Source organism: Granulicatella sp. 20925_1_45 (assembly GCF_041433555.1).
Classification (GTDB): domain Bacteria; phylum Bacillota; class Bacilli; order Lactobacillales; family Aerococcaceae; genus Granulicatella.
Map to the genome: position 1 here is coordinate 1 of NZ_JAPWBR010000011.1, position 57,428 is coordinate 57,428.

General features: G+C 38.6%; 68 protein-coding genes, 1 pseudogene and 1 other annotated feature (1 of these 70 running past the window's edge). Of the genes and pseudogenes, 5 read left to right on the forward strand and 64 right to left on the reverse strand.

The window, feature by feature from the left end; all coding sequences use genetic code 11:
* The 4 genes and pseudogenes from O3798_RS04780 to rhaB form a co-directional block, all read right to left on the reverse strand.
* A pseudogene (locus O3798_RS04780) lies at nt 1-198 on the reverse strand (nicotinate phosphoribosyltransferase); the annotation flags it as partial.
* A 150-nt stretch (nt 199-348) separates the two neighbouring features.
* Nucleotides 349-1,170 (reverse strand): rhamnulose-1-phosphate aldolase, encoded by an 822-nt coding sequence (gene rhaD / locus O3798_RS04785; protein WP_371463681.1) that lies wholly within the window; start codon nt 1,168-1,170, stop codon nt 349-351.
* Nucleotides 1,171-1,184: 14 nt separating this feature from the next.
* Nucleotides 1,185-2,447 carry an L-rhamnose isomerase gene (rhaA, locus tag O3798_RS04790; protein ID WP_371463683.1) on the reverse strand — a complete coding sequence of 421 codons (1,263 nt, stop codon included), beginning with the start codon at nt 2,445-2,447 and terminating at the stop codon, nt 1,185-1,187.
* On the reverse strand, nt 2,440-3,900 hold the full coding sequence (rhaB, locus tag O3798_RS04795; RefSeq protein ID WP_371463684.1) for a rhamnulokinase: 1,461 nt from the start codon (nt 3,898-3,900) through the stop codon (nt 2,440-2,442). The genes rhaA and rhaB overlap by 8 nt, the downstream gene beginning before the upstream one ends.
* Before the next feature lie 105 nt (nt 3,901-4,005).
* Here rhaB and O3798_RS04800 point away from each other — a divergent pair, with 105 nt between their 5' ends.
* Entirely contained in the window at nt 4,006-4,968 is a 963-nt protein-coding gene (locus O3798_RS04800) for a helix-turn-helix domain-containing protein (protein WP_371463686.1), read from the forward strand.
* A gap of 18 nt (nt 4,969-4,986) precedes the next feature.
* On the opposite strand, the gene pgmB is transcribed toward O3798_RS04800, so the two are convergent.
* The 4 genes from pgmB to O3798_RS04820 are packed head-to-tail and all read right to left on the reverse strand — an operon-like array spanning nt 4,987 to nt 11,329.
* Complete coding sequence (pgmB, locus tag O3798_RS04805) at nt 4,987-5,655, reverse strand: beta-phosphoglucomutase (RefSeq protein WP_371463688.1); 669 nt, start codon at nt 5,653-5,655, stop codon at nt 4,987-4,989.
* Nucleotides 5,655-8,249, reverse strand: a complete 2,595-nt coding sequence (locus O3798_RS04810) for a family 78 glycoside hydrolase catalytic domain (RefSeq protein WP_371463689.1) — start codon at nt 8,247-8,249, stop codon at nt 5,655-5,657. Before O3798_RS04810 ends, pgmB begins: the two co-directional genes overlap by 1 nt.
* Nucleotides 8,239-9,882, reverse strand: a complete 1,644-nt coding sequence (locus tag O3798_RS04815; RefSeq protein ID WP_371463691.1) for a glycoside hydrolase family 3 protein — start codon at nt 9,880-9,882, stop codon at nt 8,239-8,241. Before O3798_RS04815 ends, O3798_RS04810 begins: the two co-directional genes overlap by 11 nt.
* Before the next feature lie 58 nt (nt 9,883-9,940).
* Nucleotides 9,941-11,329: an MFS transporter gene (locus O3798_RS04820; protein WP_371463693.1), complete on the reverse strand. Its 1,389-nt coding sequence runs from the start codon at nt 11,327-11,329 to the stop codon at nt 9,941-9,943.
* A gap of 129 nt (nt 11,330-11,458) precedes the next feature.
* Here O3798_RS04820 and O3798_RS04825 point away from each other — a divergent pair, with 129 nt between their 5' ends.
* Nucleotides 11,459-12,454 carry an AraC family transcriptional regulator gene (locus O3798_RS04825; RefSeq protein WP_371463695.1) on the forward strand — a complete coding sequence of 332 codons (996 nt, stop codon included), beginning with the start codon at nt 11,459-11,461 and terminating at the stop codon, nt 12,452-12,454.
* A gap of 42 nt (nt 12,455-12,496) precedes the next feature.
* On the opposite strand, the gene O3798_RS04830 is transcribed toward O3798_RS04825, so the two are convergent.
* The 6 genes from O3798_RS04830 to O3798_RS04855 form a co-directional block, all read right to left on the reverse strand.
* The gene (locus tag O3798_RS04830; protein ID WP_371463697.1) at nt 12,497-13,495 is read right to left on the reverse strand and encodes an alpha/beta hydrolase; all 999 of its coding nucleotides are present in this window, start codon (nt 13,493-13,495) and stop codon (nt 12,497-12,499) included.
* Between the two features lie 100 nt (nt 13,496-13,595).
* A complete protein-coding gene (locus O3798_RS04835; RefSeq protein WP_371463699.1) occupies nt 13,596-14,591 on the reverse strand; it encodes a hypothetical protein in 996 nt (331 codons plus the stop codon).
* A gap of 167 nt (nt 14,592-14,758) precedes the next feature.
* Nucleotides 14,759-16,471 carry a phospho-sugar mutase gene (locus O3798_RS04840; RefSeq protein ID WP_371463701.1) on the reverse strand — a complete coding sequence of 571 codons (1,713 nt, stop codon included), beginning with the start codon at nt 16,469-16,471 and terminating at the stop codon, nt 14,759-14,761.
* 87 nt (nt 16,472-16,558) lie between these two features.
* Nucleotides 16,559-17,491, reverse strand: coding sequence for a LysR family transcriptional regulator (locus tag O3798_RS04845; RefSeq protein WP_371463705.1), 933 nt, complete (start codon nt 17,489-17,491; stop codon nt 16,559-16,561).
* Between the two features lie 101 nt (nt 17,492-17,592).
* Nucleotides 17,593-18,642, reverse strand: a complete 1,050-nt coding sequence (locus O3798_RS04850; RefSeq protein WP_048782813.1) for a PTS sugar transporter subunit IIC — start codon at nt 18,640-18,642, stop codon at nt 17,593-17,595.
* 24 nt (nt 18,643-18,666) lie between these two features.
* Nucleotides 18,667-19,614 (reverse strand): 2-dehydropantoate 2-reductase, encoded by a 948-nt coding sequence (locus O3798_RS04855; protein ID WP_371463707.1) that lies wholly within the window; start codon nt 19,612-19,614, stop codon nt 18,667-18,669.
* Between the two features lie 100 nt (nt 19,615-19,714).
* On the opposite strand from O3798_RS04855, the gene O3798_RS04860 reads away from it, so the two are divergent.
* Nucleotides 19,715-20,602 (forward strand): LysR family transcriptional regulator, encoded by an 888-nt coding sequence (locus O3798_RS04860; RefSeq protein ID WP_371463709.1) that lies wholly within the window; start codon nt 19,715-19,717, stop codon nt 20,600-20,602.
* Between the two features lie 146 nt (nt 20,603-20,748).
* Here O3798_RS04860 and O3798_RS04865 read toward each other — a convergent pair whose 3' ends face one another.
* The 43 genes from O3798_RS04865 to O3798_RS05075 all read right to left on the reverse strand — a co-directional run bounded on the left by O3798_RS04865 (nt 20,749) and on the right by O3798_RS05075 (nt 47,582).
* The gene (locus tag O3798_RS04865) at nt 20,749-21,993 is read right to left on the reverse strand and encodes an aminopeptidase (RefSeq protein WP_371463711.1); all 1,245 of its coding nucleotides are present in this window, start codon (nt 21,991-21,993) and stop codon (nt 20,749-20,751) included.
* 44 nt (nt 21,994-22,037) lie between these two features.
* A complete protein-coding gene (gene truA, locus O3798_RS04870) occupies nt 22,038-22,787 on the reverse strand; it encodes a tRNA pseudouridine(38-40) synthase TruA (RefSeq protein ID WP_371463713.1) in 750 nt (249 codons plus the stop codon).
* A gap of 50 nt (nt 22,788-22,837) precedes the next feature.
* The gene (locus O3798_RS04875) at nt 22,838-23,635 is read right to left on the reverse strand and encodes an energy-coupling factor transporter transmembrane protein EcfT (RefSeq protein WP_371463715.1); all 798 of its coding nucleotides are present in this window, start codon (nt 23,633-23,635) and stop codon (nt 22,838-22,840) included.
* Entirely contained in the window at nt 23,625-24,500 is an 876-nt protein-coding gene (locus O3798_RS04880; protein WP_371463745.1) for an energy-coupling factor ABC transporter ATP-binding protein, read from the reverse strand. The genes O3798_RS04875 and O3798_RS04880 overlap by 11 nt, the downstream gene beginning before the upstream one ends.
* Nucleotides 24,476-25,327, reverse strand: a complete 852-nt coding sequence (locus O3798_RS04885) for an energy-coupling factor ABC transporter ATP-binding protein (RefSeq protein ID WP_371463717.1) — start codon at nt 25,325-25,327, stop codon at nt 24,476-24,478. The genes O3798_RS04880 and O3798_RS04885 overlap by 25 nt, the downstream gene beginning before the upstream one ends.
* 239 nt (nt 25,328-25,566) lie before the next feature.
* Nucleotides 25,567-25,947 carry a 50S ribosomal protein L17 gene (gene rplQ / locus O3798_RS04890; RefSeq protein WP_048782821.1) on the reverse strand — a complete coding sequence of 127 codons (381 nt, stop codon included), beginning with the start codon at nt 25,945-25,947 and terminating at the stop codon, nt 25,567-25,569.
* A 31-nt stretch (nt 25,948-25,978) separates the two neighbouring features.
* Nucleotides 25,979-26,926: a DNA-directed RNA polymerase subunit alpha gene (locus O3798_RS04895; RefSeq protein WP_048710324.1), complete on the reverse strand. Its 948-nt coding sequence runs from the start codon at nt 26,924-26,926 to the stop codon at nt 25,979-25,981.
* A gap of 69 nt (nt 26,927-26,995) precedes the next feature.
* The gene (gene rpsK, locus O3798_RS04900; protein WP_005607440.1) at nt 26,996-27,382 is read right to left on the reverse strand and encodes a 30S ribosomal protein S11; all 387 of its coding nucleotides are present in this window, start codon (nt 27,380-27,382) and stop codon (nt 26,996-26,998) included.
* 27 nt (nt 27,383-27,409) lie between these two features.
* Nucleotides 27,410-27,775, reverse strand: a complete 366-nt coding sequence (gene rpsM / locus O3798_RS04905; RefSeq protein ID WP_048710330.1) for a 30S ribosomal protein S13 — start codon at nt 27,773-27,775, stop codon at nt 27,410-27,412.
* A gap of 23 nt (nt 27,776-27,798) precedes the next feature.
* A complete protein-coding gene (gene rpmJ / locus O3798_RS04910) occupies nt 27,799-27,912 on the reverse strand; it encodes a 50S ribosomal protein L36 (protein ID WP_005607444.1) in 114 nt (37 codons plus the stop codon).
* Nucleotides 27,913-27,947: 35 nt separating this feature from the next.
* Entirely contained in the window at nt 27,948-28,166 is a 219-nt protein-coding gene (infA, locus tag O3798_RS04915) for a translation initiation factor IF-1 (protein ID WP_005607446.1), read from the reverse strand.
* A 117-nt stretch (nt 28,167-28,283) separates the two neighbouring features.
* Nucleotides 28,284-28,937, reverse strand: coding sequence for an adenylate kinase (locus tag O3798_RS04920; RefSeq protein ID WP_048710334.1), 654 nt, complete (start codon nt 28,935-28,937; stop codon nt 28,284-28,286).
* A 68-nt stretch (nt 28,938-29,005) separates the two neighbouring features.
* The gene (secY, locus tag O3798_RS04925) at nt 29,006-30,304 is read right to left on the reverse strand and encodes a preprotein translocase subunit SecY (protein ID WP_175814558.1); all 1,299 of its coding nucleotides are present in this window, start codon (nt 30,302-30,304) and stop codon (nt 29,006-29,008) included.
* Nucleotides 30,304-30,744 (reverse strand): 50S ribosomal protein L15, encoded by a 441-nt coding sequence (gene rplO, locus O3798_RS04930; RefSeq protein ID WP_048710340.1) that lies wholly within the window; start codon nt 30,742-30,744, stop codon nt 30,304-30,306. The genes secY and rplO overlap by 1 nt, the downstream gene beginning before the upstream one ends.
* Nucleotides 30,745-30,775: 31 nt before the next feature.
* Nucleotides 30,776-30,955: a 50S ribosomal protein L30 gene (rpmD, locus tag O3798_RS04935; RefSeq protein WP_005607451.1), complete on the reverse strand. Its 180-nt coding sequence runs from the start codon at nt 30,953-30,955 to the stop codon at nt 30,776-30,778.
* A 13-nt stretch (nt 30,956-30,968) separates the two neighbouring features.
* Nucleotides 30,969-31,469, reverse strand: coding sequence for a 30S ribosomal protein S5 (gene rpsE / locus O3798_RS04940; protein ID WP_048710342.1), 501 nt, complete (start codon nt 31,467-31,469; stop codon nt 30,969-30,971).
* Between the two features lie 21 nt (nt 31,470-31,490).
* Nucleotides 31,491-31,847 (reverse strand): 50S ribosomal protein L18, encoded by a 357-nt coding sequence (gene rplR / locus O3798_RS04945; RefSeq protein ID WP_048710346.1) that lies wholly within the window; start codon nt 31,845-31,847, stop codon nt 31,491-31,493.
* Between the two features lie 66 nt (nt 31,848-31,913).
* On the reverse strand, nt 31,914-32,450 hold the full coding sequence (rplF, locus tag O3798_RS04950) for a 50S ribosomal protein L6 (protein WP_175814557.1): 537 nt from the start codon (nt 32,448-32,450) through the stop codon (nt 31,914-31,916).
* Nucleotides 32,451-32,476: 26 nt separating this feature from the next.
* Nucleotides 32,477-32,875, reverse strand: coding sequence for a 30S ribosomal protein S8 (gene rpsH, locus O3798_RS04955; protein ID WP_048710352.1), 399 nt, complete (start codon nt 32,873-32,875; stop codon nt 32,477-32,479).
* A gap of 32 nt (nt 32,876-32,907) precedes the next feature.
* Entirely contained in the window at nt 32,908-33,093 is a 186-nt protein-coding gene (locus O3798_RS04960; RefSeq protein WP_005607459.1) for a type Z 30S ribosomal protein S14, read from the reverse strand.
* A 27-nt stretch (nt 33,094-33,120) separates the two neighbouring features.
* Nucleotides 33,121-33,660: a 50S ribosomal protein L5 gene (gene rplE, locus O3798_RS04965; RefSeq protein ID WP_005607461.1), complete on the reverse strand. Its 540-nt coding sequence runs from the start codon at nt 33,658-33,660 to the stop codon at nt 33,121-33,123.
* Between the two features lie 32 nt (nt 33,661-33,692).
* Entirely contained in the window at nt 33,693-33,995 is a 303-nt protein-coding gene (rplX, locus tag O3798_RS04970) for a 50S ribosomal protein L24 (RefSeq protein ID WP_371446308.1), read from the reverse strand.
* A gap of 30 nt (nt 33,996-34,025) precedes the next feature.
* Nucleotides 34,026-34,394, reverse strand: a complete 369-nt coding sequence (gene rplN / locus O3798_RS04975) for a 50S ribosomal protein L14 (protein ID WP_005607465.1) — start codon at nt 34,392-34,394, stop codon at nt 34,026-34,028.
* Between the two features lie 38 nt (nt 34,395-34,432).
* Complete coding sequence (gene rpsQ / locus O3798_RS04980) at nt 34,433-34,699, reverse strand: 30S ribosomal protein S17 (protein WP_039849226.1); 267 nt, start codon at nt 34,697-34,699, stop codon at nt 34,433-34,435.
* Nucleotides 34,700-34,723: 24 nt separating this feature from the next.
* A complete protein-coding gene (gene rpmC / locus O3798_RS04985) occupies nt 34,724-34,930 on the reverse strand; it encodes a 50S ribosomal protein L29 (protein ID WP_005607469.1) in 207 nt (68 codons plus the stop codon).
* Complete coding sequence (gene rplP / locus O3798_RS04990; RefSeq protein WP_005607470.1) at nt 34,920-35,354, reverse strand: 50S ribosomal protein L16; 435 nt, start codon at nt 35,352-35,354, stop codon at nt 34,920-34,922. The genes rpmC and rplP overlap by 11 nt, the downstream gene beginning before the upstream one ends.
* A 2-nt stretch (nt 35,355-35,356) precedes the next feature.
* Complete coding sequence (gene rpsC / locus O3798_RS04995) at nt 35,357-36,019, reverse strand: 30S ribosomal protein S3 (protein ID WP_005607471.1); 663 nt, start codon at nt 36,017-36,019, stop codon at nt 35,357-35,359.
* Nucleotides 36,020-36,022: 3 nt separating this feature from the next.
* Nucleotides 36,023-36,379: a 50S ribosomal protein L22 gene (gene rplV, locus O3798_RS05000; protein WP_005607473.1), complete on the reverse strand. Its 357-nt coding sequence runs from the start codon at nt 36,377-36,379 to the stop codon at nt 36,023-36,025.
* A gap of 19 nt (nt 36,380-36,398) precedes the next feature.
* Nucleotides 36,399-36,680: a 30S ribosomal protein S19 gene (gene rpsS / locus O3798_RS05005; protein WP_048710361.1), complete on the reverse strand. Its 282-nt coding sequence runs from the start codon at nt 36,678-36,680 to the stop codon at nt 36,399-36,401.
* A gap of 54 nt (nt 36,681-36,734) precedes the next feature.
* On the reverse strand, nt 36,735-37,565 hold the full coding sequence (rplB, locus tag O3798_RS05010; protein ID WP_175814556.1) for a 50S ribosomal protein L2: 831 nt from the start codon (nt 37,563-37,565) through the stop codon (nt 36,735-36,737).
* 44 nt (nt 37,566-37,609) lie between these two features.
* Nucleotides 37,610-37,900 carry a 50S ribosomal protein L23 gene (gene rplW, locus O3798_RS05015; RefSeq protein ID WP_005607479.1) on the reverse strand — a complete coding sequence of 97 codons (291 nt, stop codon included), beginning with the start codon at nt 37,898-37,900 and terminating at the stop codon, nt 37,610-37,612.
* On the reverse strand, nt 37,900-38,523 hold the full coding sequence (gene rplD / locus O3798_RS05020; protein WP_371463721.1) for a 50S ribosomal protein L4: 624 nt from the start codon (nt 38,521-38,523) through the stop codon (nt 37,900-37,902). Before rplD ends, rplW begins: the two co-directional genes overlap by 1 nt.
* 25 nt (nt 38,524-38,548) lie before the next feature.
* Nucleotides 38,549-39,181, reverse strand: a complete 633-nt coding sequence (rplC, locus tag O3798_RS05025; RefSeq protein WP_005607483.1) for a 50S ribosomal protein L3 — start codon at nt 39,179-39,181, stop codon at nt 38,549-38,551.
* Nucleotides 39,182-39,206: 25 nt separating this feature from the next.
* Complete coding sequence (rpsJ, locus tag O3798_RS05030; protein WP_039849279.1) at nt 39,207-39,515, reverse strand: 30S ribosomal protein S10; 309 nt, start codon at nt 39,513-39,515, stop codon at nt 39,207-39,209.
* Between the two features lie 424 nt (nt 39,516-39,939).
* Entirely contained in the window at nt 39,940-41,127 is a 1,188-nt protein-coding gene (gene tuf, locus O3798_RS05035; RefSeq protein ID WP_288295285.1) for an elongation factor Tu, read from the reverse strand.
* Between the two features lie 152 nt (nt 41,128-41,279).
* Nucleotides 41,280-43,367, reverse strand: coding sequence for an elongation factor G (gene fusA / locus O3798_RS05040; protein WP_371463723.1), 2,088 nt, complete (start codon nt 43,365-43,367; stop codon nt 41,280-41,282).
* 71 nt (nt 43,368-43,438) lie between these two features.
* Nucleotides 43,439-43,909, reverse strand: coding sequence for a 30S ribosomal protein S7 (rpsG, locus tag O3798_RS05045; protein ID WP_005607491.1), 471 nt, complete (start codon nt 43,907-43,909; stop codon nt 43,439-43,441).
* 43 nt (nt 43,910-43,952) lie between these two features.
* Complete coding sequence (gene rpsL, locus O3798_RS05050) at nt 43,953-44,366, reverse strand: 30S ribosomal protein S12 (protein WP_005607493.1); 414 nt, start codon at nt 44,364-44,366, stop codon at nt 43,953-43,955.
* A 316-nt stretch (nt 44,367-44,682) separates the two neighbouring features.
* On the reverse strand, nt 44,683-44,916 hold the full coding sequence (locus O3798_RS05055; protein ID WP_298730590.1) for a DUF2922 domain-containing protein: 234 nt from the start codon (nt 44,914-44,916) through the stop codon (nt 44,683-44,685).
* 121 nt (nt 44,917-45,037) lie between these two features.
* Nucleotides 45,038-45,229, reverse strand: a complete 192-nt coding sequence (locus O3798_RS05060; RefSeq protein WP_223429381.1) for a helix-turn-helix transcriptional regulator — start codon at nt 45,227-45,229, stop codon at nt 45,038-45,040.
* Between the two features lie 46 nt (nt 45,230-45,275).
* Nucleotides 45,276-45,542 (reverse strand): tryptophan synthase alpha chain, encoded by a 267-nt coding sequence (locus O3798_RS05065; RefSeq protein ID WP_371446311.1) that lies wholly within the window; start codon nt 45,540-45,542, stop codon nt 45,276-45,278.
* A 174-nt stretch (nt 45,543-45,716) separates the two neighbouring features.
* Nucleotides 45,717-46,574, reverse strand: a complete 858-nt coding sequence (gene fba, locus O3798_RS05070) for a class II fructose-1,6-bisphosphate aldolase (protein WP_371446312.1) — start codon at nt 46,572-46,574, stop codon at nt 45,717-45,719.
* Nucleotides 46,575-46,685: 111 nt separating this feature from the next.
* A complete protein-coding gene (locus O3798_RS05075) occupies nt 46,686-47,582 on the reverse strand; it encodes a hypothetical protein (protein WP_371446313.1) in 897 nt (298 codons plus the stop codon).
* 198 nt (nt 47,583-47,780) lie between these two features.
* Here O3798_RS05075 and O3798_RS05080 point away from each other — a divergent pair, with 198 nt between their 5' ends.
* A complete protein-coding gene (locus O3798_RS05080) occupies nt 47,781-49,025 on the forward strand; it encodes a CapA family protein (protein WP_371446314.1) in 1,245 nt (414 codons plus the stop codon).
* A 50-nt stretch (nt 49,026-49,075) separates the two neighbouring features.
* On the opposite strand, the gene dltC is transcribed toward O3798_RS05080, so the two are convergent.
* The 7 genes from dltC to O3798_RS05115 form a co-directional block, all read right to left on the reverse strand.
* Nucleotides 49,076-49,306 carry a D-alanine--poly(phosphoribitol) ligase subunit DltC gene (gene dltC / locus O3798_RS05085; protein WP_371446315.1) on the reverse strand — a complete coding sequence of 77 codons (231 nt, stop codon included), beginning with the start codon at nt 49,304-49,306 and terminating at the stop codon, nt 49,076-49,078.
* Nucleotides 49,307-49,317: 11 nt separating this feature from the next.
* Entirely contained in the window at nt 49,318-50,478 is a 1,161-nt protein-coding gene (gene dltB / locus O3798_RS05090) for a D-alanyl-lipoteichoic acid biosynthesis protein DltB (RefSeq protein WP_371463725.1), read from the reverse strand.
* A 3-nt stretch (nt 50,479-50,481) separates the two neighbouring features.
* Entirely contained in the window at nt 50,482-51,960 is a 1,479-nt protein-coding gene (gene dltA / locus O3798_RS05095; RefSeq protein ID WP_371463727.1) for a D-alanine--poly(phosphoribitol) ligase subunit DltA, read from the reverse strand.
* 186 nt (nt 51,961-52,146) lie between these two features.
* Nucleotides 52,147-53,313 carry a M20 family metallopeptidase gene (locus O3798_RS05100; protein ID WP_371463729.1) on the reverse strand — a complete coding sequence of 389 codons (1,167 nt, stop codon included), beginning with the start codon at nt 53,311-53,313 and terminating at the stop codon, nt 52,147-52,149.
* A gap of 59 nt (nt 53,314-53,372) precedes the next feature.
* Nucleotides 53,373-54,233 carry a MetQ/NlpA family ABC transporter substrate-binding protein gene (locus O3798_RS05105; RefSeq protein ID WP_371463731.1) on the reverse strand — a complete coding sequence of 287 codons (861 nt, stop codon included), beginning with the start codon at nt 54,231-54,233 and terminating at the stop codon, nt 53,373-53,375.
* Nucleotides 54,234-54,461: 228 nt separating this feature from the next.
* Nucleotides 54,462-55,157, reverse strand: coding sequence for a methionine ABC transporter permease (locus O3798_RS05110; protein WP_371463733.1), 696 nt, complete (start codon nt 55,155-55,157; stop codon nt 54,462-54,464).
* A 1-nt stretch (nt 55,158) separates the two neighbouring features.
* A complete protein-coding gene (locus tag O3798_RS05115) occupies nt 55,159-56,265 on the reverse strand; it encodes a methionine ABC transporter ATP-binding protein (RefSeq protein WP_371463735.1) in 1,107 nt (368 codons plus the stop codon).
* Between the two features lie 55 nt (nt 56,266-56,320).
* Nucleotides 56,321-56,556: a binding site (T-box leader), on the reverse strand.
* 173 nt (nt 56,557-56,729) lie between these two features.
* Between O3798_RS05115 and tehB the strand changes: the two genes are divergently transcribed.
* Nucleotides 56,730-57,428, forward strand: partial view of an SAM-dependent methyltransferase TehB gene (gene tehB / locus O3798_RS05120; RefSeq protein WP_371463737.1) — the 5' portion only. Its footprint extends 162 nt past the window's final position; only the first 699 of its 861 coding nucleotides appear in the window; it begins with the start codon at nt 56,730-56,732; its stop codon lies off the right edge, out of view.

A 57,428-nucleotide genomic window follows, 5' to 3' on the forward strand; every position in this document is an offset into this window, starting at 1 on the left:
TGAGAAACGTAATTGTTCAATGTAACGAACGATGCGTTCTAGTCCTGCAAAAATCGCATATCCATTTTCAAAAGGTAACTTTCTGAAATACGCTTCGAAAATTGCTTTTTTCTCAGATACGCCTGTTTCCCAGTAGGTTTTCATCATATTAATTTGGTATAGGTCTGTATGTAGCGTTAAACTATCATCATTGTAAATTGAGCTCATCTGTCGATACCCCTTTTTTATTGTAGTTACCTCTTTATTTTACAACAGTTCTTGGGTAATGTACATGGTTGGCGACTTGAGGGCTGTCAAAACGCAAAAAAGGACAAGCCTTTTCAGCTTGCCCTATAAATGATTCGTCTATTAAACGTCTAAGAATCCTTCATGCGGAGTCATGTTAAAGTATTCCGCAATTTCTTGTAATTGTACATCTGTAATTTCTTGTAGGATTTTTCCGCCTTGAGCCCCTACTTGAGAGTAAATCATCGCAGCTTTCTCAATTACTTCGATTAAACCATATGTTTCATCCAAAGTATCGCCTGCCGCAAATAATCCATGATGTGGCCAAATCACAGCTCTAAACTCAGCCATTTTCGCAGCCGTAGCTTCCCCAATGGCGTTTGTTCCAGGTGTCATATAAGGAATCACACCAATCCCTTCTGAGAATACCACAATCGATTCAGCTTGCATTTTCCAAAGAAGTCTTGATAAATGACGTTCATCTAATGGTTGTGTGAAGCTTAAGGCGATAAGGTTTGTTGGGTGGCAATGGAAGACCACTTTATGATTTGGATTCACTTTGAGTCGTTCGATGTGGCTCATTAAGTGGCTCGCGAATTCTGAGGTTGGTTTCCCACCATCTTCGAATCCCCATAATAATTCTGCTTTTTGTCCGTCTTCTGAAATACGAACCAAGCCTAAATCAAGAAGCGGTTGGTTGGTCACGTTTCTGAAGTAACGGCCTGTACCGGTTACTAAGTAATAGTAGCCCGCAAGTGTGGAAGCATCGAACCCTAAGTCAAGGACGCGTTTCACTTCCTTCACATCTTCATACACTTCTACTTCACTAGCTTCTAAACGTACGGATACGTTCCCGCCATTACGTTCATCCCAGTAACGCAAGTACGATTCTTTTGTTAGTTCACATAATTTTTTTAACGCTGGTGATTCAATAAATCTTGTCATTTCTCAGTTCTCCCTTAATTTCTTTTTGATAACACTTGTTCTTCGTATGCTTTGACTTCATTATACCATGCAAGTCCGACTGGAACACCATTAATTTCGCAGAAATAATTCCAAACATCGGCATATGGGAAGTCTTTTAACTCTTCTGTTACAACTAAACGTTTTGTTAAATCTTGTTCGAGTTCAATTGCTCTTAAGTCTTCTGTAGGTTCTAATAAAGCTTTCAATAACGCTTTTTGCGTATTTCGCATCCCAACAACCCATGCAGCGATACGGTTAATCGTCGCATCGAAGAAATCTAATCCGATAACTGCTTTATCGAGTAAATCATTACGAACGATTTCTTTTGCAATTTCTTGAAGCTCGTCATCCATAATGACTACATGATCACTATCCCAACGAACGGGTCTTGAAACATGAAGCATCACACCTTTACTAAATAATGCAAGTGAAGATAATTTATTAGAGATCGTTTCTGTTGGATGGAAATGTCCAGCATCTAATAAAATCATCTTTCCACGTGTGAGACCGTATCCCATATAGAATTCGTGAGAGCCGACTGTGTAGGCTTCGGCACCAATACCGAATAATTTACTTTCTACGGCATCTTTGTTATAACGTTCGTCAATATCTTCACTGAAAATTTCATCCAGTGATTCCATCAACCGTTTGCGTGGTGCTAAACGATCCACTGGGTTATCTTTGAATCCATCTGGAACCCAAAAGTTTGTGTAGCAAGTTTCTCCAAGTTCTTTACCGAAATATTCTGCGACACGACGTGAACGTTTACCGTGTTCAATCCAAAAAGCACGCACTTCTGGATCTGAGCTAGCTAGCGTAAATCCATCTTTCATCATCGGATGTGAGAAGAAGGTTGGGTTGAAGTCTAAGCCTACTTGATGTTCTTTGGCCCAATCCACCCATTTTTGGAAATGACGTGGCTCGATTTCGTCTAAGTCTACTTTTTCATCTGTATCAAGGTAAATCGCATGCAAGTTTAATTTATGCTTCCCTGGAATTAATGAGTAAGCTTTCTCGATATCTTGACGTAATTCCTCTGGAGTTCTTGCAGCACCAGGATAGTTCCCAGTTGATAAGATTCCTCCTGTTAATTCTCCGTCCGCATTCCAAAATCCGTGAACGTCATCTCCTTGCCAGCAATGCATCGAGATTTTAACTTCTTGTAATTTTTTGAGTACGGCATCTGTGTCAACGCCAATTGCGGCGTATCTCTTTTTCGCAACTTCATAGGCTTGTTTTACTGCTGATTCAACCATTATATTTCCCTCTTTCTGTTTGTTGTTTCCATTGTTGTAATAATTGTTTGTTGTCAATTTTCTCTGGTTCGAATGTGTTTAATTCGATTTGTTCTCTTAAAAATTGGCGCGCATGTTGTAAGGATTCGAGTTTCCCATCTGCAATCATTTGCACGAGTAGATTTCCAAGAGCCGTTGCTTCCCCTGGACCTGCCACCACTGTTTTTCCTGTAACAGTTGCTGTCAATTGATTGAGAAGAGATGCATTGGATCCTCCACCCACAATATGAATTGCGTCAAAGGAATGTCCCACGAGTCGTTCCAAATGTTCTAATTCGTAGGCATACAGTAGCGCAAGATTTGAGTACACACACATAGTGAGCTCACCAACAGTCTCTGGCACTTTCTGATGGGTTTCCATGCAATACGCTTGAATTTCTTCAATCATGTTTTTTGGATTCGTAAATCGCTCGTCATTCAGATCGACAAATTGTTCAAATGGGGCGACTTCTTTTGCCGCTTCTGCCATTTCCTGATACGAGTATTGATAGTCCAACATGCGGGCAATTTCTTGAATGCTCCACATACCCGTGATGTTTTTTAAGAAGCGAATCGTTTCGTACGCTCCCCATTCATTCGTATAATTCTGTTTCTGCGTTTCTGCAGTAATAAGCACTTCTTTAAGCTCCGTTCCAATTAATGACCACGTCCCACTTGAGATGTAGGCAAAATGTTCATCGGTAGCTGGAACCCCAACAACCGCTGATGCCGTATCATGCGTAGCAACTGCATACACATGAGTCACTGGCAAATTGTAGGCGGTTCTTAATTCTTCGGTCACTTCTCCGATATACGTTCCAGCAGCTACCAACTCTGGCAATTGATGAGGTGCTACTCCAGCAATCTCAAGTAGCTCTACATCATAAGTTTTGTGATGTGGATTTAATAATTGAGTTGTTGAAGCGTTCGTCTCTTCGGCAACCATCACACCTGTTAACTGATATGCTAGGTAATCGGGAATGAGTAAGCTTTTCTCGGCGTTTCGTAGTACCTCATTTTCTTCTGAAGCGTATTGGAATACCGTATTGAACGGAAGAAATTGAATTCCTGTTTTGGAATAAATGTCTTCTTTTGAAATTTTTGCAAAGACATTTTCCACACCCTTTTGTGTGCGAGAATCTCTATATGCAATCGGATGTCCTAATTTTTCTCCATCCTTTACTAGAACATAATCGACAGCCCAAGTATCGATTCCAAGAGTGCATTCTTCAACGCCACGCTCTTTTACTTTTGCTAAACCGATCAAAATGTTTTCAAACAACTCATCGATATTCCATCGGTCGTGTCCATCTACTTGATGGAAGCCGTTTTTAAAACGATGAACTTCATTCACTTCGAAACGATTGTCTTCGAATTCTGCAACAATAACACGTCCACTCGAAGCGCCAATATCTACTGCTACATGCACACTCATAACTTCACTCCTTTACGGTTCTCTCAAATTCATTTAACTATGTTTTGACTTATGCTACAATAACAACAAGTTATACAATTCGTATCAAATATACAGGAGAAGAAAATGCTTTCAATTACAGATTATTTAACCAAAGAAACAGACATTGAAACACAGCAAAAAGAGACTGGAAAACATATTCCCGATTATGACAGTCAAAACGCTGGGCTTCCTCGTCTGACAAACGATTTGTTTCTAGCCAATCGCTCGATTTATATTAGCAAACACAACCGTTACGCTCCGTATCCAAAACACACTCACCAATTTTTGGAACTAAACTATGTACTACAGGGTCAATGCCAACAAATTATTAACGATACACCCTATACGTTTTACGAGGGAGACATCCTGTTGATGGATGCTGGGAGCGCGCATGCAATTGAAGCACTTGGCGAAGACGATTTGTTAATTAATATCGTGTTTAAAGATACTCAAATCTCCTTAAAGAACTTGGAAGAATTGCAGGGACAAAATAGTATTCTGTATCAATTTCTCTTAAAGAGTCATACGCATATTCAATCTGCAGAAAATTTTATCGTTCTTCGATCAGACAAGACGAATCAATCGAAGAACTTAATCGAATTAATGCTAAATGAATACTTTGAACCAAAACCATTTTCTAACCAAATCTTGGAGCATTACTTAAGTATTCTCCTATTCGAGCTTGCCCGTTCACTGCCAACGCTTGGAGAGACGGTTCGTGATGCGAATGACCCATATGTGCAAATCCTTGAATTAATCGACCAAGAATACTCAACGCTGACTCTTGCACAGGCCGCTAAGCATTTGAACTTTAACAAAAACTACCTCAGCAATCTGATTAAAGAAAAAGGAAATGCTACCTTTACCGAACTGCTCAATCAGAAGAAATTGATGATGGCTCAATTGCTCTTAAAATCAACCAACTTCTCGATTGAAAAAATCTGCCAAACGGTAGGATATTCCAACAAAACTTACTTCTATAAACAATTCCAAGAGAAGTTTGGAAAACTCCCCTCACAAGTACGAAACACAAAAGAGCTGTCCTAACAGAACAGCTCTTTCACTTTATATTTTTTCTTTTACAAAATTATTCCATGCTTCTTGAAGTAGCGTAACAGTTAACTCTTTTGTACTTTCAACTCTTTTAAAAGCTTGAGAGAGAGTTTCATCTCCTACTCCTACTGAACAACTTCCTGCACTATTAATAGCTTCTATACCCGCAATCGAATCTTCAACACCCACACAGTCTTTAGGCGTTAAACCTAATTGTGCGGATGCAACTTCAAAAATTTCAGGATTTGGCTTGCCTTTAGTTACTTTTCCTGGGTCTACAATAGTATCAAAAGAATTAAACAGTCCGATTTTTTTAAGTATAAAAGGCCCATTATGGCTTGCTGACGCCAGTGCTATTTTGACGCCTTTTTGCTTCAAGTCATTTATTAATTCTTTAATTCCTGGCAAAATATCCTTATCGGTAAGTTTTTCTAGTGACTCAATGTAGCATTTGTTTTTCTTATTCGCTAAATCTTGAAATTGTTCTTCATCTACCGATAGATTTAATTCCTCCAGAATAATTTTTAATGAATCCTCTCTACTGACACCTTTCGTTCGTTCTTCGATACTTTTAGGTAATTTAAGACCAAATTCATCCTTAACTAGTTGACTCCATGCTGTAAAATGATATGTTGCAGTATCTGTTACAATACCATCTAAATCAAATAGTACACCTTTCATTATGCCATCACATCTTTCATTTTATTATGACCCGGTTTAAGATAAATCTTTTCACCATTTGAAAATACATATTCAGCCGATGTGCGTCCTGGTAAAATTACATCCACAGTCACATCATTTCCGCTAATTGTCCATGAAACTGATAAATTACCATTAGCGGTTTGAAGAGCACCTTCCACCCATTCTAAGTGATTCGTAAAGTTCGGTTGAATCACATAAGTCTCCGATTCATCCAACACGTTAGGCAATTGAATTCCAAGAAGTTTTTCAACTATAAAATCTTCAACCGCGCCATATGCGTAATGGTTTAAACTATTCATATCAGTACCACTAATTTCCCCATTAGGAAGAATAGAATCCCAGCGTTCCCAAGTGGTTGTAGCACCCATTTCAACTTCAAATAACCAACTTGGTGTTTCTTTCTTGAACAAGAGATTCATCGCTTCTTCGTGCAATCCAGAATCTAATAATGCATGTGGTAAATCCCCTGTTCCTGCAAACCCTGTTGTTAAATAACCTTTATTTTCAGCCATTTTTTCTTGGAGTCGATTTTTTAGTTTTTCTCGTGCAATCTCACTTGGATATAATCCATGACGAAGTAAAACTGCTAATCCTGTTTGGGTATCAATTGCGGTCGGAATTGTAACTCCACCATATTTTTGCGCCATAGATTGACGAATGTTTTCAACCTCTGATTGCAATGTCACAGGATTCACATTTAACTCATCTCCAATGAAGTAAGTATCAATTATTTTTTGGCGAACTTCTTTAGCTAAATTTTGATAAAACTCAAATCGATTATCGCTTAAAACAGATAACATTTTCGCAGTATAATCAGCTGAAATATAATAATACGTTGAGGCAATTAACGCGGAATCTGTTGCACCAAATACAGACCCTTTGATCCCTGTGTCTAATGCCAACCAATCTCCTAGTTGCCATCCGAAATCCCACAGTCTATTTCCTCCACGAGCTTCATCTTGTTTATAAATCCAATCCACCCAGTCTGTCATTAACTCAATATACTGTTTGAGTAATCCTTTATCTCTAAAATGACGATAGAGTGTATAAGGGATAAATGTCGCTGCATCTCCCCAAACAGCAGCACCAGCATTCGTTAAAAATGGATTTTGAGCATCATTCACCTTTGGAACTGGGGCAAAGAATGGTGTAGCCCCATCTAATAACCTTTGTTCTAATTTCAAGTTTTCCATAAAGTGCGCTAAGAACGCTCTAGTTTCCATATTGTAACAAGCCGTATTAGCAAAGATTGCAATATCTCCTGTCCATCCCATTCTTTCATCGCGTTGTGGACAGTCAGTTGGAATACTTAGAAAATTATCTTTTTGACTCCAGCGAATATTGCTTACCAATTGATTTAACGAGCTGCTAGATGATTTAAAGGTAAAAGTTTCATCCATCTTACTTTGCAACGACTGTGCTACCACTAAAGCCGCTTCTTCTTGAGTTAACCCCTCTACTTTCACATATCGGAACCCGAAAAAGGTGAAATGAGGACGAACTTTTATTCCTTTAGATACATTATTAATTACAAATTCCTGTTTCGCTGTTCTAAGGTTTTCAGTATAAAAAGCCCCATTTTGTAATAATTCGCCGAATTCGAATCGCACACTCGACTTATCTTCAAGAAACTCTGCAACAATCCAACCTGTAATCTCTTGACCAAAATCTAAAACCATTTGATTTTTAGTATCAAAAAATACACGAGGAGCAAATTCTTCCATAACTTCAACTGGCAAATCTAAACGTGCAGTCAATAAGTTTTTATCTTCATCAATTACTTGCGTTGTCAATAATGTTTCTTCTAAAGAGAAGTCAATGATTTCTCCATCATAAATAGAGTTGTCTTGAATATGATTTGTTTTTACAATCCATGTTTCATCAGTAACAAATTGATCAATCGTTCCATCCGTATATTCAACATGTAACTCCGCAATCAATTGTTGTTTATCTCCATAAATATTTTCGAAACCACCTTCGAATACGAAACGGCCACGATACCAACCGTTCCCTACAATAAACGAAAGCTCAGAATCTGCCTTTAATGAAGTAGTCACATCATAAGTTTGATATTGTTGTAGTAAATCATAACTATGATAACCTGGTGTTAAATATTCATTTCCTACTTTTTCTCCATTAAGAAAAACTTCATATAAACCGTGCCCTACGGCATATAGACGAGCTTGTTTAATTTCCTTAGTAAAAGATATATTTTTTGAAAAGGTTACACAGTCTCTTGTTTCTTCTCTATATGAAATCCAGTCTGCTTTCCATGGTTCATCCATTTTAGCTGTCTCAAAAGTACTGATTGCAACACAATTACCGTAAGTAACTCTCCAATAATACTTCGTTTTCGGCTTCAAAAATTCAGGCTGCAGAGAAATTGTATTGAAACTACTCTTCGTTGAACCCCTCCATAGTAACTCTTTAAAGTCCTCTTCTTTAGAGATTTCCACTCTACATTCTTCAGTTTTGTCAAGTTGCCCCTCTAATTTCCAGGAGAATGTCAGATAATCGAAACAATAGCCTAATGGCGTATCAACACCATTTACTTTTAAATGACTAATTTTCATTTTTTAACTCCTCCAATAAGATGTTTTCACAAAATGGATTTACTGGACTAATACCTTTAAACGAACTTTCTCCAGTTAATTTTTTTACGGTCATTTCAATAAAATGATCGTAGTTACAATATGCATTAATCACTGTTTCCACCATTGGTAAATCATATAGATGATATGGATTTCCGAAACTAATCAAAGCTGTTGGGACTTCTTTGACAAACCATGGCATATTATTGCCTAGTCCGAATAAGGTATGCCAATGAATTCGAGCTACTGTTTGATTACTAGCATTTTGCACATTAGCTACATATAATACCGCATCATACTCTTTTGAAAATGATTCGACAGTTCCTAAATCAAAGAAATTGGTCTCAGGTTCATAAATCGTGACTTCAAAATCTCTTGCTTCTAATTCGGCTTTTACCTTTTCAACTACTCTTGTGTTTGAATCAAATGTCCCTAACACCTGCAACAGAATTCTTTTATTTTTATTTGATGTCAGAGGAAGCATCTTTTGAGTATCTTTTACTAAAGTAATCGATTTATCCGCTAAATCATACTGTTCCTTTTTATAATCCTCAAATGTTGCTGTTCCATGATTAATTGATTTATGTAAGCCCAATGATGCCTTTGTAGCCAAAATACGAGTGACCGCTTCATTCAATCTTTCCTTCGTTAAGATCCCTTTTGCTAGCCCTTCTTTCATATATTGGACATCTTCTTCTAAAACACGATTAAACAATAACATGTCACAACCTGCTTGGATGGTGAATGGAACAGCTTCACTTCTCTTCATGGCTGCACAAAAACCAACCATCGGAGTCGCATCTGTAATAGTAAGTCCATTAAATTCAAGTTCTTTTCTCAATAAATCTTGAAGTAATTTTGGACTTAAAGTCGCTGGCATTGTGTCTCCTGCATATGCGGGGAAGGCAATATGACCTATCATAACTGCCTTTGATCCACAATCAATTAACTCTTTATAAACTCTACCAAAAGTTTTACGCCAATTTGTTACAGATAAAGAATTAACGGAAGTCAATAAATGCTGATCCCTCTCATCAACCCCATCACCTGGGAAATGTTTAATAGATGTCATCATCCCATTATCATGAAAAGCTTGTATATACTGCTTAGCGTTTCTTATTACTCTTTCCACATCACTTCCATAGGTACGAACATTTGTAATTGGATTTCTAAAATTTAAATCCAAATCAACTACTGGTGAAAAGCCCCAGTTAACTCCGACTGTTTTTCCTTCTTTTGCAGCGATTTCTCCAAGAGTATAAGCGTCACTTGAATAATTAGTCGCTGCAACAGCCATCTGATTTCCATAAGCAGTACCTTGTGTTGCTGCACCATTCCCACCATCTTCTAGATTTGCGGCTGTTAACAGTGGGATCTTACTATTTTTTTGCATATACTCATAGGCTTGCTGAACCTCTTGTGCATCTCCAGGTCTATAAAATAAGCCACCTATTCCTAATTCAATAAGTTTATCTAAATAGCCTTTTTCGCTTGAATATCCAATCGGTAGAAACAACTGCCCGATTTTTTCATCATCTGTTAAGCTCTCTACTGTTTTATTAACCCATTCCACATCAGTATCATTTAAATAAAATGGTTTTTCTTTTAAATTCATTTTCTTATCTCCTTATAACAGAATTAGGGAGAATGCAGATGGCATCTCCCCATAAATTTTATTGTTCTGATAATCCTTGAGAACGTTCTTGAAGATTTTTTACAATCTCTGGTAATTTTTTGTCTAAATCATAGAAGAACATCAACACGATTGAAATCACACCTAATAAAATCGGAATATAAGCAAATAGTGCTTTGATTGCAAAAATCGTACCTGGTGTTTGAGCAGCAGCTCCAGCAACATACCCTCCAATTGACATTACAATACCAATCAATAATCCGCCTAACCCTGAACCAACTTTTTCACCGAAAGTCCCAGCAGAGAAAATTAAACCATCTGAACGGATTCCTGTTTTCCATTCTCCGTAGTCTGCCACATCTCCAAGCATCGCATAACTTGCCACTGCTGTAGGAGCTATACCTAGACCACGTACAATTAAACCAACTTTGATAAGATCGTAGTTTTCTGGGAATAACGCTAAGATAACTGTTCCTAAAACAACAATTGCATTTCCTAAAATCATTGCATTTCGTTTTGACATTTTTGCCATAATGATTGGTGTGAAGAATGAACCTACAATAATTGGTGCAAATGATAGCATACCTATAACCGCAACTTTTTCAACATCTCCTAAGATGTACTGTGCATAGTAAATATTAATTCCACCAAGACCAGAACTAATAAAACCGATTAACATTGTAGAAATCATAATTACCCAATATTTGTTCTTGAATAACGCTTTTACATTATCCATAACTGGTACTTTTTCAACTTGCTCTGCTACATATGCTTCATCCGTTTCTAAAACACGTTCTTTTGAATTCTTGTACAAGATTGTTAATAACACTACAGATACAAGTGCAAAAACAGCAGCCATTTTAGTCCAAGAAGATGCTTCTGTCACTTCACCAAACATGCCAACTACTTTTAATACAATTCCATTTACTAAGAAAGCCCCTAAGAATCCAAAAATTGTTCTTGATGTTGACAAGAAACCACGTTCTTTTGAATCAGAAGTTGTTGTTCCTAACATTGTGTTATAAGGGACCATTGTCATTGTATAAACCCCAGCTAAAGAAATAACGTAAGTAGCAAATGCATAGAATGCTTTCATTTCTTGAGGTAAAAATGATGGCGATGTAAATAATAGAATTAATGCTAATGCATATGGAATAATCATTCGTTTAATCCAAGGACGAGCTTTCCCTTTCACCGTAGATGTTCGGTCAACAATAACCCCCATTAAGATATCTGTAATCCCGTCAAATACACGTGCGAATAATAGAATAGAACCAACTACAGAAATTGTTAAACCTACAACATCTGTATAAAAATATGTAATAAATCCATTCGCAGTTGTAATCATCAGATTAGCTGCTAAATTCCCAAATCCATATGTTATTTTTTCTCCAATAGGTACGCTTGATACATTATTATTGTCTGTCATAATTTATCTTTCCCTTCTTAAATATATTAAAGCGTTTTACAAAAATTATATTACTGTGGTATTTATCTTTTCACAATGCATTAAAAACAGGTTATAATGAACTATCCACAGATATCAAAGGAGTTAATTATGAATCTTGAAGAATTAGATATTTATTTACGTCATATAAACATATTTGAAAAAAAGCAAAGAGAAACAGGCATTTCAGTCAACGATATTTCTAGCGCAAATAAAAATATAAATACGTACATTGATTCAAAATTTAATATATTTCGTTTTCCAAAATCTTTATTTTTTAGCAAGGGAGAAAATATTTACATAAACAAGCACAATCGATTTGCTCCTATGATTGAGCATCTTCATGATTTTATTGAAATGACCTACATTTATTCTGGTACTTGTACTCAAACAATTAACGGAAAAACAGTACAACTTACTAAAGGAAGTTTATGTGTATTAGATAGAGATGTCCCTCATTCTATTGATGCTTTAGGAGAAGATGACATAATGATTAACATTTTGATTAATGAAGAAACATTTTCTTCTCTATTTCTTTTTAGAAACCAAAACCTCACTAGTCTGGAAGCAAACATTCTTGCAGATGTTTTTAACAAGCAAACTGATCATGACAGATATGTCATTTTTGATACAACTCAGAGTATTGCTATCCATTCATTAATTCAATTATTATTGACAGAGTACTGGTCTTATCAACGTCAGGGATCCGAATTCCTTTCTCACTATATTCATTTAATAATGTTGGAACTTGTTAGAATTTACAGCATAAACGCTACAAAGAATTATCATTCCTCTAAAATTAAGATTCATGAAATCCTTGCTTTTATCGATAATAACTTTAGAAACTTAAAATTAGAGACTCTAGCTAGACATTTTGGGTATAATCCGACCTATTTAAGTAATACTCTCAAAAAAAGTACTGGAAAAAATTTCCAGGAAATTCTATTGGAAAGACGACTAATGCAAGCAGCTGATTTATTAAAATCTACAGACTTCACTATGGATACCATTGCTTTCGAATCCGGCTTTCCTTCAACAAGTTATTTCTTCCGACAATTTAAGAAACACTATAATTGCACTCCTAAAGTTTATAGAAAAGAGAACTAATTTATAATAAGAAAAGCAATGCTCTAATGAGCATTGCTTTCCTTATTTCTTCAACTCTTCAATTAATTCCTGAATATCGATTCTGGCTTCTTTAATCGGAAGACCTACATAAACATGATTCATTTTTTCGCGTTCAATATATCGATGTTCGATTTCTTCTTTAAGAAGTTTTTCATGTAACAATCGATTGTCCGGATAAAGGATATCATGCGTCCCAATATAAACACTAATTCTTCCTAGTCCAGACAAGTCTCCAAACAGCGGACTCACTAGTGGTTGTTTCAAATCTTCTCCCGCCCAGAACTTTGCCACTTCATGAATTCCACTCTGTTTAAGGATTGGGTCAAATGGTTCATACAAGGCGATTTCAGGATTATCCGTTGCAATATCCACCCAAGGAGAAAACAGAACGAGTTCCTTTGGCTGTGGTAACGCAAGTTCTTTTAAGTAAATCGCAAATCCTAATGAGAGTCCTCCTCCTGCAGAATCCCCCATTACAATAATAGAATTCGGATCTGTATTTTCTTCTAAAAGTCCGCAATATACCTTTTCTAACTTTTCATATGTCTCACGGTATTGATGCTTTGGAGCCTTTGGATAAATCGGGAATACCACTTTTGCATCTATCGCCTGCGCTATTTTATGCACCATGTTAAAATGCATCATCGACGGTTGCAGAACATATGCTCCACCATGTAAAAATAGAATTACTTTTTGGTTAGCGTCTTTCTTGTCATTCCACACAAACACTTGCATGCCATCTACATCTTTTTCTTGGACATCTACTTTAATATATTTCTTTGGGTTTGCAATAGGTTCGTCATTCTCCTCAGCCCATTTATTAAATTCTTGTTCGAATTTGGCCGGTTCATCTTTTGAGTAAGTCAACGGTTTTACAAACAGAAAGAGTAATCGTTCCATCAGATAGCTTGAAAAAGAACGCTCTTCCACTTTTCTTACATAAACCATTCCGCAGCAAACAACTAGTGCTACTATGATTATTGAGATAAAAAATCCACTCATCTTCGTTCCTTCTTTCATACAAAAAAGGAGCTAAAATGCTCCTTTTTCATTATAACTTTACTGATTAATATAAGCTAGCAGACCCTCAAAAAAAATCTTTTTCAGGTAATTATCTACTTTATTCAAATTTTGCTTTATTCGCTTCGTTTGCTGGCTTCATATCGATTTGAAGAAGGTTCACTAAATTCTTATCATCGATGGTTACATTGCCTTTGTCATCCACCTTAATCGCTAAATAGTGTTCGTTTCTATCGTAATAATCCATTCCTTCTAAGTTGACATAGCCATCTCCTCTAAATCCAACGGCAGCTAAGCGGTAAATAAATTTATACAAGAGCGCTTTTGTAAAGTCTGTTTGTGCGACTTTTTGTGCTTCTTCAACAATCCCTTGAAAGAAAGCTTGATTATTTCTTTGATAACTTGCTTGTACTTCATATTGGTATAAATCAACACGTGGTGCTCTTAATTTCAAATACACGGTATCGCCTTCCACTTTATAATCTTCAAGCGTATAAGCTGCCGCTCTTCCTAAGGCATTTGTATTTACCTTTAAGTACATTGGAGCATAGACTTTAACGGGATACTTCACTCCTTGATACTCCACTTCCCCGTCATTTGTAAATGTTGGGCGTGCTTCCTTCAAGAAGTTCACCATGTAATCATTCCAAATACGTGTAAAGAATTCCTCTTGGCTTGAAGTCCCTGTTGCTTTTAGAAGCACATCAAAGTTTTCTTGGTTCACAAATACTGCATCCACGAGTTTTAATGCTTCTAGAACTTTTGTATCAGTGATGCTCTTTTTCTTTTCATTCAAGGCCTCTACTGCTTTTTGCACACCCTCCAAGTTCATCGTAACGGTTTTTCCACTATTTGATTCAACATACGTTTGTTCGTATTTTGTCAGTGGTGCAACCTTTGCATTCCAATCAAATGATGCTGCTGGACTATTAGCATCCTTTTTTGTATTAGAAGCTACCTGTGTTGTTACTTCACTTGTTGCTTCTGTTGTTTCCTTTGTTGATTCTGATGTCGATTTAGACTGAGAACATCCTGCCACTACTAGTGATAGGAGGGCTACACTCCCTGCTAAAAATCGTTTCGTTCCTTTTTTCATAAATGACTCCTCTCATCTCATATAGAGAATGTTTTCACGATCACTTTCATTCATTGTACCACAATTCTTTGAGCTTCAAAACAAATTTCCGCAAAATCCAATCATATTAACGAAACAATCGCATTAAAAAAGCACCCTCACCATCGTGAGAGTGCTCGCTTCATTGATTATTGTAATTTTTCTAAGTCGGCTTGTAAGGCTGCAACTTTTTCTTTTGCCGCTTCTTCGCTATCCGCTTTAGCACCGATGTAGAACTTGATTTTTGGTTCTGTACCACTTGGGCGAACCGCAATCCAAGATCCGTCTTCTAAGATGTATTTCAATACGTTAGAAGTTGGAAGTCCGATTTCAGAAACGACTCCGTTCGCATCTTTTTGTTCATTTACTGCGAAGTCTTGTGCTAGAGCTACTTTCAAGCCTCCAAAGCTTGTTGGAACTGAAGCGCGTAAGCCGTCTAATAAGGCTTTGATTTTTTGTGGACCTTCTAAACCAGCTACTGTTACAGAAATTGTTTTTTCTAAGAAGTAACCGTGTTTTGCATATAATGCTTGAAGTCCGTCGTATAAAGTCTTGCCTTCGTTCTTGAAGTGTGCTGCTACTTCTGTAAGTAATAACACTGCTTGAACGGCATCTTTATCACGTACGAATGATTTCACTAGGTATCCGTAGCTTTCTTCGAAACCGAACATGAAAGTATGATCTCCAGTTTCTTCGTCATGTTGGATTTGTTCTGCGATGAATTTGAATCCTGTTAATACATTCATCATTTCAGCGCCATAACTCTTAGCAACTGCTGTTGGAAGTTCGCTACTTACGATTGATTTCACGACAAGCGCATTACTTGGAAGAGTTCCTGCTTGTTGGTGAGCGTATAATAAGTAATCAACTAAGATAGCCGCGATTTGGTTTCCTGTAATCACTTGGTAGCTTCCATCTGGCAAGCGTACGGCTGCACCCATACGGTCCGCATCCGGGTCAGTCGCTAATAATACGTCAGCGCCCACTTTTTTTCCTAATTCTACCGCATATTCAAACGCGCCTGCTTCTTCAGGATTTGGAGATTTAACTGTTGAGAAATCTCCATCTGGCTTTGCTTGTTCTTCAACAATGTGCAAGCCTTTGAAGTTTGCTTGTTCTAATGCTTTTTCAACAAGCATTAAACCTGTACCGTGTAATGGTGTATAAACCACTGATAATCCTTCCACATCGCTAAGAAGTTTTGGATTTACAGAGACAGTTTTGATTTCTTTCAAGTACGCATCATCGACATCTTTTCCGATAATCTTTACACGTCCTGATGCTTCTAAAGCTTCATCATCTAACACTTCAAGTGCAAGCGGATTAGCTACTTGGCGCACATATGCTGTTAAAGCATCCGCATCTTTTGGAGGCATTTGACCGCCGTCTTCACCATAGACTTTATATCCGTTGTAAGCCGCTGGGTTATGACTCGCTGTAATCATAATTCCGGCAAATGTATGCAAGTGACGTACTGCAAATGATAATTCTGGTGTTGGGCGTAAGCTTTCAAATACATATGACTTAATTCCGTGAGTCGCTAATGTACGTGCAGACTCCATTGCGAATTCTGGTGAAAAATGACGTGAATCATAAGCAATCGCTACCCCACGTTTTTTCGCTTCTTCCCCGTAACTTTCAATTAAGCGTGATAATCCTTCTGTTGCCTGACGCACTGTATAAGTGTTCATGCGATTAATCCCAGGTCCAACAATTCCACGCATTCCCGCAGTACCAAATTCTAATGGTGTATAGAAGGCTTCCTCTTTTTGAACGTCATCCATTGATTGTAATTGCACCTTTAATCCTTCTTCTAGTGCATCAAAAGATTCCCATAGTTTTGCTGTTTCTTTCCAACTCATTTGCATCCGTCTCCTTCTACTGAGTAATAATGTCTTACTTTCTTTTATTATCTATGATTTTCCGAATAGTTTCAACCTCTTTGTGAACTAAAAATCAAGATTTTGAACTTCGAAGCCGTATTCCTGAATATGTGTTTTCAACATATGCAAGAATCGTTCTGCTTCCTTCGATAATTTTCGTTGATCGTGTTGTAAGATTCCGAGTTCCATTGTATCTTCTACGTCCAGAGGAACCGCAACAATCTTATCATCATTTAGCTTACTACTAATAATCCCTGAACTGATGGTGTATCCATTTAAACCGACCATTAGGTTAAAGATGGTCGCACGGTCACTAACCTTAATACTCTTCTTATGTTCCATCGTGCTGAGGATTTCCTCTGAGAAGTAGAATGAGTTTTCTTCCCCTTGTTCATAAGATAAATAAGGGTAGTCTTCTAACTCTTCTAATGTGATACTCTTCTTCTCTGCTAATGGATTTTGTGTGCTTAAGAACACGTGTGGTTTCGCCGTAAAGAGTGGTGTAAATACTAAGTCTTTCTCCTTGAATAATTTTTCCATGACTTTGCGGTTGAAATCATTCAAATACAAGACACCAATCTCACTCTTATAGTTCGTAATGTCTTCTAAAATGTTTTGGGTCTCCGTTTCACGAAGCGTGAATTGATATTCATCTCCTGCTTCCTTTTGAATAAAATCAACGAAGGCATGCACCACAAACGCATAGTGTTGCGCGGATACAGAGAATGTCCGTTTCCGTTTTGTTTGTCGCTTATATTTCTCTTCCATCAAATTGACTTGGTCTAACACTTGGCGAGCATAAACTAAAAACTCACGCCCTTCTCCCGTCAATGTAATTCCGGTATTCCCCCGTTGAAACAGGGTGATATCCATTTCTAATTCCAACTCACGAATGGCCTTTGATAAACTTGGTTGGCTGACATATAAGTCTTTTGCGGCTTCATTCATAGAGCCTTTTTCAACGATTTTCTCGAAATAAATTAATTGTTGAATTCTCATCCGACCACTCCCTTCTATTACGTTTATTGTACCATCTTCTAGCAAAAATAAAAATAAACTCCTCCATGCAAGTGCATGAAGGAGTCGATAGGAATTTGTTCTTATTCTTGGAATTTGAATACGACTGAAGAATCGTATAATTTAAGAACTTTTTCAAATAAAATTTTGCTTGCAATCGCTGCTGCAATTGGCACAACGAACCATACAATAGCTGCTAAGGCAACATTCAATCCAGCATCGATAGAAGCTAACGGTCCTACTAACCCTACGATACCAAACCCTGCAGATTGTGGAGTACCGCTTACTGAGAATAGCGCTACTGGAATCGCTGAAAGAATCGCTGTTGATAAACATGGAATCAAGATTACTGGGTATTTGAATAAGTTAGGCATCATTAATTTCATTGCCCCTAGAGCGATGGCTAATGTTACCCCTGATTTATTGACTTTCCATGAGTGAACCACTAATGCTACGGCTGTTGCAGCAACCCCCATAGCAGCGGCCCCGGCAGATACACCGTTTAATTGAATTGCTAACCCAATCGCTACAGTTGAGATTGGAGAAATAATTAATGTTGCGAATGAGCAGCAGATTAAGATTGACATCAAGATTGGTTGTAATGTTGTGAACTCGTTGATGACTTGACCAATGGCTGCTGTAATCATTTTAACGTATGGTAATAGTAATAATCCGATAAATGCAGATCCCACCCCAACGACGATTGGCATTGCAACAACGGCAGTTGAACCAAATTTATCTTTGATCAGCATTAACATTCCCACAGCGATACCAGCAGTGACCATTGTATTAATCAAGTCCCCTGTTCCAGCACCAACATATTTTTGAAGTTCTGCATTATACGTCACTACCCCACTGGCTACGAAGCAGGCCCCTGCAACAACCATCATCGGCATTGGTTTAAATCCGAATTGTAATGCAATTAAGCCCCCGATAATCAGTGGAGTTGCTAATTGGAAAATAACCGCGATTTGCGTAATGGTTACTGCGATTGGATATTGACTAAAATGTTTTAAAATTGCTGAAAGAACGGCATTTGGAATCAGTCCGACGATAACCCCTAGGGCTGTCCCTGCTAAGATTTTATTGATAAAAACTGAAGCCGTCATTTTTTGTTTTGCTTGTGCTTCCATAGTTTTGTCCCCCTCTAATCTGAGCTATTTAGCTCCAAGAATTTGTTCTTTACAATGAACCAATGCTGTTAAAAACTCACAATATGGTGTTGGAACGCCATATTTTTGTCCTTTACGCACTACCGCTCCGTTGATGTAGTCGATTTCTGTTAAACGATTATTTTCATTTAAGTCTTGATACATCGATGGGTGATGAAGCCCGATTGTTTCACGATTATAACAATTCGTTTCGATGAAATCTACAATTTCTGAAACATTTAACAGAATGTTTTCATTTTTTGCAACTTCTGAAAATTCTTTCACAATATTTTCAACAATCAAGTGTGCAGTCGTTGTAGAACCAAACTCATACATATTACTCATCAAGATGGTGCAAAGTCCATTCATCGTTCCATTTACACATGCTTTCTTATAAATGGCGAATAGAATATTCTCAGAGTAAGACGCATTTAAACCGCCGCTGTTCAACACCTCAACGATTTCTTCAGCATTCGCTTTTGCCTCTGGTGTATCTACTAAGTTCTTCAAAGCTACCGTTCCACTACCGAAGAGTTTGACGCGACCTGGTCCTTCCATTCCAGCCGTCCACATCGTATTTCCGATAAAGATATCTTCTTTTGGAACAAATTGTTCAATTACTTCTTCATGTCCAATTCCATTGAGTAAGCAAAGGACTCTTGTTTCATCATGAATCACTGGTTTCAAATCTGTTAGCATACCTTCTAATTGCATCGCTTTTGTAAATAAAATGATTAGGTCACTTGTCATTGCTTCTGTGACTTCACTTTGAAGCACCGCTGGTAATTTTACAACGATTTCTTCTCCATTATAGTTTGCCTTTAGTCCTTCTTTTTGAATGGCATCCACATGATCTTTCCATCCATCGACGAGGAGCACTTCATGCCCTGCTTGATGGAGCATTAACCCAAAGCGACTTCCCATAGCGCCAGCACCTGCGATTGTAATTTTCATTGTAATTCCTCCTTTATAATTAAAAAACTTATTGTTTCCGTCTTTATTCTTTGTTACAATTATTGTGTAGTATTTCACTTAAGAAAACAGGAGATGTCAAATGGATATTAAACACCTTCACTACTTCATTAGTATCGTTGACCATGGCGGATATTCCAATGCCGCTCGTAGTTTATTCATTACGCAACCGACCCTTTCTCAAACCATTAAAAAATTAGAATCCGAATTACATACTCCGCTTTTTATTCAGCAAACTAACAATAGTATTCGACTGACTGAAGCTGGACAGCTCTTATACGATAATGGTAAGAAAATCATTTCTTTGATGGAAGGGACTGTGGCTCAAATTCATGAGCTTAATCAACCTCAAAAAGAAACGATTCGAATTGGGCTACCGACACTTTTTGCGATCAAATTAATGCCTGAGTTCTCGCGGTTTATGATGTCGCATCCTTCGATTCACTTAACGATGGTACAAGGCGGTTCGCGTGAGCTTCAAACTGCACTAGTGAATGAAGAAATCGACCTTGGTGTTCTCTCATTTCCAAAGATTGAGTCTGACATTATGATTGAACCGTTCCAGCAACACTTCGTAGGTTATCACGCAAGTCTTGTCGTTCCTAAAGGGCATCCATTGGCTACAAGAGATTCCGTCACCTTTGAAGACTTAAAGGGTGAACGTTTCAGCACTCTGTCTAAACACTTTATGCTTGGAAAGTTATTACACCAACGCTCAAGATATTTTGGTTTTGAACCGAATATTGTTTATGTGGACGATAACTGGGAAGTACTCCTTGCCAGTCTTGCAACGTTTAACTCCGTTTGCATCATGGCGTTAGAGTATAAAGAATTTTACCCAGACGACAATCTTGTTTGGATTCCACTTCTGGATAAAAATGGATTTTTCCCAATCGGAGTTGCCTATCGTCCAAACGAAACATATTCGCAAAACATCTTAGAACTCATTGAATTATTACGAACTTTATAAGGATTCCTCTGTTTTCATTGTACCCTCCTTGTGAAGTTTTTACCAATTGAATTTTCTTATAGTTGTATTAGTTTTTCTTATAGAACAGCAAAAAAGGAACTTACTTTTTTTAAAGTAAGTTCCTTTCGTTTTATAGATGAATTGAACTAGATAGCCCAGTCTCCGTTACGGAAGATTGAAACAACAGTACCGTCTTCACGGATACCGTCAACGTTCATTTCTGGTCCACCGATCATGAAGTCCACGTGAACATCAGCACGGTTTAATCCAGCTTCTCTTAATTCTTCTTCAGTTTCGAAGTTTTCTCCACCTTTAACGCTTGTTGCATAAGCAGAACCGATCGCTAAGTGGTTTGATGCATTTTCATCGAATAATGTGTTGAAGAATGTGATTCCTGATTGTGAGATTGGTGATGGGTCGCTTACTAACGCAACTTCACCTAATCCAAGAGCACCATTGTTTTCGAATACTAAGTCTTTCATTACTTGGTCTCCTTTTTCAGCAGATACTTCTGTGATTTGGCCGTCTTTGAAAGTCACTTTGATGCCTTCGATAATGTTACCGTTGTAGCTCAATGGTTTTGTACTTGATACATATCCATCAGCGACGCGGAAATCAGGAGCTGAGAAGACTTCTTCTGTTGGCATGTTTGCGATGAAGTGTTCTCCTTGAGCGTTCAAGCTTCCAGCACTTTCCCAAACATGGTTTTTAGGCATTCCAAGAGTTAAGTCTGTTCCTGGTGCAGTGTAGTGTAGTTTCACGAATTGTTCTTTGTTTAAGATAGAAGCTTTAGCATCTAATTTTTCTTCATGTTCTTTCCAAGCTGCCACTGGATCATCAGCGTATACACGGCAAGTTTTGAAGATTTGATCCCATAATAAATCTACTGCTTCTTCGTCAGTTGCAGCATTAGGGAAAACTTTCTTCGCCCATTCTTTACCTGCAGCAGCTGCTACAGTCCAGCTCACTTTGTTGGCTTGTGTTGCTGTACGTAATGGTTTTAATGCAAGGCTTAATGCTTTTGTTGATTTTTGAAGACGTTCTGCTGATACTCCAGCGAATGCATCTGGGTCAGCTGAGCGAACGTTTAAGCGGCTTGCTTTCTTCTCTAATAAGTAGTTCATTTCTGCTACACGGTATTCTGGAACGTTTGTGATACGGTCTTCTGCAGCGTGTAATAAGCGTTCACGGCCTACGAAATCGTCTGCCCATGATACGATTACTTCGCTTGCTCCGTGTGCATAAGCTTCTTTTACTAATAAACGAGCTAAAGGTGCTTGGTCTACGTCAATCACAATATTCACTGTGTGACCTGGTTGCACGTTAATCCCTGTTGAGATTAATAATTTAGCGTATTTTTCTAAGTTTTTGTCGAAATCTTTTAATACCATATTGACACTCCTTTTAAAATAACTATCTTCATCCTATCATATTTCTAGTTGAAATTCTTATAAAACACTTCATCTAGGTATAAACCATGAGCAGGAGCTGTTGGTCCTGCCGCATTTCGATCCATCGCTTCTAGAATTTGCTTCATCTCTTCTACTTCCCGTAAGCCGTCTCCAATTTGAAGCGCCGTTCCAACTAAAATGCGAACCATATTGTAAAGGAAACCTTTACCCTCAAAAGTGAAAATTAATTCATCACCGTTTCTCTTCACTTCTGCTTTCGTCACAACGCGAACTTTGGAGTCTTTATCGCTTTTTGTCGAACAAAAACTTGTAAAATCATGTTCTCCAATCACTGCTTCAAAAGCCTTGTTGATGCGGTCTACATCCGTTTTGAATGGGTGATGCAGCTCATACTGACGACGAAACGGGCTCTGTATAGCAGCAGTCGTTACTTTATAGATGTATCGTTTCCCTGTCACACTATAGCGCGCGTGGAAGTCTTCTGACACTGCCTCGGCCGAGACAATCCGAATTGACGTCGGTAATAAACTATTCATCGCACGAACAAGAGATACTGCTTCGATAGCTTTGGGATAGTCGATATGAACGACTTGTCCGTTGGCATGCACCCCAGAGTCTGTACGACCAGAGCCACTAACAGGAATATATTGGCCCTTTGTCATCTTCTTCAGCGCTTTATTCAGTTCTGCTTGAATGCTATTCCCATTCTCTTGCACTTGAAATCCAACATACGGCGTACCATCATATTGAATGACGAGTTTATATCGCTGCATCCTTTTCCCTTCTTTCAAAAAAGAGCTTGACAAGTCAAGCTCCTTATTTTTTATGCTTTTAATACAAATAATAAAATCGTTACGGCCACAAGGGATAATCCCGCAATGGCATCACGCATTTCATAGTTTAGAACACGGTACTTACTGCGTCCGTCTCCGCCTTGGTATCCACGTGCTTCCATGGCTGTTGCCAAGTCTTCGGCACGGTTTAATGAACTAACAAACAGCGGAATTAAGATTGGGATAATCGCCTTCATTTGTTCGAATAGATTTCCTTCTCCAAAATCAACCCCACGAGCCCGTTGCGCGTTCATAATTTTTTGTGCTTCGTCCATTAATGTTGGTACAAAACGCAGTGCAATAGATAACATTAATGCCACTTCATGCACTGGGAATTTCACAACCGCTAATGGCCTCATTACAGCTTCAATTGCATCTGTTAATTGCAATGGCGCAGTTGTTAGTGTTAATAGCGTTGAAAACGAGATAATTAATACGAATCGTAAGAAGATGAATACCGCATTAATAAGCCCCTCAGATGTTACTTGAATGAATCCCCATTGGAAGTAGACGTCTCCACCACTTGTAAATAAGATTTGGAGCGCTACCGTAAAGAGAATCACCCAAATTAACGGTTTAATCCCTTTCCAGAAGAAACCTAATGGAATCTTCGATAAGAGTAAAGCAATCAGTGTATAGGCGATTAATAAGCCATATGTCACCCAGTTATTCGCTAAGAAGATGACTAACACGAATGCAAATGTTCCAATTAATTTTGTTCTTGGATCGAGTTTATGAATCCATGAATCGCCTTGTAAGTAGCGACCTAAAATAAGTTTATCGAGCACTTGTGTCACCTCCGTTTTTCGAATGTGAAACAAGTAAGTCTGCTAAAGCGTCAAGGTTCATTGGACGAGCGTCTGTTTGGAATCCTTTTGCTTTTAGCTTTTCAACAAACTGAACAGTCGAAGGCAAGCCTAGTTGTTTTTCTTGTAACCAAGCAGCATCCGCAAACACTTCTTCAGGAGTCCCTGTTTTTACCACAGTTCCCTTTTCACACACAATGACGTAATCCGCATAATCGCTAACGTCATTCATTTGGTGTGTTACAAGGACGATTGTAATGCCTTTTTCGCGTTGGAGTTGCGCAAACATCTCCATCATCTCAAAGCGTCCTTTAGGATCTAATCCCGCTGTTGGTTCGTCTAAGACTAATACTTCTGGTTGCATCGCTAACACGCCAGCAATCGCTACACGACGCATTTGTCCCCCAGATAAATCAAATGGTGACTTATGTAAAACCTCTTCAGGAAGTCCCACAATCTTTAGCGTTTCTTTCGCTAGCTGGTTTGCTTCTTCTTCACTTGCTCCGAAGTTCTTTGGCCCAAAAGCAATATCTTTTTCAACCGTTTCTTCGAAGAGTTGTGATTCTGGAAATTGGAATACGATACCGACTTTTTGGCGCAGTGGCTTCAAGTCTTTATTGCTCGTTTCAGAATCAACTACACGGTCGCCAAGTGTTACCGTACCCGATGTTGGTTTCAGTAACGCATTTAAGTGTTGTAAAATAGTCGATTTCCCAGAACCTGTATGTCCGATGATAGCCGTGTACTTTCCTGATGGAATATTGAAGTTCACATCAAATAGCGCACGTGTTTCAAAAGGTGTGTTTGCTTGGTATGCGAAATTTACTTCGTTAAAACGGATGTCCATAACCATTCCACCAACCCTTCTTCATCAAGATACGCTTCAGGAACTTCCATCCCTTTTTCGCGAAGTACTTCGATTAATTTCTCAGCAAACGGCACATCGAGTCCCTTTTCAACAAGCTTCGTACCTAATTTGAAGATCTCTTCAGGAGTTCCGATTTGTTGAATTTGACCTTGTTCCATTAACACAATACGGTCTGCTTGTGCTGCTTCATCTAAATCATGTGTAATCGAAATGACCGTAATATTTTTTTCTTTGTGTAATTTTTGAATCGTGCCGATAACTTCCATGCGTCCTTTAGGATCTAGCATCGAAGTGGCTTCGTCAAGAATAATGACAGAAGGTTCTAGGGCTGTTACACCAGCAATCGCCACACGTTGCTTTTGACCTCCTGATAGTCGTGCAGGTTCCTTCGTTCTGAAGTCACTCATTTTCACCATTTCAAGAACGCGTGTCACACGCTCTAACATTTCTTCTCGAGGGAGTCCGATATTTTCTAATCCGAAGGCAATGTCATCCTCCACCGTTGTCCCAACAAATTGGTTGTCTGGATTTTGGAAGACCATCCCTACTGCGCGTCTAGCGTCATATACAGTCTCGTCATTTAAAACAACACCATTAATCAGAACTTCTCCGCTACCTGCTTCGATAAGCCCATTCATGACTTTGGCTAATGTTGATTTCCCTGATCCATTATGCCCGATGATGGCTAACCATTCACCGCGTTCGACCTTTAAAGATACTCCAGCCAACGCTTCACGCTCATCCTCTTCATGATAACGATAATGGATGTTATTTAACTCAATAATTGTTGATTGCAACGGGGACACCCCTTTCCCTTTTCCTATGTATGTATAAAAATATGTATAAATAAAAAAACACACTTTTTCATGATGAAGTGCTCCCCCGCCAAAAACTTGGCGGGAAAACAACGAGCTAGACTAAATAATCTGAGAAAGAATAAGGCTACCTGTTCAGTAGCCCCAGACTTTCCATCTTAATAAGCAAGATGATTATTACCATCATGACGCTCTTTTCAACCATCGAAAAGTGTTCGATTGAATGTTTATTAAACTAATTCAATGATAACCATTGGTGCAGCATCGCCACGACGAGGTTCAGTTTTAAGAATACGAGTGTATCCACCTTGACGTTCGCTGTAACGTGATGCTAAATCATTAAATAATTTTTGTAACGCTGTTTCAACAACGATTGATTCGCCTTCTTCACGAACATCTGCTACTTCGTTACGTACAAATGCAGCTGCTTGACGGCGAGCATGTAAGTCACCACGTTTACCTAAAGTAATCATTTTTTCTACAGTAGAACGGATTTCTTTAGCACGAGCTTCAGTTGTAACGATACGTTCGTTAATAATTAAGTCAGTTGTCAAGTCACGTAATAACGCTTTACGTTGTGAACTTGTACGTCCTAATTTACGATAAGCCATTTTTAATATTCCTCCTTCTTAAGAGTTTCTATTAGTCTTCACGACGTAAGTCTAAATTTAAATCGATTAATTTTTGTTTCACTTCTTCAAGCGATTTACGACCTAAGTTACGTACTTTGATCATTTCCGCTTCAGACTTGCTTGTTAATTCATGTACTGTGTTAATTCCAGCACGTTTTAAGCAGTTATATGAACGAACTGATAAATCTAGTTCTTCAATAGTCATTTCAAGAAGACGTTCTTTTTGAGTTTCTTCTTTTTCGACCATGATTTCCATAGGATGTGCTTCATTTGTTAAATTAACAAAGATATTTAAGTGCTCAGTTAAGATACGAGCCGCTAAACTAACAGCATCTTGAGGAGCGATTGAACCATCTGTCCATACATCAAGAGTTAGTTTATCATAAATATTTTTTTGACCAATACGAGTGTTTTCGACTTGGTAGTTCACTTTACTAATCGGAGTATAAATAGAATCAATTGGGATTACACCAATTGGCATATTATCAGATTTATTGTAGTCAGAGCGAACATATCCACGACCATTTTTAGCATTCATACGAACATGGAAGTGATATCCTTCAGCTACTGTACAGATATATAAATCAGGGTTTAGAACTTGAATGTCGCTATCATGTTTGATATCGCCTGCAGTTACTACCGCTGGACCTTTAACATCAATTTCTAATACTTTATTTTCATCTTCAGTGAAAGACTTCAATGCAATTTTTTTAATGTTTAAAATGATTGCAGCTACGTCTTCAACCACGCCATCTATTGTTGAAAATTCATGTAAAACGCCATCCATTTGGATATCTGTTACTGCAGTACCAGGGAGTGACGATAATAAGATTCGGCGTAATGAGTTCCCTAAGGTAGTACCATAACCGCGTTCAAGTGGCTCAACAACGAATTTACCAAACTTTGCATCTTCGCTGATTTCGATCGTTTCAATTTTTGGTTTTTCAATTTCGATCATGTTTTTTACCCCTTTCAAAACGTACGTTCAATGTGCGATTGTCCGACAAAATTCAACAATAACAATCCATTACACACGACGGCGTTTTGGAGGACGACATCCATTATGAGGGATTGGTGTTACGTCACGAATTGCTGTCACTTCTAATCCAGTAGCTTGTAATGAACGAATAGCAGCTTCACGACCTGAACCAGGACCTTTAACAGAAACTTCTACAGTTTTCATTCCATGCTCCATTGAACCTTTTGCAGCAGATTCAGCAGCCATTTGAGCAGCAAATGGTGTTGATTTTTTAGAACCTTTAAATCCTAAAGCACCTGCAGAAGACCATGAAACAGCATTACCATGAACGTCTGTAATCATAACAATTGTATTATTAAATGTTGAACGGATGTGTGCTACACCAGATTCAATATTCTTTTTCACGCGGCGTTTGCGTACAACTTTCTTTGCCATGAAGAATTAACCTCCTTCTTCTCTAAATTATTTTTTCTTACCTGCAATAGCCTTAGCTGGGCCTTTACGAGTACGAGCATTATTTTTTGTGTTTTGACCACGAACTGGTAAACCACGACGGTGGCGAACTCCACGGTATGAACCAATTTCCATCAAGCGTTTGATGTTTAAGTTCACTTCACGACGTAAGTCACCTTCAATTTTTAGTTTATCCACTTCAGCACGGATACGGTCTAACTCATCGTTCGATAAATCGCGAACACGAGTATCTTCACTAACGTTAGCAGCTGCTAAGATTTGTTTTGAAGTAGTAATACCGATACCGTAAATATAGGTTAAAGAAATAACAACACGTTTTTCACGTGGAATATCCACACCTGCAATACGAGCCATACTAATGAGTACCTCCTTATATATTATCCTTGACGTTGTTTATGTTTGGGATTTTGACAAATCACCATAACTTTACCATTGCGTTTAATTACTTTACATTTTTCGCAAATTGGTTTTACTGATGCTCTAACTTTCATTTAAGTTCCCTCCTCTATTTCATTAACGGAGTCCATTATTTAAAGCGATACGTGATTCTTCCGCGCGTTAAGTCGTACGGTGATAATTCAACCGTTACTTTATCGCCCGGTAAAATTTTAATGTAGTGCATCCGGATTTTTCCAGATACATGCGCTAAAACCTCATGACCGTTTTCAAGTTCGACCTTGAACATCGCATTCGGTAATGTTTCATTAACAATACCTTCAATTTCAATTACGTCTTCCTTTGCCATGTCTCATCCTCCTTACTTGTAAAAAGTTTTTACGGATTATTTGACGGACTTCTACCGTTATCTAACTTTCTAAGTATACCATTTTAGCTACCATAATTGCAAGATAACAGGCAGTTCCTAGCGAGGTTCGCCCATAATTGATTGAATTGTTTTGAAGAGATTGTCAATGCCGCTTTCTCCATCAACATTACGTAATAAGCCTTTTGCATTATAGTAGTTTAAGATTGGTTTTGATTGTTCAATGTTAATTTGAATTCGATTTTCCACTGTTTCAGGTTTGTCGTCTTCACGTTGATAGAAATCATGAGAACCACAACGATCACATGTACCTTCTACTTTAGGTGGATTATTTGTTTTGTGGTAAGTTGCACCACAGTTACGACAAATAATTCTTCCTGTTAGACGTTGCATTAAGATTTCTGGGTTCACTTCGATGTTAATTACTGCATCGATTGAGCGGTTTAATTCCGCTAAGATTTTATCAAGTGCTTCCGCTTGTGCTTGAGTACGTGGGAAACCGTCCAATAAGAATCCTTTTTCTGTATCGGCTTGTTGTAAACGTTCCTTTACAATGCCGTTTGTTACTTCATCAGGTACTAATTCGCCTTTATCCATGAATGATTTAGCTTTTAGACCTAATTCAGTTTCTTGTTGCATAGCAGCACGGAACATATCTCCTGTTGAAATATGTGGAATTCCGTATGTAGCAACGATTTTTTCTGCTTGAGTACCTTTACCTGCACCAGGTAAACCCATTAAGATAATGTTCATAGTTGCCTCCTAGAATCATAACTGAAGAACTGACAAAACGCATTGCTGCATCTTGTCAATTTCTCCCATTATTCCTCAATAAATCCTTTATACTTACGTTTGATTGTACGTCCTTCAATTTGTCGGCTTAACTCTAACGCTACCCCAACAACGATTAGAAGGTTTGTACCACCAAGCATCAATCCTCGTGGTAAGTTCCATAATGCTGAAGCTACCATCGGAAGAATTGAAATACCACCAAGATAAAGAGCACCAACTGTACTTAATCGTAGTAAAGTACCTGAAACAAATTGTTCTGTATCTTTACCAGGACGGACACTTAAAATATATCCGCTTGATTTTTGTAAGTTTTCTGCTACTTTCTCTGGGTTTACTTGAACGAAAGCATAGAAAAATGTAAATACAACAATTAACACTGTGTATAATGTTGCACCAGCAGGTTTTGAAAAATCAAAAATGTTAGTGGCAAGTTGGTACCAGCCAGATTCACTATGATCTTTTGCATACAAACTTAAAATAGTTGATGGCAATGTCATAAATGAACTAGCGAAGATAACCGGAATTACCCCTGCAGAGTTGATTTTTAAAGGTAACCAAGATGTTTCACTTGAACCAGTTGCACGTTTTGAGTATGAGATTGGTAAGCGACGTTGCGCTTGTTCAATATATACTACTAACATAACGACTAAAACAATCGCTACGATTAATGCAACTGTGAATCCTACTGCACGATAAAAGTCAGTGTCTGTACGACCTTGAATTTGATTTACATAGAATTCATAAATATCATGTGGCATTCTTGCTACAATACCTGCGAAGATTAGAACGGAAACCCCGTTACCAATCCCCTTAACGGTAATCATATCTCCCAACCATGTTAGGAACATGGAACCAGCTGTTAACACAAGTGCAATCATTAAGAATGTTTTGATCCCTGGGTTGTTAATTAACCCATAGTTTGACCAAACATTAAATCCAAAAGAAATTGCATAAGCTTGGAAAAATCCAATTAAAATTGTTAAATAACGTGTTGCCGAATTTAATTTACGACGACCAACTTCCCCTTGTTTAGACCACTCAACAAACGTTGGTAGAATATCCATTTGTAACAATTGGACAACAATGGATGCAGTGATATAAGGCGAAACTCCCATTGAGAACAATGAGAAGTTCGATAAAGCCCCACCACTAAATGTATTTAACAATCCGAAAATTCCTGTAGTTGCAAATGTCTGAATCGCTCCAGCATTTACACCAGGAACAGTAACTTGTGATCCAATACGAAAGATAATTAGAATCGACAATGTAAATAACAGACGTTTTCTAATATCTTTCATTTGAACAGCATTCTTTAGTAGAGTGAACATTAAATCACCTCTACAGTTCCACCTGCAGCTTCAATAGCTTCTTTTGCTGCTTGCGAGAATTTATTTGCTTTTACAGTTAACTTGCGTTCAAGTTTACCATTAGCTAACACTTTGATACCGTCTTTTTCGTTTTTAACGATACCAGCCTCAACTAGTACAGCCGCAGTTACTTCTTGACCATCTTCAAAACGGTTTAATGTTCCAAGATTTACAACTGCATATTCTTTACGATTAATATTTTGGAAACCACGTTTTGGAATACGACGGAATAATGGAGTTTGTCCACCTTCGAATCCTAATCTAACGCCACCGCCTGAACGAGCTTTTTGTCCTTTGCTTCCGCGTCCAGCAGTTTTACCATTTCCTGAACCTTGACCTCTACCAACACGGTTACGTTCTTTACGTGAACCTTCAGCTGGTTGTAATTCATGAAGTTTCATGTTCCGGGCACCTCCTCTTATAAGTTTTAAATTAAACTTCCTCAACATCCACTAAATGTGAAACTGTGTTAACCATGCCTTTGATAGCTACGTTAGCTGGTTTAACAACTGTTGAACGAATTTTTGTTAAGCCTAATGCTTTACAAGTATCGATTTGGTTTTGAGGACGTCCAATCAAGCTTTTCTTTAAAGTAATCTTTAATTCTGCCATTTTAATGTCCTCCTTATCCTAAAAGTTCTTCAACTGATTTGCCACGTAATGCAGCAACATCTTCAACACGTTTTAATTGTTTTAATCCTTCGATTGTAGCACGAACCATGTTAACTGGTGTGTTTGAACCTAAAGATTTTGAAGTTACGTCTGAAATACCTGCTAATTCAACAACGGCACGAACTGGTCCACCTGCTGCAATTCCTGAACCGGCTTGAGCTGGTTTTAACAATACGTTACCACCGCAGAAGCGACCGATAACTTCGTGAGGAATTGTAGAACCACTAGTTGGAACTTCAATAAGGTTTTTCTTAGCATCTTCAATAGCTTTACGAATAGCTTCTGGTACTTCTTGAGCTTTACCAGTACCGAAACCAACATGTCCATTATGGTCACCGACAACTACTAAAGCAGCAAAACGTAAACGACGTCCACCTTTTACAACTTTTGTAACGCGGTTAATCGCAACAACACGATCTTCTAATTCTAAGTTTCTTGCATCAATATTAACCATGAAATGTGGATCCTCCTTTTCCTAGAATACTAGTCCATTTTCACGTGCAGCTTCAGCTAAAGCTTTTACACGTCCATGGTATAAGTATCCACCACGGTCAAAGACTACTTCTTTAATATTTTTTTCAAGTCCGCGTTCTGCAATTAATTTACCTACAGCAGAAGCTTCCTCAGTTTTTGTTCCGTTTTCTACATTAGTATCTAAAGTAGAGGCACTTGCTAGCGTCACACCCGCTACGTCATCAATTAATTGAGCGTAGATGTTTTTGTTAGAACGAAAAACGTTCAAGCGTGGGCACTCAGCAGTACCAGAGATTTTACGACGAACACGTGCGTGACGAGTTTGACGCACTTTATTTTTGTCTGGTTTTGTAATCACAATTTTCACCTCTTATTAATTAATCATGCTGCGATAAGCGCAACAAAAGGTAAATAATCGCTAAAATTATTTACCTGTTTTACCTTCTTTACGACGTACAAATTCATCAACGTAACGAATTCCTTTACCTTTATAAGGTTCTGGAGGACGTACGCCACGAATGTTAGCAGCTAATTCGCCAACTTTTTGTTTGTCATAACCTTTAACGATTACTTTTGTATTTGAAGGAACTTCGATTTCGATACCTTCTTCTGGAGTGAACTCCACTGGATGAGAATATCCAACGTTTAATACAAGTTTTTTACCTTGTAATTGAGCACGATATCCAACCCCGATTAATTCCAATTCTTTTTGGAATCCTTCAGTAACACCAACTACCATGTTGTTGAATACTGCGCGAGTTGTTCCGTGGATTGTTTTGTTTTCTTTTGAATCATCTGGACGAGTGAATACTACTTCACCTTCGCGTTGTTCTAAAGAAATGTTTTGGTTAAATGTATAACTTAATTCACCTTTAGGACCTTTAACAGTAACTGTGTTGTCCTTTAAGTCTACTGTTACTCCAGCTGGAATAACGACTGGTTTATTACCGATACGGCTCACTTGGCTGCACCTCCTTGTTTTCTAGATTACCAAACGTATGCTAGAATTTCTCCACCTACGTTTTTAGCTCTTGCTTCTTTGTCTGTAATAACACCTTCTGATGTTGATACAATAGCGATTCCTAAACCGTTCAATACTTTAGGAACTTCACCTGTTTTAGCATAAACACGTAAACCAGGTTTAGAAATACGTTTCAATCCTGTAATTACACGTTCGTTATTTTTTCCATATTTCAAGAACACTTTCATGATGCCTTGTTTACCATCTTCTTCAACTGAGAAGTCTTTGATGAATCCTTCAGATTTTAAGATGTTTGCAATAGCAACTTTCATGTTTGATGACGGAACTTCTAGTGATTCGTGACGAACCATGTTCGCGTTACGAATACGAGTTAAGAAATCCGCGATTGGATCTGTCATAACCATTAATGAGTACCTCCTTTATCAAGTAGTAATGATTACCAACTTGCTTTCTTCATTCCTGGGATTTGCCCTTTATAGGCAAGCTCACGTAAACAAATACGGCAAAGTTTGAATTTACGATAAACTGAATGTGGTCGACCACAACGTTCACAACGAGTATATTCTTGAGTTGAATATTTTTTTGGACGTTTGTTCTTTGCGATCATTGATTTTTTAGCCAAACTACTCGCCTCCTGTGAGTTTTATTTTTATTTTTGGAAAGGCATTCCAAGTTGAGTTAATAATTCTTTTGCTTCTTCGTCTGTATTAGCTGTTGTTACGATAACAATATCCATACCACGAACTTTGTCTACGCGATCGTAGTCAATTTCTGGGAAGATTAATTGTTCTTTAACACCTAATGTGTAGTTACCGCGTCCATCAAAAGATTTTTTAGAAATCCCACGGAAGTCACGTACACGAGGTAATGAAACAGTTACTAACTTGTCTAAGAAGTCATACATACGTTCACCACGTAGAGTAACTTTAGTTCCGATTGGCATACCTTCACGTAAACGGAAACCAGCGATTGATTTCTTCGCAGTTGTTACAACTGGTTTTTGACCAGAGATTAATGTTAACTCTTCAACTGCTTTTTCTAAGTTTTTAGCGTTAGATGTTGCATCACCAACACCCATATTAATAACGATTTTTTCTACTTTTGGTACTTCCATAATTGATTTGTAGTTAAATTTCTCAACTAATGAAGGTACTACTTCGTTTTTGTATTTTGCATTTAAGCGATTCATGCAGGATGGTCCTCCTTCCTCAAATTACTGAATTATGCTTTGTTACGACCTTTAGGTACGCGTACCTTTTCACCGTTTTCTACTTTAAAGCCTGTACGAGTTGCTTTACCTGTAGTTGGGTCTACGAACATTACGTTTGAAACATGAATTGGAGCTTCCACTTCAACGATTCCCCCTGTTTGGTTCGCTTGAGATGGTTTTTGATGTTTCTTAACAATGTTAACACCTTCAACGACTACACGGTCTTTTTTAGGAAAGCTCTTTAAGATTTTTCCTTCTTTACCTTTGTCTTTACCTGAGATTACTTTTACGATATCACCAGTTTTTACGTGCATGTGTTACACCTCCTTCGATTTTGATGAGAATTATAATACTTCTGGAGCTAATGAAACGATCTTCATGTAGTTGTTGTCACGTAATTCACGTGCAACTGGTCCAAAGATACGTGTTCCACGAGGGCTCTTGTCATCACGAATGATTACACATGCATTTTCGTCGAACTTAATGTATGAACCGTCTTTACGACGTGCACCTGATTTAGTACGAACGATTACAGCTTTAACGACATCCCCTTTTTTAACAACTCCACCTGGTGTTGCTTGTTTAACGGATGCAACGATTACATCACCGATATTAGCTGTTTTGCGGCCAGATCCGCCTAGAACTCTAATTGTTAACACTTCACGAGCGCCTGAGTTGTCAGCCACTTTTAGTCGAGTTTCTGTTTGAATCACTATTGGTTCCTCCTTTCAAATGTTTACACAATTTGAAATTAAATAATTACTGCTTCTTCAACAATTTCAACTAAGCGGAAACGTTTTGTTTTTGACAATGGACGAGTTTCCATAATCTTAACAATGTCCCCAACTTTTGCTGAGTTATTTTCATCATGAGCTACAAATTTTTTCGTATATTTAACACGTTTACCGTAAGTTGAGTGACGTTTGTAAGTTTCGATTGCAACTACTAACGTTTTGTCCATCTTATCTGAAACAACGCGTCCTTGATATACTTTACGTTGGTTACGTTCTACAGTCATGTTCATTGCCTCCTTTGCTGATGATTATTTTTGCAATTCTTCTTGACGCAATGCAGTCTTGATACGCGCAATTTGTTTACGTACTTCACGAATGCGTGCTGTACCTTCTAATTGCCCAGTAGCAAGTTGGAATCGTAAGTTGAATAGTTCTTGTTTTAATTCATTTTCTTTTTCAACAAGTTCAGCAGTGGATAACCCTTTAAGTTCTTTCTTAAGTTCATTAACCTTCATTCGATTCACCACCATTTTCTTCGCGTTTCACAAATTTTGTTTTAACTGGCAATTTGTGTGATGCCAAACGTAAAGCTTCGCGTGCTACTTCTTCTGATACGCCAGCGATTTCAAACATCACTTTACCGCGTTTAACTGGTGCAACCCATCCTTCAGGTGCCCCTTTACCAGAACCCATACGAACCCCGATAGCTTTAGCTGTGTATGATTTGTGAGGGAAAATTTTAATCCATACTTTCCCACCACGTTTCATGTAACGTGTCATAGCGATACGTGCTGCTTCGATTTGACGGTTTGTAATCCAGTGAGATTCTGTTGCTTGTAAACCGTATGTACCGAATACTACTTCTTTACCACCTTTAGCTTCCCCGCGCATTTTTCCACGGAACTCACGACGGTGTTTTACACGTTTAGGTACTAACATGTTTATTTCCCTCCTTTCTCAGAGTTTTTGTTCTTTCTTGTTGGTAATACTTCATCGCGGTAGATCCAAGTTTTAACACCTAATTTACCGTATGTTGTATCTGCTTCTTCCCATGCGTAGTCAATGTCCGCACGTAATGTATGCAATGGAACTGTTCCTTCTGAATAGCTTTCAGAACGAGCGATATCGGCACCGTTTAAACGACCTGATACCATTGTTTTGATTCCTTTAGCACCAGCGCGCATTGTACGTTGGATTGCTTGTTTTTGTGCACGACGGAAAGCAATACGACGTTCTAAGTCGCGAGCGATTCCTTCAGCAACTAATTTAGCATCTAAATCAGGTTTTTTGATTTCAACAATGTTGATGTGAACTCGTTTACCTGTTAGTTTGTTTAAGTTTGTACGTAATTTATCTACTTCAGATCCACCTTTACCAATTACCATACCTGGTTTAGCTGTGTGGATTGAAACATTAACACGATTAGCAGCACGTTCAATTTCAATTGTTGAAACGCTAGCTTCGTTTAATTGTTTACGGATATAATCACGGATTTTTAAATCTTCATGTAAGAATTCTGCGAAATCTTTTTCTGCGTACCATTTTGAATCCCAGTCACGGATGATTCCGACACGCATTCCTAATGGATGAATTTTTTGACCCACTGATTATCCCTCCTTCTTCTCTGATACCACTACAGTGATGTGGCTTGTGCGTTTTAAGATTTGTGAAGCTGAACCTTTAGCACGTGGACGGAAACGTTTCATAGTTGGTCCTTCGTTCACGTAAGCTTCACTTACATATAAGTTTTCAACATCTAAGTCGAAATTGTGTTCAGCGTTAGCAATTGCAGACATTAAAACTTTTTCTACGATTGGTGATGCAGAACGTGGTGTAAATTTCAAGATTGAAATTGCGTCACCGATTTTTTTACCTCTAATTAGATCGACAACAAGACGAGCTTTACGAGGTGCAATACGAACTGTTTTAGCAACTGCTTTAGCAGATGTGATTTGTTCTGACATTTTTCAAGTCCTCCCCTCGTTATTTGCGTTTAGATTTCTTATCGTCATTCACGTGACCACGGTAAGTTCTTGTTGGTGCGAATTCACCTAATTTGTGACCTACCATGTCTTCTTGAATATATACTGGAACATGTTTTCTGCCGTCATATACAGCAATTGTTTGTCCAACAAAGTTTGGGAAAATTGTTGAACGACGTGACCAAGTTTTGATCACAACTTTTTTGTCGCTACCTTGAGCAGCTTCAACCTTTTTCATCAAATGATCATCGACGAAAGGTCCTTTTTTCAAACTACGACCCATTACGGAAATCCTCCTTCCAGAATTTTAATAGAATCAGATTTGTTATCTAGTTAATTATTTTTTACGACCACGAACAATAAGCTTGTTAGAACGAGCTTTCTTGCTACGAGTTTTGTATCCAAGAGCTGGTTTACCCCATGGAGATACTGGTGTTGGACGTCCGATAGGAGCGCGACCTTCACCACCACCGTGTGGGTGATCGTTAGGGTTCATTACAGAACCACGAACTGTTGGGCGTTTACGTTTCCAACGAGAACGTCCTGCTTTACCGAAGTTAATTAATTCGTGTTGTTCGTTACCAACAGTACCGATTGTTGCACGGCAAGTTGAAAGAATCATACGAACTTCACCAGAGTTCAAACGAACTAAAGTGTATTTACCTTCTTGACCAAGTACTTGTGCACTTGTACCAGCTGAACGAACTAATTGTCCGCCTTTACCTGGTTTTGTTTCAATGTTGTGGATCACAGTACCCACTGGGATGTTTGCTAATGGTAAAGCATTACCTACTTTAATATCAGCATTTTCTCCTGATTCGATACGTTGTCCTACTTGTAAACCTTTTGGAGCAATGATATATGCTTTAACACCATCTACATAGTGAATTAATGCAATGTTTGCTGTACGGTTTGGATCGTACTCGATTGAGTGAACTACACCTTCAACGTTATCTTTGTTACGTTTGAAGTCGATCACACGGTAAGCACGTTTGTGTCCGCCACCTTGGTGACGTACAGTGATTTTACCTTGGCTGTTACGACCAGCGTTGTTTTTTGATGATTCCAACAAAGTTTTTTCTGGTGTTGACTTTGTGATTTCGCTGAAGTCATAACCTGTCATATTACGACGGCCGTTTGAGGTTGGATTATATTTTTTAATCGCCACGTCTATTTCCTCCTATTATTATAGTAGTTTTTTCTTTCTGAAGATTAAGCTTCTTCAGCGAATAATTGAATATCTTTTGAATCTTTTGTAAGCTTCACAATTGCTTTACGACGTTTGTTAGTGTAACCACCGTAGCGGCCAACACGTTTGAATTTAGCACGTACATTTAAGATGTTAACTTTTTCAACTTTAACACCAAAAATTTCTTCTACGGCTTGACGTACTTGAATTTTGTTAGCACGTACATCAACTTCAAAAGTGTATTTCTTTTCGTCAGTAGCAAGCATTGAAGCTTCAGTAATGATTGGGCGTTTGATTACGTCACGTGCATCCATTATTGAAGTCCCTCCTCTACTTTAGAAAGAGCTGCTTTTGTGAATAATAATTTGTCGTTGTTTACAACGTCTAATACTGTAACATCTGTTTCGTCAACGATTGTAACGTTTGGAATGTTGCGAGCTGCTAATAATGCGAAATCGTTTGAAGATTCTACAACCACTAACACTTTTGTATCAACGTTTAAGTTAGACAATACTTGTGCAAACTCTTTTGTTTTTGGTGCGTCAAATTGTAATGTTTCCACTACAACAAGCTTGTTATCCAATACTTTTTGTGATAATACTGATTTAATCGCTAAGCGACGTACTTTTTTAGGTAATTTGTAACTATATGAACGAGGTGTTGGTCCGAATACAATACCTCCGCCACGCCATTGTGGTGAACGGATTGATCCTTGACGAGCACGACCAGTTCCTTTTTGGCGCCATGGTTTACGGCCGCCTCCGCTTACTGCACTACGGTTTTTAACAGCGTGTGTTCCTTGACGTAATGAAGCGCGTTGCATGATTACTGCGTCGAATACTACATTTTCGTTTGGTTCAATTCCGAAGATTTCTGAGTTTAATTCGATTTCTCCGTTTGTTGTTCCATCTTGTTTAAATAATGTAACTTTTGTCATTCTCTCGTTCCTCCTTCCCTATTTATTATTTAGATTTAATTGCTGTTTTAATTTCTACTAATGATTTCTTAGATCCAGGTACGTTACCTTTGATTAAGATTACATTGCGTTCTGCATCAACTTTCACTACTTCTAAGTTTTGAATAGTGATACGGTCGCCACCCATTTGTCCAGGTAATGCTTTACCTTTGAAAACGCGTGATGGGAATGATGCTCCACCCATTGAACCAGGACGACGGTGGTAACGAGAACCGTGTGCCATTGGTCCGCGAGATTGTCCATGACGTTTGATAGCACCTTGGAAACCTTTCCCTTTAGATGTACCTGTTACGTCAACGATGTCTCCTGCTTTGAATACATCAACTGTAATTTCTTGTCCTACTTCGTACTCGCTAAGCTCGACATTGTTGAATTCACGAATGAAGCGCTTAGGAGTAGCATTTGCTTTTGCTACATGACCTTTAGCAGGGCGATTTGATAAAACTTCACGTAAGTCATCGAAACCTAATTGAACAGCTTCGTAACCGTCGTTTTCGATTGTTTTTAATTGAAGAACAACGTTTGGAGTTACTTCAACTACTGTTACAGGAATAAGTTCACCTGCTTCTGTAAAGTATTGAGTCATCCCTACTTTTTTGCCTAAGATTCCTTTGGTCATGGTTACACCTCCATTTTTCTATTTATTATAATTTGATTTCGATGTCAACGCCGCTTGGTAAATCAAGCTTCATTAAGGCATCAACAGTTTTTGGCGTTGGATTAACGATGTCGATCAAACGCTTGTGTGTACGCATTTCAAATTGTTCGCGAGAATCTTTATATTTGTGAGTCGCACGAATAACTGTGTAAAGCGATCTTTCTGTTGGCAATGGAATTGGACCAGCTACGCTAGCACCAGTTCTTTTTGCTGTTTCTACGATTTTTTCCGCTGATTGATCAAGCGCACGGTGTTCGTAAGCTTTCAAACGGATACGGATTTTTTGTTTTGCCATTGTCTTTCCTCCTTCGTCTAATGTTGTCATAAGACTAGCTCCACGCGAATTTCCGACTTGACCCTTTCGTGGCAAAGCGTCCGGGCGTGTCGCAACCTCTCGTTTCATAGCTCCCCTTCTTATTTTAAGAGGGGGTATGCTGCTTTAGAATTTACATTCCTCTGCGGCACTTTTAATAGTATACAAGATTCTTTTTTTGATTGCAAGCGAAAACCGTTGATTTGACAACATTTATTTATGCACACGCGCCCGTGTGTTCCATTTTGTTTTAAACCCTTTACAAACGTTGTTATATCAACGTTTTTGGTATTTTACTTTGTTTTTTGTTTTTCGCTTTCAATTGTCTGACATTTTAATTTAAAAAATTTTAATAAAAAAAGACTATCCAAAATTGGATAGTCTTGAAAATCAATTTTAAGAAAAATTATTTTTCGATAGAAGCTACTGAACCAGCACCTACAGTACGTCCACCTTCACGGATAGAGAATTTAGTACCGTTTTCGATAGCAACTGGGTGAATTAATTCAACTTCCATAGTTACGTTGTCACCAGGCATTACCATTTCAACGCCTTCTGGTAACAAGCAAACACCAGTGATGTCTGTTGTACGGAAGTAGAATTGAGGACGGTAGTTAGTGAAGAATGGAGTATGACGTCCACCTTCTTCTTTAGTTAATACGTAAACTTCAGCTTTGAATTTAGTATGTGGAGTGATTGTTCCTGGTTTAGCAAGAACTTGTCCACGTTCGATGTTGTCACGTGTAACACCACGTAATAATGTACCAATGTTATCCCCTGCTTCAGCATAGTCTAACAATTTACGGAACATTTCAACACCTGTAACAGTTGTTTTAGAAGTTTCTTCTGAAATACCAACGATTTCAACTTCGTCACCAACACGAACTTGTCCACGTTCAACACGACCTGTAGCAACAGTACCACGACCTGTGATTGAGAACACGTCTTCGACTGGCATCATGAATGGTTTGTCAACGTCACGTTCTGGAGTTGGGATGTATTCGTCAACTGCAGCCATTAATTCTAAGATTTTTTCTTCGTATGAAGCATCGCCTTCTAAAGCGCGTAAAGCAGAACCTGCAACAACTGGAGTGTCATCGCCTGGGAAATCGTATTCTGATAATAAGTCACGAACTTCCATTTCTACTAATTCTAATAACTCTTCATCGTCAACCATGTCAACTTTGTTTAAGAATACAACGATGTAAGGAACACCTACTTGACGTGATAATAAGATGTGTTCACGTGTTTGTGGCATTGGGCCGTCAGCTGCAGATACTACTAAGATAGCACCGTCCATTTGAGCAGCACCAGTGATCATGTTTTTAACGTAGTCCGCGTGTCCTGGGCAGTCAACGTGAGCGTAGTGACGAGTGTCAGTTTCGTACTCAACGTGAGCTGTGTTGATTGTGATACCACGTTCGCGTTCTTCTGGAGCTTTATCGATTGAACCGTAATCTTGAGCTTGCGCGAAACCTTTCTTAGCTAATACAGTTGTAATAGCAGCAGTTAATGTTGTTTTACCGTGGTCAACGTGGCCGATTGTACCAATGTTAACGTGTGGTTTTGAACGGTCAAATTTTTCTTTTGCCATTTAAATGATTCCTCCTAATAATTGAGTTTTGTTAGATTCTATAACAGTATCTACCGATTGTAATTATACCAAAGAACTCTCTTAAAAATCAACTGGTTATGACTGACATAACCAGCCGATTCAGTTCATTTGATAGGATGCAGTGCTAGAGATTATTCTCCGTTACCGCCGTTTTTCTTAATGATTTCTTCTGCAATGCTCTTAGGAACATCTTCATAGTGGTCAAATGTCATACTGAAAGTACCACGACCTTGTGTTGCAGAACGTAATGTAGTTGCGTAACCGAACATTTCTGATAAAGGAATCATACCTTTAACGATTTGTGCGTTACCACGAACTTCAGAACCTTCAACACGTCCACGACGAGCGTTAACGTGTCCCATTACATCTCCGAAGTATTCTTCAGGAACTGTAATTTCAACAGCCATCATAGGTTCTAAGATAGCAGGTTGAGCTTTCTTAGCAGCAGCTTTCAATGCCATAGAAGCGGCAACTTTGAAGGCTGTTTCAGATGAATCGACATCATGGTATGATCCATCGTAAAGTTTAGCTTTGATGTCAACTAATGGATAACCAGCTAATACCCCGTTTTCCATAGCGTCTTTCAATCCAGCTTCAACTGCAGGGATGTATTCACGAGGAACTACCCCACCGACAATAGCGTTTTCGAATTCGAATCCAGCACCTTCTTCGTTAGGAGTAAATTCAATCCATACGTGACCGTATTGACCTTTACCACCTGATTGACGAACGAATTTACCTTCAGCTTGTGTAGAAGCGCGGAATGTTTCACGGTAAGATACTTGAGGAGCACCTACGTTAGCTTCTACTTTGAACTCACGACGCATACGGTCAACGATGATATCCAAGTGTAACTCACCCATACCAGCGATAACTGTTTCACCAGTTTCTTGGTTAGTGTAAGCACGGAATGTTGGATCTTCTTCTGCAAATTTTTGTAAAGCAATACCCATTTTATCTTGGTCAGCTTTTGATTTAGGTTCAATAGCAACCTCGATAACTGGATCAGGGAATTCCATTGATTCTAAGATAACTTCAGCTTTTTCGTCACATAATGTGTCCCCTGTAGTTGTATCTTTAAGACCAACTGCAGCAGCGATGTCTCCTGAGAATACTTCTGGAATTTCTTGACGAGAGTTCGCGTGCATTTGTAGGATACGTCCTACACGTTCACGTTTACCTTTCGTTGAGTTCTTAACGTATGAACCTGATTGTAAAGTACCAGAGTACACACGGAAGAATGTTAAACGACCTACGAATGGGTCAGTCATAACTTTGAAGGCCAATGCTGAGAATGGTTCTTCATCAGATGAATGACGTTCTACTTCTTGGTCTGTGTTAGGGTCTACCCCTTTAATTGAAGGAACATCTAATGGAGATGGTAAGTAGTCAACTACTGCATCTAACATTAATTGTACCCCTTTGTTTTTGAAGGCAGAACCACATAATACTGGGTAGAATTCTACCGCACATGTAGCTTTACGGATAGCTGCTTTTAATTCAGCTTCTGAAATTTCTTCACCTTCTAAATAGCGTTCCATTAAAGCTTCGTCAGTTTCAGCAACTGCTTCCACTAATTTTTCACGCCATTCTTCAGCTAAATCTTGTAAATCTTCAGGGATATCTGTTTCTTGGATATCTGTACCTAAGTCATTTGTATAGATTTCAGCTTTCATTTTGATTAAGTCAATGATACCAGTGAAGTTGTCTTCAGCTCCGATTGGTAATTGAATTGGGTGTGCATTTGCTTGTAAACGTTCGTGGATTGTACGTACTGAATATAAGAAGTCAGCACCGATTTTATCCATTTTGTTTGCAAATACGATACGTGGAACTCCGTATGTTGTAGCTTGACGCCATACAGTTTCTGTTTGAGGTTCTACCCCAGATTGAGCATCAAGTACAGCTACCGCACCATCTAATACACGTAGAGAACGTTCTACTTCAATTGTGAAGTCCACGTGCCCTGGAGTGTCGATGATGTTGATACGGTGACCTTTCCATTGTGCTGTTGTAGCAGCTGATGTAATAGTGATACCACGTTCTTGTTCTTGTTCCATCCAGTCCATTTGTGAAGCTCCTTCGTGAGTTTCACCAATTTTGTGGATCTTACCAGTGTAATAAAGTACACGCTCAGTCGTTGTAGTTTTACCTGCATCGATGTGGGCCATGATACCAATATTACGAGTGTTTTCAAGAGAGAATTCTCTTTTTGCCATCTTCGTTCTACACCTCTTTCTATATTTCTAACAATAAGTGAGACCAAAAAGGTTGAAAAACCTTTTTAATCTTACCAACGATAGTGAGCAAACGCTTTGTTCGCTTCAGCCATTTTATGTGTATCTTCACGTTTCTTAACAGAAGCACCAGTGTTGTTCGCAGCATCCATAATTTCTTTAGCTAAACGAACTTCCATTGTGTCTTCACCACGTAGACGTGAGTAGTTTACTAACCAACGTAAACCTAATGTAGTACGACGGTCTGGACGAACTTCCACAGGAACTTGGTAGTTAGAGCCCCCTACACGACGAGCTTTAACTTCAAGAACAGGCATAATGTTTTTCATTGCTTGTTCAAAAACTTCCATTGGATCGTTTCCAGTTTTTTCTTTAACGATATCAAATGCGTTATATAAGATTGTTGCAGCTTTACCACGTTTTCCATCTACCATTAAACGGTTGATTAAACGAGTAACTAATTTTGAATTATAAATTGGATCAGGTAAAACATCACGTTTTGCGACAGGACCTTTACGAGGCATTTATAATCCTCCTTTCATTTAATGAGTGTTTTATTTTTTAAAATTATTTTTTAGGACGTTTAGTACCGTATTTAGAACGACCTTGCATACGGTTGTTAACTCCTGCAGTGTCTAAAGCACCACGAATGATATGGTAGCGTACCCCTGGTAAGTCTTTTACACGTCCACCACGGATTAACACAACGCTGTGTTCTTGTAAGTTGTGACCGATACCTGGAATGTACGCAGTTACTTCGATTAAGTTAGATAAACGTACACGTGCGTATTTACGTAACGCTGAGTTAGGTTTTTTAGGTGTCATAGTACCTACACGAGTACATACACCACGTTTTTGTGGAGAGTTTGTATTCGTTTGTGATTTTTTGAAACTGTTATAGCCTTTACCTAACGCTGGAGAAGCTGATTTCTCAACTGCTGATTTACGAGGTTTACGGACTAATTGGTTAATAGTTGGCATTAAGCTCTTCCTCCTTCCCTAACGGGTTCTTCTTGGTCCACACTTCCGGGCGGACCATTTTTTGTTAAAAATTAAAAGACATCACTGTCTCATAAAATGGCCTTCTTACCAGTCAGCACGACTGATTTGATTACTTATCAGGAATCAGGTATAAAAGCACCTCTAATAGAATAGCATTTCTCCTTCAACACGTCAAGAATTTTCTTAAGAGAAAATGTTCCCTCTTATTCGGTACAATCTATATAGAAGTAACTTACTCCACAAATAAATATCCACCGGCTTAGCCGGTGGATATTTATTCGATTATTTATTGTTGTTAAAGAAAGACATCCACTCTCCGCGTCTTATAATAAGCATCTCTTCGGCCTTCATACAATTGTACTCCGTCTTTTTCAAAAAGATTAGCTTCTATAATACTCTCCATTGCTATATTAGCTGAATCCTTCTTTAATTTATCCTTAGGACGTGAAATAATCAGGTTCTTTGTTTTTCTGTCACTCCCTTTGAATCGTAAATGCAGTTTCTTCTCAACAAATGTATGATGTGTCATAATTTTTCCTCCTCATTTCTATTCATAATCTAATAAGTCTTACACTTATAAAAACAAATTTAGGAGTTAAATTGCTATGCTCTAAGAGATTTTTTCTGTGAACAATTGTAATTTTGTAATGCTACTTAGGCAGTTTTTTCTTTTTTACTTTCACTTCTACATCATATCCACATCGATAAGCTAAATCCAACAGAGTAAGAATAGTTGGATTATGGTCTCCGCTCTGCAATCTCGAAAGATTTGATGCTTTAAGATCGACTTCTTTTGCAAAATCTTCTAAAGAAAGTCCTGTCACCGTTTGTAACTTTGTCATTTGTAACGCAACTCGCTGCATCATCATTTCCTTTTCTAAATCATACTCAAACGTCGGATATTCTGATGAAAGCTTGCAAAGTTTTGAAGTTAGGTACGTCCCCATCGTCTATCTCCTCCTTAACATTTTTTGAAAGGGTTATTAGCAATCCGTGTTTCCCTTTATACCATCGGCCCCATTTTTGAATCATCTCTTCTGTTAATCCATCTTCTTGCAGTATTTTTAATATGGCTGCATACTTTACTTTTTCTTCGTATGAATACTCATCTAGCTGATCTACCATATCTTTTTCGATTTTAAACTTGCGCTTCATCTCTCCCACCTCCACACCTTAAAATTATCATATATGATAATTATCACATATGATAATCTTGCTCTTTTATAGTATTATTTTGCTCAAATAAATATCCACCGGCTTAGCCAGTGGATATTTATTGGTCTAATTAAAAAGAGACAGGCGAAATCGCCTGCCTCAAAATAGTGATTATTAAGCTTTTCCTGTTGAACCGAAGATGTCCATTGTTTCTTTTGTAATCTTAACGATTGCATCGAAACCAGGTTTGATAATTTTACGTGGGTCATAAACACCAGCGTCTGCATTTAATTTAGCACGAACTGCTGCTGTCCATTGTTGTTGTAATTCAGTGTTAACGTTGATTTTAGCATGTCCACGTTCGATTGCTTTTTTGATTTGGTATTCTGGGATACCTGATCCACCGTGTAATACTAATGGAGCACCTGTAGCTTCTGAGATAGCTAACATTTCATCGAAACCTAAAACTGGTTCGCCTGAGTAAGTTCCGTGAACTGAACCTAAAGCTGCTGCTAATGCATCAATTTTAGCTTCTTTAACCATACGTACACATTCGTTTAAGTCAGCGTAGTTGATTCCTCCAGTTACGCCATCTTCAGTACCACCTACAGTACCTACTTCAGCTTCAACTGAAACTCCTTTTGGATGTGCATATTCTACAACTTCCTTAGTTAATTCGATGTTTTCATCGATTGGGAAGTGAGAGTGGTCAAACATTACTGAGCTGAATCCAGCGTCGATGTATTGTTTACATACTTCTACTGAAGAACCGTGGTCTAAGTGTAATGCTACTGGAACAGTGACGTTCATTGCATCTAATAATGCATTTACCATAGCAGAAACAACTGTAGGACCACCCATGTATTTACCAGCGCCTTCAGATACACCTAAGATAATTGGTGAGTTAGCTTCTTGAGCTGCTGTTAATACTGCTTGTGTCCATTCTAAGTTGTTGATGTTGAATTGACCAACAGCGTATTTACCTTCTTTAGCTTTTTGTAACATTTCAGTCATGCTTACTAAACGACTCATGTTTTAGTTCCTCCTTGATGCTTACAGCATTTATTTTTAACGGTCTTATTATAACTTATTTTCTTTCATTTTTCCACCCTTTGTCGTTTTATTACAGTTTCTTAAGGTTTATCATGCTTTGGTTGCGCTCTCTTTTTTTCGAAACAGTTTATAAAGGACGAATCCAGCAACCCCTATACCTACCACAACAATGGAAGACTCTCTCCATGGAATAACCACTCCGTTCGGACTTGCATTACCATTCGTTGAACCTATATGACGTTCCTTAGCAAACTCACGCACTACTTCCTTAGCCTCGTTAAATGGATAGAACTTATCTAGAGATAGCTCGCCTTTTACATTTGAGATACCTCCTTCTACTAAAGGAAATTCATGAAACAATACTTTATAAACTCCATCCACTTTTATAAGCACCACCGGGACTTGTAGTCCTTTTGGCACAACAAACAAAATCTTTTCAACATTCAAATCCTCTCTGGCAATCACTTCCTGAGCCACTTTTATAATTGAATGCGCATTCTTCTCATAAGTGCTTACATAGGCAACCGTCCATTTCCCTTGTGACTGAATCAGTTTTTCTCCTTCTTCTTTTGTCAAATATCCCTGCTTCACTTTGGTCTCTATTTCCGAAGAATTGGCTGGGCCTCCTATATAAAGATACGCCTCTTTCTCCAATGAAGGATTCTTTATCGGGACCACCCATTTGTAGTGACTATCTGTTACGAGACGTTCAATTTCTTCGCTATCTAGATTCTTTTCCTCTTTAAACAGCGGAACGTCATAGTACGTCTCGACCGCATGTTCAAAATCAACACCTTCTATATATTCGTCACCATCGCGTGACATATTAAGAATTTCTTCTTCTAGATGAACAATCTCGTCCCTAGAATGAATCGAGGTTACCGTATCTCCATACACACTAGCTACTCTAAACCGCACTAGAACTAAAATAATCAAAGCAGCAAAACAAGAGAAAATTCTTATCAGAAACCTATTTGACTTATCCATCACCCTACACCCTTCCTATAACAATTTCCTACAAAAAACTATCAACTACTGCCTTCAACTAAATTATATAGCTATCCACCGAGTAATTCTAGAGGGATTGTGATTAAATTATTTATTTCTTCATATTCCAAAATTACTATTTAAATAGGAATTAATTCGGAGTATAATACAGTTACAACAGGTATTGGAGGGGAATTTATGAGAGGTAATTCACAGAGCGACAAAATAAAGCGAATGGAATTTTATGGGATTTGTATCTTATCTGTATTTACGATTGCAGCAGGATTTGTTACGCGCCCTTCTGCACAAGAAAATATAGAGACCGTTCAAACCGCGAAACCATCCTCTGAACAAAATCAAGATGCTTCCACACCAAATAACCCGCAGTCACCACCAACGAATAAGCAAGTTGCTCGCATCACCGCAAGCGGAGATATGCTCTATCATGATATTGTTTATGGAAGTGCATTTGATGGGACATCATATGATTTCAAAAACGACTACGAGCAAATTACACCTCTCGTATCCAGCGCAGACCTTGCAATCGGCGATTTCGAAGGAACCATCAATCCAAACGAACCTCTTGCTGGTTATCCGATTTTTAACGCGCCCGAAGAAGTGATTCAGAGTATTAAGGACGCCGGATACGATGTACTCGACTTAGCGCATAATCATATTCTTGATACAGGCATCGAAGGGTTGAAATACACAGCCAATGCTTTCCGCAAAAACGGACTTGATATTTTCGGGGTAAAAGTCGACCCATCAGAAGGCATTCTTGTAAAAGAAGTCAATGGCATTAAAGTCGCTATCCTTGGATTTGCGTATGGCTTCAACGGAATCGAAGCAAGCCTTACCGACGAAGAATATAACAACCACTTATACGATTTGAACATGCAAAAGGTGAAACAGCTCATCCAGCGCGCTGAAGAAATTGCCGATTTTACGATTGTGTTGCCACAAATGGGAGAAGAGTACCACCTTCATCCAACACAAGGACAAATTGATACGTATCACCAAATGATCGAATGGGGTGCCGATGTCATTTTTGGCGGACACCCACACGTGATTGAACCGACCGAAACGATCACAAAAGACGGTGAAAAGAAATTTATCATCTACTCAATGGGAAATCTTCTTTCGAATCAACGCGTCGAAACTTTGGAAAATATCTGGACCGAGCGTGGTGTGATTATGGACATCACCATCGAAAAAGAAAATGGGAAGACAACACTCACAAGTGTTAAAGCTCATCCAACATGGGTTTCACGGACTGAAATTGACCGCAGTTTTATGGGAGGCCCTGCCTACGACTACCAAGTCTTTCTTGCTGAAAACTATATCCCAGGCGGGCCTCTAGAGCATACCGTCGATAAAGAAACGCTTGAGCGAATCCAATCTGCTTATACCGAAGTAAACGAACTATTAAATATTAAATTCTAAACACACAAAAAGGCGCTCCCCTCACAGGAAGCGCCTTTTACTATTTCAAATTAACCAACACGTTCTGAAACGTGTTTAATAATTTTATTTGGAGTATCGATTTCTTCGTAAGTCACTTCTGTTGGAGCCACTTCGATACCGAACTCTTCTAAGCGAACAAGAAGTTCAACGAATGCTAATGAATCCATTAACCCTTCTTCTTTTAAGTTGATGTCTTTATCTTCGTATACTACTTCATCTTCGCAAATTTCTTCTAAAATTTCTAAAATTCTTTCTTCCACGGAAATCCCTCCTATTGCATTGAAATTAATTTACTTATCCATAATAATGGTTTTCCTGAAAAAATCAAGAATCCTAACATTACTAAATGCATCGTAATGAGCCAGCTTGTGATTTTATACCATGTCTTATTCTTGTTTTTCTTATAAAACTTCGACTTCTTCTGATACCATTCAAATGACGCCATCAGCACTCCGTGATACACACCGTAGATGATGTAGTCCAGCGTCACCCCATGCCAAAATCCCATGAAGGTCATATTGATCATATAGGCCACCATCGCCGTCGTCAGTCTCTTCTTGAAGACTTTCTTACGCATGAATCGCATTACAACACGTGAGAACACAAAGTCACGCAGCCATGTCGATAGCGTAATATGCCATCTGTTCCAGAAGTCTTTAATATCGATACTGATAAATGGGAAGTTAAAGTTCATTGGCGTTTCAACACCAAGAATATTACTTGCCCCTACCGCCATTAAACTATATCCAGCAAAATCAAAGAACAAGTATGCGGTGTAAAGATACATATACCCGATGAGATAGGTCACGTCTTTCCCCATCGGTCCATTCATATGTTGGAATACCATTCCGGATAATACCAATTTATAGAATAAACCTAAAACTAATCTAAAAATACCTGTCCCTGCGAGTTCTAAGTACTCTCCTCGGCTTCTTTGTTTGTGCCAATCGTCCATAAATCTGCGACTACGGTCAATCGGTCCGGAACTGAGCGCTGGAAAGAATAACAAGAAATGTGTGTAATCGAGAACAGAGATCGGCTTTTCAATCAACCCGTCATACATCTCGATAATGATTTGGACTAATTTGAAGGTCATATATGAAATTCCTAAAAATCCAAATCCATTCACCTTAAATACTGGCAATAGTTTCACCACAATTAACGGCAATCCTGCTAACAACACCATGATTGGCATCGTCTTCTTCCGCTCTTTAAGCTTAGAGGTCAACTGCATCAAAATGTACCCCACCAATACAAATCCCAATAGTGCAATCAGTTGGTCCGGTGTTTTAATGAACACGAAATAGACCATCACTAATGAGAATAGTAATGATAGATAATACGTAGATTTTTGAAAGACATTTAATATGAACGCTACGATTAATACGAGTCCTAGCGTCATGAAGAAAGAGAGACCTTCAAAATAATGCATCGACTACACAAGCTCCTTTAATTGTTTTTTATCAATTTTACCATTGTTATTTAATGGCATTTCGTCTAAGAAGACGACTTTCTTTGGAATCATATATTCCGGCACATGTTGCGCCAATTCTTTTTTCACGAGTTTGACTGTTTCAAAACGTTTTTCAATCGGCTCGTTATACACGACAAACGAAGTAATGGATTTTACTTTCTCATCTGCCATCGAAGGAACCGTTGCGGCCTGACGAATTTTCGGATTCTTCAATAAGTTATTGTCAATATCCTCCAACTCGATACGGTGCCCATGTAATTTGATTTGGAAATCGATTCGTCCTTCGCAGAACAATAAATCTCCTTCGAAATGTCCCACGTCCCCTGTACGATATGCACGCTCTCCATCTACTTCAAAGAAATGTTTCGCATTCATTTCAGGGTTTTCATAATAACCTTTTGCCACAGTATTTCCGTAAATAACGATTTCGCCGCTTTCTGGGCCATCAATCAAGACAGTCGTCCCAGGTTTAATCACACCTACGGGCAGATTATCTGGATACTTCTCTAACAATTCTCGTGTTAATGGCATCCACGTTACCATAACGGTTGATTCCGTTGGTCCATATGTGTTCACCACTTCCGCACGTGGGAATCGTTCCATTAGCTTTTCAACAGTGGAACTAAATAACTTCTCTCCACAGAAGACAAACTGCTCTAATTCAGGAAGTAGTTCTTGGTTGAAACTTGGATCCACCAAGCACATTTCCGCAAATGATGGCGTTGAAATCCATACCGTTGCTTTCGATTCTTCTAATGTTTTAAACAACACTTTGAAGTCTTGCAAATGCTCTTTATCAATTTGAACAAGTGGCGCATGCATATAGAGTGCTGGCCAAAGCGACATCACCGATAAATCAAATGAGAATGGCGGATGCCCAAGAAAAACTTGAGGCCCTTTCTCTTTGTAATAACCCGTATACCAATCTAAGAAGTGGTTCAAGTTATTGTAAGTAATCGAAACTCCTTTTGGCTTCCCTGTACTTCCTGAAGTAAAGATAATATAGAAAATATCTTCACCTTGAACATAATGTTCTTTTGAAATACGTTTGGTCGTTGAAGCAATCACTTCTTTCGCTTCAGGGACTGTCAACGTTGGTGCATCTAGTGAAATTTCTTCACTCACGAGTACGACTGGACTCTTCACGGTTGCGATAATATCTTCAACGCGGTCGATTGGTGTATTCACATCAACCGGACAATAGGCATGACCTGATTTCACACAAGCCAAGAAAAAGACCAACATAAATGGATGCTTATGCCCATAAACAACGATTGGAGATTTATCCCCTTTGTACGTTTCATGTAAGTACGCTGCTAATTTATCCGAGTACTCCCAGACAAGACTTGCTGTCAACTCTTCTTCCGGCATTAAATCGTGTCGGTAAACAACTTTATCTTGTTTCGTATTTAATTCTAATTGTTCTAATAATGGTTTCATAATCCGCTCCCGAGCACCTTTTCAAAATCTCTTTCTGAAAAACAACTGTTCTATTTTCAGATACAAAAGAATTATAGCATACGGCTTCTTTCTTGCCTATGACAATTCCACAAATATTAAAGTTTTTTAACGTTTTTATATAAAAAAGAGGCCGAAAAAACATTTCGACCCTTTCCACTCATTTTCTTACGCAAGTCTGCTTAAGAAATACTTCACTTCAATTTCAACACCAAGTGCTAATACACGCTCATCGATGTCGAATTTTTCATGGTGGTGCCCATAAGCTGTCTCTTCGCCAGATTGGCTTCCTAATAAGCCATAAACACCAGGTTTATTCACTACGTAATCCGCAAAGTCATCGGCACCCATTGACAATTCATAATTTGTAATGAGGTTATCAATCCCCTCTACTTGTGCAACCACTTTTTGGAATTCTTCGGCTAACTCTGGAGTGTTAATGACTGGAGCTGCTGCATCATACCAATCAATTTCAAATTCACAACGATTGAGTTCAGCAATTCCTTTGGCAATACGTGTAACAGCTTCTTTTAAGTGTTCACGTGTTTCATGGCTAAACGCACGAATCGTTCCTTCGATTTCAGCATCATTAGCAACGATATTATAGCGAGTTCCTGCATTTAATTTACCCACTCCGACAACAGCACGGTCGATTGGATTCACTTCACGAGCGACGATGGTTTGCAAAGCCACAACCACTTCACTGGCTGTCACTAGCGCATCATGCCCTAAATGAGGACGTCCTACGTGAGCGCTCTTTCCTGTGATTTTGATTTTGAAAATATCACATGAAGCATTCACCGGTCCACCTTTAACTGCAAACGATCCGACAGGCAATCCTGAATTGACGTGAATCGCAAATGATTCATCGATGTTGTCAATTTTTCCAGAAGCGACAAATTGCTTCGCTCCCGCACCGATTTCTTCTGCTGGTTGAAATGCGATTAAGACGGTCCCTGCAAAGCTGTCTTTCAATTCGTTCAGGACTCTTGCCGTTCCTAACCCCATTGTCGTATGCGCATCATGTCCGCAGGCATGGTTTAACCCAGGACGTTTAGAAGCATAAGGTTTGCCAGTGCAGTCAGGAAGTTCTAGCGCATCGATATCGGCACGAAGTAAAACGGTCTTTCCTTCTCCTTTACCACCTTTAATAATAGCTAACGTCCCTGTTTCAGCTACTTTTTCAAATGGGATTCCAAATGCAGTTAATTCTTTTTGAATGTAGGCAGCAGTATCGTACTCTTTTAAGCTTGATTCTGGATTTTCATGAAAATGTCTTCTTGTTGCGACAAGATATTCGTTTAACGCTTGTGCTTTTTGTTTAATTTCGCTCATCGTTTTTGCCTTCTTTCATTGAATAAAGAGGCATGCTAGGCACGCCTCTTAAGGTTTTTTTATTTTAATTTAGCTTTTTCCCAAACTGGTACGTTAGCACCTTTTGAAACTTCTTCGATTTTCTTAGCTGTTTCTGGTGATTGGTAGTATTCTACGATTTTTTTGTAAACTTCGTTGTTTTCATTACCTTCTTTAGCAGCGATTACGTTGTAGTAAGGTTGTGAAGAATCAGTAATTTGTTCAATAAAGATAGAGTCTTTTGTTGGTTGGAATCCAGCTTCAACAGCGAAACCGTTGTTGATTAATGAAGCAGCAACATCATCTAAAGCACGAGCTGTTTGTCCAGCAGGTAATTCTTTGATTTGGATGTTTTTAGGATTTTCAACGATATCATCTTGAGTTGCTAAAGTGTTGTTAGGATCTTTTAATTTGATTACGCCAGCTGCGTGTAGTAAACGTAATGCACGTGAGTTGTTTGAAGTATCTTCAGGAATAGCAATTGTATCGCCATCTTTTAATTCACTTACATTTTTAATTTTCTTAGAGTACACACCCATTGGAGCAATTACTGTGTAGCCGATTGGTTTGATGTGTGTTCCTTGTTCTTTGTTGAAACGTTCTAAGTAAATAATTGTTTGGAATGAGTTTAAATCAACGTCGCCGTTTTCTAACGCTTGGTTAGGTTGTACGTAGTCAGTGAATTCTACTAATTCAACTTCAATACCTTCTTTTTCTTTCAAACGAGCAATAACATCGTCCCAAACTTCGTGGTTACCAGCGTTAACACCGATTTTCACGTGTTTGTTTTCTTGTTTAGCTTCTGATGAAGCTGAGCTTGATGAGTTTGATGTTTGTGCAGCTCCACATGCTGCTAATGATAATGCTGCCGCTGCAGCTACGAATAATTTTTTAAAGTTCATTTTGTTTTCCCCTTTTGAGTTAGTTTGTTTTTGTTTTTTGATGCGATTGCTCACATCCTGGTGTAGTTGAACTCGGGCTGTTGGGCTCGAAAGCTCACATCCTGTGTAGTTGAGTTCGTCTTCGCAGAAATCGCGTCCACTTCCCAAACCATACGCACATCGTTTTTAACGATGCTTGCGTTGGTTTGGTCCAGTGGTCGATTTCTAACCGCGAAGACTCACATCCTGTTATTTAGTGGTTTTTTTCTCTAAATAGTCACCGATTGCTTGGGTGATGAAGACGATGATTAACATGATAATTGTAGCTACCACGATTACGTCTCCTTGGAATCGGTTATAACCTCGTGAGATGGCTACGTTACCGATACCGCCGGCACCAAACGCTCCGGCCATGGTTGTTAAACCAATTAAGCTGATAATTGTTAGTGAGCTTGCACGGATTAAGCTTGGCAAGCCTTCTTTTAAGTACACGCGGAAGATAATTTCTAGCGGTGTACATCCCATTGCTTCACTCGCTTCGATAACCCCTTTATCTACTTCAGTCAATGCTAATTGCACTTGACGAGAGTAGAATGGAACGGTTGCGAATACTAGCGGAACGATAGCTCCTGGAATACCAATGGTTGTTCCTACGATTGCACGAGTCACTGGAATCAGTAACATGGCAAGGATGATAAATGGAATCGAACGGAATAAGTTCACCACTTTATCAAGCACCAAGTACAATCCTTTATTTTCAAGGATGTTCCCTTCACGTGTTACAACCAGTGTCACACCTAAGGCAATTCCTAAGATACCCGCGATTAAACCTGTTAACCCAACCATGATTAATGTATCAAAGGTTGCTTTTTGAATTTCCAACCATACTTTAGCATCGATGTTTGGGAACCAAGTTTTAAAATCAATAAAGGCTAATAAATTCATCTTAGGCACCTCCCTTTTCTTCTAAGACTTCTACTGAAACGCCTTGTCCTTTAATGTAAGAAAGTGCACTCTCGATGCTTGCTTGTTCACCAGATAGACCAACCAATAATGTTCCTACTGGAGTTTCTTGGATGATTTCTACGTTGGCGAATAAGATGTTCGCTGCTACTTGGAATTGTGTCGATAATTTCGTAATCAACGGTTCCCCTGTTGAAGCACCGACGAATGAAATTTTCACTAAGTAATCTCCATCCTTCAGATTCAATAACTGTTCGTGTGAGAGAACTGTTTCAATTCCTTGGTTGATATGAGTAGCTGTATCGATAAAGTCTTTCGTTAAGTTGCGTTGTGGATTTGTAAAGATATCAAGCACTGTTCCTTGCTCAATCACTTCACCATCTTCCATTACGGCAACCTTATTACAAATTTCTTTTACGACTTGCATCTCATGCGTGATAATCACAATCGTAATTCCTAATTGCTCATTAACTTTCTTCAACAACTCTAAGATTGAGTAAGTTGTTTTAGGGTCAAGCGCACTTGTCGCTTCGTCACAGAGCAATACGTCTGGGTCGTTGGCTAACGCACGGGCGATCGCCACACGTTGTTTTTGTCCCCCAGAGAGTTGGCTTGGATAGCTATTTGCCTTATCTTCAAGACCAACCAATTGCAGTAGAGAATCAACTTTCTCTTTAATTTCTTTCTTCGTCAACTTCACCAATTTTGGTTCCGCGGTTGGATCAACAGCTGTTTCTCCTTCTTCCACTAGCGGTTTCTTCGCTTTTTTCAGCGGGAAAGCCACATTGTCAAAGACGCTTAACGTATTCATTAAGTTGAAGTGTTGGAAAATCATTCCAATTTTCTTACGTGCGTCACGCAATTCATTTGGTTTCAATTTCAATAAATCGATGCCATTGACTTCAACTGTTCCGCTTGTTGGACGTTGAAGTAAGTTAATGGTACGAACTAGAGTACTTTTACCAGCACCACTATATCCGATAATTCCATAGATATCCCCGTCTTCCACATCGACAGAAACATTTCGAACGGCTTTTACGACTTTCTTGCCTTGCGTAAAGGTCACGTCGATATTTTCTAATTTAATCATGTGTTCTCCTTTCTTTTCTTCAAACAAAAATCGTCCCCTCACTAACATGGGTTAGCAAAAGGACGAGTCAAATTCTCGTGTTACCACCTTTGTTTATAGTATTCTCACAAATACTATCTCCGTCTGTTTCAATCAAAACAGAAAGCTGTATCGGGCTTACCCGTAATCGCCTAATCATTCAACGATTAACACTCCGAGGCCATCTTCAAAGCTTCCACTCATGTCTCTTTTCACCAACCGAGACTCTCTACTGAAAAGTTCCACTTTTACTCTTCTCATCAACGTGTCTTATAAACATGTTAATAGGATACCAACAAACCACCTTCTAGTCAATTAACACTTTTTTATTGCCGGTTATAACTTTTGGTTATATCTGTTTTAAAACTACTATATAATAGCTAATATTTTTCTAGCCTTTCATTTTCTTGTACAATGAGAATGACAACCTCGAAAGGAGCTTTCTTATGGAGCACGAATTAATTCCTTATAAAACAATGCCGACTTGGACGGCAGAAACATTACCAGAGCCGTTTAGAAAAATGCATAATACAAAAGTGGGTACTTGGGCACACCTTACGATTTTAGAAGGCGCGCTTACCTTCTATGAACTCGATGAGGACGGAAATGTTTTAGCCCAGCATCTCTTTACAAAAGATTCCGAGATTCCATTCGTCGAACCTCAAGCTTGGCACCGCGTTTCTCCAGCAAGCGATGACTTGAAATGTTATCTTACTTTCTATTGTACGCCTGAAGATTATTTTGCTAAAAAATACGACCTCACACGTACACACTCAGAAGTGATTGAGGCAACACCGAAGTTCCCAAAAGGAAAGGTGCTCGACCTTGGAAGTGGCGAAGGACGAAACAGCTTGTACTTGGCGAAAAAAGGCTTCGATGTGACTTCGCTCGACATCAACTCGATGAGCCTTGCGAAATTAGCACAGATTGCGGAAGCAGAAGGGCTTGATATCGATATTCAACCTTATAATATTGAGAGTGCAGATATTCCTGGAGGTCTCTATGACGTCATTATTTCAACAGTGGTACTAATGTTCTTAGATCCGTATGCAATTCCAGATGTGATTGAAAATATGCAATCACACACTGCACCTGGTGGATTCAACCTCATCGTGGCGGCCATGTCGACAGAAGACGCGCCATGT

Coding starts and splice junctions, on each gene's coding strand:
- rhaD (WP_371463681.1), bottom strand. CDS start 1,170: ATGACAAGATTTATTGAATCACCAGCGTTAAAAAAATTATGTGAACTA.
- rhaA (WP_371463683.1), bottom strand. CDS start 2,447: ATGGTTGAATCAGCAGTAAAACAAGCCTATGAAGTTGCGAAAAAGAGA.
- rhaB (WP_371463684.1), bottom strand. CDS start 3,900: ATGAGTGTGCATGTAGCAGTAGATATTGGCGCTTCGAGTGGACGTGTT.
- O3798_RS04800 (WP_371463686.1), top strand. CDS start 4,006: ATGCTTTCAATTACAGATTATTTAACCAAAGAAACAGACATTGAAACA.
- pgmB (WP_371463688.1), bottom strand. CDS start 5,655: ATGAAAGGTGTACTATTTGATTTAGATGGTATTGTAACAGATACTGCA.
- O3798_RS04810 (WP_371463689.1), bottom strand. CDS start 8,249: ATGAAAATTAGTCATTTAAAAGTAAATGGTGTTGATACGCCATTAGGC.
- O3798_RS04815 (WP_371463691.1), bottom strand. CDS start 9,882: ATGAATTTAAAAGAAAAACCATTTTATTTAAATGATACTGATGTGGAA.
- O3798_RS04820 (WP_371463693.1), bottom strand. CDS start 11,329: ATGACAGACAATAATAATGTATCAAGCGTACCTATTGGAGAAAAAATA.
- O3798_RS04825 (WP_371463695.1), top strand. CDS start 11,459: ATGAATCTTGAAGAATTAGATATTTATTTACGTCATATAAACATATTT.
- O3798_RS04830 (WP_371463697.1), bottom strand. CDS start 13,495: ATGAAAGAAGGAACGAAGATGAGTGGATTTTTTATCTCAATAATCATA.
- O3798_RS04835 (WP_371463699.1), bottom strand. CDS start 14,591: ATGAAAAAAGGAACGAAACGATTTTTAGCAGGGAGTGTAGCCCTCCTA.
- O3798_RS04840 (WP_371463701.1), bottom strand. CDS start 16,471: ATGAGTTGGAAAGAAACAGCAAAACTATGGGAATCTTTTGATGCACTA.
- O3798_RS04845 (WP_371463705.1), bottom strand. CDS start 17,491: ATGAGAATTCAACAATTAATTTATTTCGAGAAAATCGTTGAAAAAGGC.
- O3798_RS04850 (WP_048782813.1), bottom strand. CDS start 18,642: ATGGAAGCACAAGCAAAACAAAAAATGACGGCTTCAGTTTTTATCAAT.
- O3798_RS04855 (WP_371463707.1), bottom strand. CDS start 19,614: ATGAAAATTACAATCGCAGGTGCTGGCGCTATGGGAAGTCGCTTTGGG.
- O3798_RS04860 (WP_371463709.1), top strand. CDS start 19,715: ATGGATATTAAACACCTTCACTACTTCATTAGTATCGTTGACCATGGC.
- O3798_RS04865 (WP_371463711.1), bottom strand. CDS start 21,993: ATGGTATTAAAAGATTTCGACAAAAACTTAGAAAAATACGCTAAATTA.
- truA (WP_371463713.1), bottom strand. CDS start 22,787: ATGCAGCGATATAAACTCGTCATTCAATATGATGGTACGCCGTATGTT.
- O3798_RS04880 (WP_371463745.1), bottom strand. CDS start 24,500: ATGGACATCCGTTTTAACGAAGTAAATTTCGCATACCAAGCAAACACA.
- rplQ (WP_048782821.1), bottom strand. CDS start 25,947: ATGGCTTATCGTAAATTAGGACGTACAAGTTCACAACGTAAAGCGTTA.
- O3798_RS04895 (WP_048710324.1), bottom strand. CDS start 26,926: ATGATCGAAATTGAAAAACCAAAAATTGAAACGATCGAAATCAGCGAA.
- rpsK (WP_005607440.1), bottom strand. CDS start 27,382: ATGGCAAAGAAAGTTGTACGCAAACGCCGCGTGAAAAAGAATATTGAA.
- rpsM (WP_048710330.1), bottom strand. CDS start 27,775: ATGGCTCGTATTGCAGGTGTGGATATTCCACGTGAAAAACGTGTTGTT.
- rpmJ (WP_005607444.1), bottom strand. CDS start 27,912: ATGAAAGTTAGAGCATCAGTAAAACCAATTTGCGAAAAATGTAAAGTA.
- infA (WP_005607446.1), bottom strand. CDS start 28,166: ATGGCAAAGGAAGACGTAATTGAAATTGAAGGTATTGTTAATGAAACA.
- O3798_RS04920 (WP_048710334.1), bottom strand. CDS start 28,937: ATGAACATTATCTTAATGGGTTTACCTGGTGCAGGTAAAGGTACTCAA.
- secY (WP_175814558.1), bottom strand. CDS start 30,304: ATGTTCACTCTACTAAAGAATGCTGTTCAAATGAAAGATATTAGAAAA.
- rplO (WP_048710340.1), bottom strand. CDS start 30,744: ATGAAACTTCATGAATTACAACCAGCTGAAGGTTCACGTAAAGAACGT.
- rpmD (WP_005607451.1), bottom strand. CDS start 30,955: ATGGCAGAATTAAAGATTACTTTAAAGAAAAGCTTGATTGGACGTCCT.
- rpsE (WP_048710342.1), bottom strand. CDS start 31,469: ATGGTTAATATTGATGCAAGAAACTTAGAATTAGAAGATCGTGTTGTT.
- rpsH (WP_048710352.1), bottom strand. CDS start 32,875: ATGGTTATGACAGATCCAATCGCGGATTTCTTAACTCGTATTCGTAAC.
- rplE (WP_005607461.1), bottom strand. CDS start 33,660: ATGAATCGCTTAAATGCAAAATACAAAAACGAAGTAGTACCTTCATTA.
- rplX (WP_371446308.1), bottom strand. CDS start 33,995: ATGCACGTAAAAACTGGTGATATCGTAAAAGTAATCTCAGGTAAAGAC.
- rpsQ (WP_039849226.1), bottom strand. CDS start 34,699: ATGACTGTAGAACGTAACCAACGTAAAGTATATCAAGGACGCGTTGTT.
- rpmC (WP_005607469.1), bottom strand. CDS start 34,930: ATGAAGGTTAATGAACTTAAGAAAGAACTTAAAGGGTTATCCACTGCT.
- rplP (WP_005607470.1), bottom strand. CDS start 35,354: ATGTTAGTACCTAAACGTGTAAAACACCGTCGTGAGTTCCGTGGAAAA.
- rplV (WP_005607473.1), bottom strand. CDS start 36,379: ATGTCAGAACAAATCACATCTGCTAAAGCAGTTGCTAAAACAGTTCGT.
- rpsS (WP_048710361.1), bottom strand. CDS start 36,680: ATGGGTCGTAGTTTGAAAAAAGGACCTTTCGTCGATGATCATTTGATG.
- rplW (WP_005607479.1), bottom strand. CDS start 37,900: ATGGATGCACGTGACGTAATCAAACGCCCAATCATTACTGAAGCTTCA.
- rplD (WP_371463721.1), bottom strand. CDS start 38,523: ATGACAAAAGTTACATTATTTAAACAAGATGGAACAACAAACGGAGAA.
- rplC (WP_005607483.1), bottom strand. CDS start 39,181: ATGACCAAAGGAATCTTAGGCAAAAAAGTAGGGATGACTCAATACTTT.
- rpsJ (WP_039849279.1), bottom strand. CDS start 39,515: ATGGCAAAACAAAAAATCCGTATCCGTTTGAAAGCTTACGAACACCGT.
- tuf (WP_288295285.1), bottom strand. CDS start 41,127: ATGGCAAAAGAAAAATTTGACCGTTCAAAACCACACGTTAACATTGGT.
- fusA (WP_371463723.1), bottom strand. CDS start 43,367: ATGGCAAAAAGAGAATTCTCTCTTGAAAACACTCGTAATATTGGTATC.
- rpsG (WP_005607491.1), bottom strand. CDS start 43,909: ATGCCTCGTAAAGGTCCTGTCGCAAAACGTGATGTTTTACCTGATCCA.
- rpsL (WP_005607493.1), bottom strand. CDS start 44,366: ATGCCAACTATTAACCAATTAGTCCGTAAACCTCGTAAATCAGCAGTT.
- O3798_RS05055 (WP_298730590.1), bottom strand. CDS start 44,916: ATGACACATCATACATTTGTTGAGAAGAAACTGCATTTACGATTCAAA.
- O3798_RS05060 (WP_223429381.1), bottom strand. CDS start 45,229: ATGACAAAGTTACAAACGGTGACAGGACTTTCTTTAGAAGATTTTGCA.
- O3798_RS05065 (WP_371446311.1), bottom strand. CDS start 45,542: ATGAAGCGCAAGTTTAAAATCGAAAAAGATATGGTAGATCAGCTAGAT.
- fba (WP_371446312.1), bottom strand. CDS start 46,574: ATGAGTCGTTTAGTAAGCATGACTGAAATGTTACAAAAAGCTAAAGAA.
- O3798_RS05075 (WP_371446313.1), bottom strand. CDS start 47,582: ATGGATAAGTCAAATAGGTTTCTGATAAGAATTTTCTCTTGTTTTGCT.
- O3798_RS05080 (WP_371446314.1), top strand. CDS start 47,781: ATGAGAGGTAATTCACAGAGCGACAAAATAAAGCGAATGGAATTTTAT.
- dltB (WP_371463725.1), bottom strand. CDS start 50,478: ATGCATTATTTTGAAGGTCTCTCTTTCTTCATGACGCTAGGACTCGTA.
- dltA (WP_371463727.1), bottom strand. CDS start 51,960: ATGAAACCATTATTAGAACAATTAGAATTAAATACGAAACAAGATAAA.
- O3798_RS05100 (WP_371463729.1), bottom strand. CDS start 53,313: ATGAGCGAAATTAAACAAAAAGCACAAGCGTTAAACGAATATCTTGTC.
- O3798_RS05105 (WP_371463731.1), bottom strand. CDS start 54,233: ATGAACTTTAAAAAATTATTCGTAGCTGCAGCGGCAGCATTATCATTA.
- O3798_RS05110 (WP_371463733.1), bottom strand. CDS start 55,157: ATGAATTTATTAGCCTTTATTGATTTTAAAACTTGGTTCCCAAACATC.
- O3798_RS05115 (WP_371463735.1), bottom strand. CDS start 56,265: ATGATTAAATTAGAAAATATCGACGTGACCTTTACGCAAGGCAAGAAA.